Below are 54,519 nucleotides of genomic sequence, written 5' to 3'. Positions count from 1 at the left end.
ATTTACTGCCCCGGAAGTCCGCCGCTTGCTGGTCCACGTGCTCTGGACCCGGCGTCCCGAGGCGGCGCATGTGCTGGCCTGGTCACTCTGGCGGCACCCGCATCAGTGGCGCGCCAGGCAGTGCCATTACCGACGCCGCTGTCGTGGTCGTCCACCATAACTGCGACTGTAGTATTAGAGGCTATCCCAGTAGGCTCAAGAAACCCTTCGACCGGCCTGTCCTGAGCGGAGTCGAAGGGCTCAGGGCGAACGGCCTACTGGAATAGGCTCTTAAGCGCTTGTTTTGCGTGGCTTTAGATTGCTTTGCGTCGCATCGCAACGCTTTCATAATGCGGGTTTCGGCGGTTCAAGTCCATCCGTATCTATCAAAATCAAAGACTTACGGCAGCTCTGAATCGGCTGCCGTAATTTTGCCGGAATCACGCTCTTTTCACGAGCGTGATCTCCGGCCTCTTCTCCTCGACGCACAGCAGTTCCACGCACTCGATCAACCGCACGATTTCCACACGGCTGTAATGCGTGGTGATCCGCCCGACATGATGACTGAGCGAGTCCTGCCGGTCTTCCAAGCTGACCCCCGCGGCACGCAAAGGCATCCCGAAGGTATGCCGAAGATCATGGACCGGCACCGGCTGAAGGCCCGCCGCTTCCCGCGCTTTCCGCCAGGCCTCGTCGTTCATCCTCGACACCTTTTGGCCGTCGAGATCGAACACCCACTCCGAGCCGTTGCCCCGCCGTGAGGCGACGATCGAGCGCGCCACCGTATTGAGCGGCACAATCCGTTCGCGGCCATGTTTGATTTCCGTTTCGGGGATGACGAATACCGTGGTGTGCAACCCCTTGACGTCATGCTCCCAGTCCCAGCGCAGCCCGTAAATCTCCTGATCCCTTAAGCCGGTGTGAAGGGCAAACAGCGTCCTCGGGATCTTTTGCATTCAACACCCCCGTCTCCTTATTGGAAACTTTGGTTTCCGCGTTTTCCACCTTAATCCACCTTAGAGCATTTTCATACCGACTGTACGGGCACTCGCGAGTAGGTCGGGAATCCCTTCCCAATCGCAAACAGTGTCTTCGGGAAGGGCGTGGCCGGCGCTCCCGGCCAGGCCGTTTGCGATTGGAGCGCCGAAGCCCCCCTTTCCGACGCCACGTCCCGGCCGAGCGTCTTCGTCGGAAGGGTCGCGACTAAAGCGACCGTTTGCGATTGGGAAAGGATTGCCGACCTACGAATGCTTGAATCCATTCACCCGAGCCGAAGGCGCAGTTGGCGATGGCTCGCGAGGTCGTACGGTGTGCCTCCGTGCATGCTCTCTGGCGGCGTCACCGAGCAGTAACACTCCGCCCCTAAGATTGGTGGTTCCGTGTGCCGCCGCCTGTCAGCTCCTCGAGCGAATCGGGTGCGCGGCACGCGGCCCGACTTCACTCAGCGACTTCAGGAGAACAAATCCCGTGAAAACAAATGCCTGGAAAATTGTCATGCCTTTCGCCCAAGCCTCCGCCCTGACCGCCGCAGTCGTGGCCACCGGCGTTCAGGCAACGGAACTCACCGGTTTTGCAATGCTGCCGGCCAACACGTTTGCCGTCGGCCCGACTTCCGGACAATTCGCCGGTGCAGGAGCTGGTGGCAACAGCCTGCCGTTGGTCGACAGGCAGCCGGTCCAGGGTTTTTCGGCCGTTCTGAGGGGGCCGACGGGCAATTCCTTCTACGTGATGACGGACAACGGTTTCGGTGCCAAGACCAATTCCGCCGACACCCTGCTGCGCCTTTACGCCATGCGGCCCGACTTCAAGACGTGGAACGGTCGATCTGTGGTTGGCAGCGGCAAGGTAAGCCCGGCCGAGTTCGAAACCGGCAAGAAGCTGAGGGCCTTCACCAGCAAGAGCTTTATCAGTTTGAACGACCCGGACCACAAGATTGGGTTTGACATCGTCGCCGGCATGGCGAACTACCCCAATGGCGCGAACGACATCCCCGTTGACTCGAGCATTCAAGCAAATCGACTGTTGACCGGCTCGGATCTCGACATCGAAGCGGTACGTAAGGACAAAAACGGCAATTTGTGGTTCGGAGAAGAATTCGGCCCGTTCCTGGTGAAAACCGACCACAAGGGTAAGGTTCTACGCAGCGAGATCGCCACCCCCAACATCCTTCCGCCTGGCTCCTCGGCCACCGGTCCGGACGTCATGTCGCCCCAGAACCCTTATCTCGGGGCAGGTATTCCTAACCTCGGCACCTCCCGTGGCTTCGAGGGCATGGCGATCAATCCGGCCGGCGACAAGCTCTACACGCTGCTGGAAGGCACCGTGACGGGCGATCCGGTTAAGACGCTGCGAATCAACGAATTCGACATCGATACGGAAAGCTACACGGGGAACAATTGGCTGTATCAGCTCGAAGCGGAAGGGACCAACATCGGCGACATGACCGCGATCAACGATCATCAGTTCATCGTCATCGAGCGTAACGGCGGCACTGCGACCAACGGCACGCCGTTCAAGAAGCTCTACCTGGCTGACATGGCAAGCGTCGCCAACGGCGGTTTGGTAAAGAAGACAGAACTGGTGGATCTGATGAACATCCCCGATCCGCACGACTTGAACCGCGACGGCAGCACCACCTTCACCTTTCCGTTCGTGACCATCGAGGACGTGTTGATCCTGAACCCAACCACCCTCCTGGTGATGAACGACAACAACTATCCTGGCACCGGAGGACGGGATTCGAATTCGGACAATAACGAGTTCATCAAAATCAAGCTGGATCACCCTTTGGACTTTCGCGGCCGCCGTCAGCATTAAGGCCCGATTTGCGCCTCAGCGATAGGGATTAGCACCGACGCGCCGGGGGCATCCGGCAGTCCCGGCCTAAAACCCAGCGATTCGCCTTGTCGGGCGTTGGGTTTTTGCCGCGATCCGACGCTATCTGCGATCTCCGGCTTGCCAACGGAGCGCCGAAGCCGCCCTTCCCGACGGTGCAGTTGGGCCAACGGATTCGTCGGCAAAGGCTTGCCGACCTACGAATGCTTGAATCCATTCACCCGAGCCGAAGGCGCCAACGACGTCCGCCAAGCACGTTTTGTCGTACGAGCGGGATGAAAACGCTCTAGCCGACACCATCCGAAACATCGAATCAGACTCGGTACAGATCGCTAAAGAACAGCCGACATGGCGCTTAGAGAACTCAAATCCATTGTTGCTTTCCTGTTGATCTTCGCCGGGCTTCAATGGCTTTACGGCCTTGGGCGCGGAACGGCCGTAGAGCGCCTGCTCATCGACATGCTGACGGTCCGGCCGAGCGTGGCACTGATCAACCTCATTACCCCCGGCGAAAACGTAAGGGCAGTGGGCCACAGCCTGGTGTCGCCCCATGCTCGGCTCAACGTGCTTAACGGTTGCGAAGGTATCGAAACGTTTTTCCTGCTGCTGGCCGCGATTCTGATCCATCGCACCTCCTGGCGGCACAAGCTGAGTGGCGCCGTCCTGGGCGTTGTGTTCGTCCATGGTCTTAATCAGGCGCGCATCGTGACGCTGTTCTACGCCTTTCGCTACGACAAGTCCCTGTTCAGCCTGCTCCACGGTTACATGCTGCCGGTGGTGTTGATTCTGCTGACGAGCCTGTTTTTCCTGGCCTGGGCCGTAGCCTGCAAAAAGGCTGCCAATGGATCGACTCTGCATGCTTAAGACCGGCGGGACCTTGGTTGTCGCTTACACGGTCTTGCTGGCTCTGTCGGTTTATCTGGGCGACGATTACACCCGGTTCTGGTTTCCGGAGTATCGGTGGGTGCTGAGCTGGGCGCTGCCCGAATTCGAAGTCGAAGATTTGACCCTGGCGATCGTTCAGGGCGATACGGTGGTCCGGGCCAAACTCACGGCGATCCATGTCTTCTACCTGGGGGACCGGGAAGTTCCCAGGGGAACCGAAATCGTTTGCTCGACGTTGGCCGGGCACGCCGTACTTCATCCCCTGCTCATGATTCCCTTGTGGCTGGCATGGCCGGGATTCTCGCCAGTCGGTAGGCTCGCCGTCCCCATCCTGGCGCTGCCCGGATGGGCGGCGATCGAGGCGCTGGATATTCCGTTGATACTGGCGGGAAGCGCCTGGGATCTGCTGCTGTTTCAGTTGGCCCCCAACGAGTTGCCGCACTCGCCCATAGTCGCCTGGATGCACTTCATGAACGGCGGCGGGAGATCGGCCCTGTCCCTCGCCATCGGAATGCTGACGCTGGTCGCAAGCCAAACGATATTACGGTTTCGCCTACGGGTGAGGGAGCGTTTCATCAAGTTTTTACCTTAGGACGTTAAGGTTTTGGCACTGCGTGTAAACCAAAACGGACGTGGGCATGAAATCTCGATTTCCTAACCAAGCACAGACGCCGAGAAACATCGGAACCTATTGGGCTGTCGTATTGATCGCCTGGCTGAGCATGCAACCGATCATGGGGGCTGCCGCACTCCCGGTGTCGCAATCCGCCAGCGAGTCGAAAGCCCCGCCCGATGTCCTCGCTCGGCTGGAGGCGGGAGCGCCGCAGGATCTGATCGTGTTGTTCGACGATACCGCCATCGAGAAGGAAGCAGCCGATCTTCGCGCCCAAAAGGGGCTAGGCTACGACGACGCGTCTATCCTGGCCTTCAAATCGGGCCGTTACCGTACTCTGAAGCAACGGGCCTTGGCGGCGCCCGGCGCTGCGGAGCGCGAGTTGCTGCGGGATTATGAGCATCTGCCCATGGCATTCCTGCGGTTTCGGACGGCGGGGGCCTTGCGAGCATTGTTGTCGCGTCCCGAAGTCAAAGCGGTCTATCCCGACCTCGTACTCCACCACAAGCTGAACGAGAGTCTGCCCCTGATCCATCAATCGATACCCATGGGCTCCGGTCGAAACGGTGCGAATACCACCGTCGCCGTGCTCGATACGGGCGTCGATAACACCCATTCCGCTTTCGGCTCCTGCACGGCACCGGGCGCTCCTTCAGGCTGCAAGGTGGTGGCGGCAGTGGATATCGCGGCCGACGATAATAACCGAGACGACAACGGCCACGGCAGCAACGTGGCGGGGATCGCGCTGGGCGTTGCGCCCGGAGCGAAAATTGCGGCCCTGGACGTATTTACCGGCTCAACCGCCTTCGGCAGCGACGTCATCGCTGGAATCGACTGGGCCATCGCGAACCGGTCGGCCTACAATATCGTCGCCATCAACATGAGCCTGGGCGCCGACACGAAGTTCACCAGTCCGTGCAGCCAGCTCTCCGGAGCGAACGGCAATCCGTTCCGGACGCCCATCGCCAATGCCCGGGGCGCCGGCATTCTCACCGTGGCGGCCGCCGGCAACGAGGCATACCTGGACGGGCTGCCCATGCCGGCGTGCACGCCCGAGGCGGTCTCGGTGGGCGCGGTGTACGACGCGAACCAGGGCCAAAAAGCCTGGTCCGTCTGCACCGACGCGACTACCGAAGCGGACAAGGTGACCTGCTTCTCCAATACGGCGTCTTTTCTGACCTTGCTGGCGCCGGGCGCAATGATCAGCGCCGCCGGCTGGATCGCCGGCGGAACATCGCAGGCCACGCCTCATGCTGCGGGCGCGGTGGCCGTGCTGCGTGCGGCATTCCCTTCGGAGACGCTGGATCAGACCGTCGCCCGCCTGACCGGGAACGGCATCGCGGTCACCGACACCCGGCCTGCGGCTCCCATCACCAAGCCACGCATAGACTTCACGGGCCTTTTTCCGGCCCCCGCCAACGACCGCTTCGCGAACCGCATCGCGCTGAGCGGCGCTTCGGGGCAAACCAACGGCTCGAACGAGTTCGCGAGCAAGGAGGCCGGGGAGCCCAATCACGCCGGGAACGCCGGCGGAAAATCCGTCTGGTGGACATGGACCTCGCCCGGCTCGGGCCAACTGGCGCTGGATACCTCGGGCAGCGCCGTCGATACCCTGCTGGCCGTCTACACCGGAACGGCGGTCAACGGCTTGGCGGCAAAAGCTTCCAGCGACGACAGCGGCGGGCCTCAGAGCCAGGTCGGTTTGGCCGTGCAGCCCGGAACGACCTACCAGATCGCCGTGGACGGCAAAAACGGCGCCTATGGCACCATCGTCCTCCACTGGAATTTCATCGAGAACGCCGCGGATCTCTCGGTCATCTTGTCCGACAATCCGGATCCCGTTCTTCAAGGGGGCGAACTGGTTTATTCCGCCACCGTGACCAACCAAGGTCCCGCTGTGGCGGCCGGAACGAGCCTGACCGACACACTTCCGGCCGGCGCGAGTTTCCTCTCGGCGTCTCCCGGCTGTTCCCACCTGGCAGGTACGGTCACCTGCAACCTCGGCGACATCCCGTCCGGCGGTTCCGCCAACGCAACGATCAGCGTGCGGGCCGATGCCGCGGGTTCCATTCAGAATACTATCCAAGCCGCTTCCGCCACGCCGGACGGGAATCCGGCCAATGATGCGGCCTCGGCCGACACCACGGTGACTGCCGCCGCCGATCTTGCGGTCACCGTGAACGATAGTCCCGACCCGGTCGCTGTGGGTAATCAGCTCGCTTATCAGATCACCGTCATCAACTCGGGTCCCGCGGATGCTCAAGGCGTCACGGTGACTGACGCGCTTCCCTCGGGTGCGGTTTTTCTATCCGCCTCGGCCAACTGTACGCACAGCACTGGGGTCGTAAGCTGCGATCTGGGTCCATTGACGAATGGCGGAGCCGGCACCGCTTTCATCAACGTTCAGCCCGTCGCCGCCGGCAGCCTGGTCAATTCCGTCAGCCTGAGCAGTCCGACAGCCGATCCGAATTCCGCAAACAACAGCGCCGGCGCGTCGACCACGGTCAATGACGCTTTCCCGCCTGAATCCGGCAACGACGGCGATATTCCCACGCTACCCCAATGGGGCATGGTGGTCATGGGCGCGATGCTCTGGCTTGGTCGCCTCGTGACGAAACGGATTATTCCATAAGGAATCTCTGATTAAGTCCTTCGACAGGCCTGTCCTGAACCAATCTCCGAACGGGCTTCCGTTTCGGAAACTGTCACGTGACCTTCAAACGGCGGTCACAAACGGCCGTTACCGTGTCTTCGCTCTACGGGACCGGCAGATTTTCCGTTGAAAGCCCCCGTGATCGATTTCTCCGAAACAAAATTCCAAAAGGACAACAACATGATGCGCAAGGTATTGACCGGCGCGGTGCTTGCGGCGCTGGGCCCTGCCGCGTACGCCGCGACGCCGGTTTTCATCAATGAAATCCACTACGACAACGCCGGGACGGACGCTGGCGAAGCCATCGAGATCGCGGGGCCGGCCGGCACCAATCTGAGCGGCTGGAAAATCGTCCGCTACAACGGCAACGGCGGCGGCACGTACGCCACGCCCGCCGCGACCACGTCCGAAACCCTTTCCGGGACGATTCCGGACCTGGGCGGTACCGGCTACGGCGTGATCACGATCGCTTACAACCAGGACGGATTGCAGAACGGCGCCCCGGACGGCATCGCCCTGGTGGATGCGTCCAATCAAATCGTTCAGTTTCTGAGTTACGAGGGCATGTTCACCGCCACCAACGGGCTTGCCAACGGCCTCACCAGCACCGATATCGGCGTCAGCGAAAGCAGTTCCACACCGGTCGGCGGATCCTTGCAGCTTACCGGAAACGGCATTTTCTACGAGGACTTCACTTGGGTAGCTTCTTCCGGTAACACCTTCGGTGCGCTCAATGCCGGGCAGTCTTTCGCTTCCGCTCCGCCCCCGCCATCCTCCGTCAGCCTGATCAGTACGGTGCAGGGCACCGGCCTGTCCAGTCCCGTCGTAGGTGCGGCCGTGACGGTGGAGGCCGTTGTTGTGGGCGACTTCCAGGGCGCGACCGAGTTGAGCGGCTTCTTCGTTCAGGAGGAGCCGGCGGATTACGATGCCGATCCCGCTTCGTCCGAAGGCTTGTTCGTCAACTCCACTATCGCCGTCGATCCGGGCGATTGGGTGCGGGTGACCGGAACCGTGACCGAAACCAACGGCCTGACGACGCTGAACGCCTCCTCGGTAACCGTACTCGCCAGCGGAAACCCGCTGCCGGCGGCGACGCCCGTAACCCTGCCCTTCGACGGATCGGCCACCGACCGGGAGCGCTACGAAGGCATGCTGATCAACTTGCCCCAGAGCTTGACCGTCACCGAAAACTTCCAGCTGGGCCGCTTCGGCCAGATCGTGGTGTCCTCGGACGGTCGCCTTCGGAATCCGACGCACGTCGCTTTGCCTGGCGCGGCGGCGAATGCGGTGGCGGCGGCCAACGACCTGAATCGGTTGTTCGTGGATGACGGCTCCAACGTCCAGAATCCCGACCCGGTGATTTTCCCGGCTCCCGGCTTGAGCGCCGGCAACACGCTACGGAGCGGCGACACGCTGACCGGCGCGACCGGGGTGATGAGCTACGCCTTCGGTGCTTTCCGCCTGTTGCCCACGGCGGAACCCCTGTTCGTGGCGGACAATCCGCGCCCCGCGGTTCCGCCCGCGTTGCCCGGCATCGGATCGCTCCGCATTGCCAGTTTCAACGTGCTGAACTACTTCAACGGCGACGGCTTCGGCGGCGGATTCCCGACGGCCCGCGGCGCCGAGAACCCGGCCGAGTTCACCCGCCAGAAAGACAAGATCGTCCCCGCCATCCACGGCCTGAACGCCGACGTGATCGGCCTCATGGAAATCGAGAACGACGACGATGCTTATCCGGCGATCCGGGATCTGGTGGACAGCCTCAACGTCTATGCCGGGTCCGCTCAGTACGCCTTCATCGACACCGGCATCGTCGGCACCGACGAGATCCGCGTGGCGCTGATCTACAAGCCGGCGAAAGTGAGCCCGGTCGGGTCGTTCGCGATTCTGGACTCCTCGGTCGATCCCGATTTCATCGACACCAAGAATCGGCCCGCGCTGGCCCAGACCTTCCTGGACAAGCTGTCCAACAAGAAGCTGACGGTGGTCGTGAATCACTTGAAGTCCAAAGGCTCGGCTTGCACCGACGTGGGAGACCCGGACGTGGGCGACGAGCAGGGAAACTGCAACCTGACCCGGACCAGGGCTGCCCAGGCCCTGGCCGACTGGCTGGCGGCGGATCCCACCGGGAGCGGCAACACCGATGTCCTGGTCATCGGCGATCTGAATGCCTACGCCAAGGAAGATCCCATCCGGACCCTGGAACAGAACGGCTTTACCAATCAGGTCGCGGCTTTCCTTGGCGAGGACGCATATTCCTACGTATTCGACGGCGAAGCAGGCTATCTGGATCATGCCCTGTCCAGTTTGACGCTCACTTATCAGGTCAAGGGCGTCGCGGAATGGCACATCAACGCGGACGAGCCGATCGCGCTCGACTACAACACCGACTTCAAGACGCCGGATCAGGTCACCAGCTTCTACAGTGCCGATCCGTATCGTTCGTCGGACCACGATCCGGTCGTGGTGGAAGTGCTGGTGCCGGGCGATCTCGACAAGGACGGCGACGTCGACGTAGCGGACCAGAACCGCTTCCGCTCCGCCTTGGGCAAGTGTTCGGGCCAATCCGGCTACTTGGCGGAGGCTAACTACGACGGCGTCGGCTGCGTGACCTATGCCGACTACCAGCGCTGGTATGGCCACTACGCTGCCTATCGTGTCAAGGCAGGCCTTTAAACAGCGATCGGCCGCCTCCTTGCAACGAGGCGGCCTTTTCCCCCTAACTGGAGATAAACGATGTTGATTTTTAAAGCCCGCCTCGCAATTGCCATTCTGGGGCTATTGCCCGTGGCCCCTTCCCACTCGGCCGTGGTGTCGCTCAATTTGGTCGGGAATGCCCCCGTGCTGGTTGGCGACAGCTTCAGTATCGATTTAACGTTGACTCAGCCCTTCGATGGGTTGGACGCTTCCGATGAATTGCTGGCGTTCGGATTCGACACGGTGCTGAACGGTACCGCCGCTCAGTTCACCGGCGTCACGTATTCGCCGTCCTTCAGCGATGACAGCGGCCTGCTCGGACTGGATTTGGCGGGATCGGCCTTCCCCGGCATCCCCAATCTTCCGGCTAATCAGACACTGACTCTGGCGACGCTCAATTTCCAGGCGTTGTACGCCGGAAATATTGATTTGGGCGTGTTGGGCAATCCGTCCGAACCCAATCAAGGATTGTTCTTCAGCCTCTCGGGGCCGCTCGCCGCCAATGCCGGTCTGTCCTTGAGCATTCAGTCCAGCGCGGTTCCCGTACCGGCCGCCTTTTGGCTGTTCGCCAGCGGGATCTCGGGGCTGGTGGTGCGGAGTGCATGCCGAAAAAGTTGTACGATCGGCGCACTCAGTCTACGAAGATAGCCGTTGGGCCGACGGGTTTGTCGGCAAAGGATTGCCGACCTACGAATGCTTGAATCCATTCACCCGAGCCGAAGGCGCCAACGACGTCCGCCAAGCCTGTTTTGCCGTACGAGCGAGATGAAAACGCTCTAAGTCTACGAAGATAGGCTTTGATCCCAGCCGTTGCCAAAGCTAACCCGTCCCAATTCGCTCGGCTCTTCGTGTGGACGTGGGCCGGTACGGCTGGCGGAAACGTGATCAGGCTCCGAACCAAGGCCGGGGACCAAGCGGGACCTGATCCGCCGATTCGACCTGGCGTATCGGCAGAGTGCCTTCGGTCTATCGCCATCCGCTGCCGCCGCGCCGCTTCCAGCACGAATGGTTTCCCCTCGCTGGCTCATCTCATCACCTGCGCACGAAGCTCGGCCTTGAACGGCTGTCTCGGTAATTTCGCCATCTCGTTCCACCACCAATCACCGGATTTACGCGATTGATGGTGTCCACTTTTTTGAGCCTGGCTCACTGGCTCATGGAGAGGGAGACTGGACAGAATCCACCTAATCGGTCTCCGACGAGTCATTTGTCATAAATTGATTACATAGATTTAACCAATCATTAACTGACGTGTAACAGTCTCGGCTTAATTTGACCGGGTATTTCGAAAAAATGAGCAAGGAGGCTTAGGTCGGTTACCGGTCACGTCAAGCTGTAGGACCAGCTGAACGTGTTTGCCGAAGAGCCACACCCGCCGTGAGGCGGGGCCGGAAAGCCACGGGTCTCGCGTTTGTCGAGATCGCCGGGCCGCCTCCCGAGTGATGGGGAGGACCGTGGCACCGCTCACCACCTGTGGGCAGAATCACGGACATCACTGTGAGTTCAACGTCAACACAGTGAAAAGGTAATTCGGATGAAACCAAGTAAGATCATTTCGGCGCTCGCTTTGACGGGCGTCGGATTCTCAAGTACTGCCGGTGCGGCAACCTTGCCGAACTGGGTGGGTACCGCGGACTACACCGTCGTGGGCGGTTCGGCCGGCGAAGCGGTCGGTCCCTTCGATACTTACGACTTCGCGGCGGGCGACGGCGGTCTGGCATTGCTCGTACCGGACACGATCGCCAATCCCTCCCAAATTACGGTGGGAGACATCTATTCAGGCGTGTACCAGTCTTACGTCACCAACCATCAGTTGGGCACCTCCACGGTGAGCAACCCCAAACTGAACGTCTCTTACGAGTTGACCACCCAGTCGGCTTTCCAAACACAAGTCACGAACGCGCAGAATCTGGGCAACGGGCTGTGGACCATCAACTTCCAGGTGTTGAGTGGCTCGCTGGACCTGTTTTTCGACAGCGCCGTCAATCGCGACGTAACCGGTGACACGGGCATCACGGACGGCACCAATATTCTTAAGGGATCGGTGACGGGCGGAACCGGGGTCGTCACGGTAAGCACCCAGTTTCCTTCCGGTCTTGGCGTAACCTCGAGCGAATTTACCTTCGTCGGAAACACCAGTTTCTATGATTCGGCGGTATACGATCCCGATACCATCGGCGGCGGCCAGTCGTTGTTCTCCCTGTTCGTCAGAAACCCCACCGCACCTCCCGCCATCTCTTCCGTCGGCGGCATACCGGTTACATCGACGAGCATTCTCTACCAGGCGGATGGATCGCTCACGCTGACGGCGGTACCGGTTCCAGCGGCCTTCTGGCTGCTCGCTAGTGCCTTGGCCGGCATGAGCGTCATCTCTCGCCGTTCCAGCAAATTGGCTGCGTGAGCCTCGCATGGCAAGCCCATTTGGTGAATGGGCGAGGATTCGGTGCAAATCTGCTTCGCTGACTGCGGAAGCAGACGGCGCGGCCGAACGTCACAACCGGGCCGGCGCTTATCCCGGTCCGGTTCCTCGAGCCGACCGCCAGCCGGAACGGCCGAGGCCAGTGCTGCAATTATCATCCTCATGACGCAGCGTCGCTAAAAGTCCGCGACAACTCTTGAGGAACTTCACCCTCGGGCTCGAACACTGCGCGCGAGCCAGTTCGGCGCCGGCGAGCCCCCTCCGGCGCAGGGCTTCCAACAAGAGCTAGCCGACACCCGTTGTTTGTCCTCGGTGGCGGCAAAGTGGGTTTGTGCTGCTTGGCGCCAGGGAGCCGCGAGATCATCGGCGGCGTCGAAGTCCGGGATGAGCCGATCCGGCGGCGCGCCACGTGCGCGAACAGTTCACGTTGTCCGGTACCATGGATCACGGCGGAATCTCCTCAAAAATTCAATGTCAGCAGTTGAATTTTAAGGGCTTTTCGATTCCGCCCACCCTCCTTTCATGAACTATGCAGGCTTGGGACCTCACGCAACAAAACCCCGCCGGAGGCTTCGATTTCTCGCTCCCGCTCGCTCGGTGATCGGGTTTACAGCGCCCCTTACAATCCCTTGCAGTTGGCGTAATAGGTCACCGTCGCGGCCCAGTCGGCGAAGACGCCACGAATACCCACATCCTTCGCCAGCACGTCGAGCACTTTCATTACGTCGCCCTCGCGTTTGATGGCGGAATCGATGGTCTGAAAATAGAACCCATTATTACCGTCGGCGAGAATTCCGGAGCGCTCCAGTGTCCAGGTGATGATATCCAGGTCCGCGGCCTTGGCGTTCCTGGCGTATTCCGAGGGCACGATGTTGCCGCCGGCGTCCAGGTCCAACAAAGCAAACGTCGGCGGCGCCACGATATTGATGCCCATGGTCTTATAGCTTGCCAAGGTGGCAGCATCGGGCAGATCGGCGACCGTTTCGGCATCGTCAAGATACACGGCCTGCTTGCCGAAGGCGGGTTCGTAGCGGACCCAATAGAGCACGTCGTCGATGTTGAAAGACTGAGGGAAGACCTTTTTCGGGGAAACGCGCGCTTCCTTATACTCGTCGATCATTTTCTGGGCGAAATCCTCCTGGGAAAAGCCGTCGAAAGGCATGGCCACGCTAGGGCTCTTCAGTTCGGGAGTCATCTTCACGCCCAGTTTCTTGAAAAGCTCGATGCTTTCCTTGTGCGTAAGCAGGGTGCCGCTGGTCGGTCCGGCATAGAGGTCCGTGCGGAAATTCGCCGTACCGCCGAGATATTCCTCCACGGTTCTAGCGCGGGGGTTTGACGCATCCATCTTGCCGCGAAGGGTTTTGAACTCGGCCAGGGTGATGTCGCTGGTGCGGCATTCCGCCGTGGCGCGCGTGAGGAGATTGCCGCTGGCATCGAAGGTGGCCGGCGAGAACGGCTTCGTGCACTTGGCGGCCAGCTCGGGGATGGCAAGGATATTCGTAGTCGTGTGAAGATCGTTCTGCGCATGACGACACACCAATTCCTTATCCTTGGTGAAGGTCACGTCGCATTCCAGAATGCCGGCGCCCATGCGGGCCGCGGCTTCGTAGGATTCCTTGGTGTGTTCGGGAAATTGCAGAGCGGCGCCGCGGTGACCGATCGAGAAATCGGTCTTTTTGAAGGGACCTTTCGCACATCTCCGAAGCTCGTTTTTGAGTTCGCCGTCTTCCATATCGTTAACCAGGAAAAACGGCCGAGGCCCCAACTGCACGCTTTGGCTATTATCGGACGCCGACGCGGTGGCGAAGAGACCGGGAAATACTGCCGTCATTGCCGCACAGGCAATCATGATCAATCGTGGACGCATCTATCACTCCTGTTGTTCTGGTTTAGTGAAGGTGGGTTGAGCCCATTCGGCCCAGTACAGACCGTACACGCCATTTGTGCCATCAATGTGACTGAACGGTTTAGGTCTCGTGACAGTTGAGCGGGTTTTCGGAGTTTCCGAGAGCGCTACAGCGGCCCTGATCATGCCGACGCCTTCCGGCGCTGGCGTGCGGATACGCGGCTCCCGAGGAGCGTTCGTTAGGTGAAGTTTGGCGGGTTGCCCAAGCGGGTTTAGTCAAGGTGGGCCGGATTGCGCTCTCTCCGTTCAACCTATACGAGGGCGCAGCAGCCGATGCGGAATCCGGACGGAAGCCATCATCCGATCAGGAGCTTCTGAACGACAGGCGCTTACTTCTTTTTCACTTTGGACAGCATGCCGACGATTCGGCTCTCGAAGACGATACGATCCTCGATCAATCCCTGCACGTCGTAATAGAAGATATTGCGGGCTTGATCGACGTTTTCGCACAGTATGAGCAATTGGTCGCCGGGGGCGGCGGAGCTTCGGAAGCGTGCGTTCTCGATACGCAGAAACAGCCCAACGGCAGGTTCCGCCAACCGCCGATTGGACAAGTACAAGGCCAGTTGCGCGCCGGCTTCGAGCATGAGCGCGCCGGGCATAATGGGATGCCCGGGGAAGTGGCCGGCCACCCAAAACTCGTCTTCCCTGACTTTTTTGACCGCAAGGCCGCGACGGAAGGCGTCGTCGACCCAGGCGATGTAGTCCAGCAACAGCATTTCGCCGCGGTGGGGAATTACTTGGCTGATCATGTCACGTCCCACTTTGGGCAAGGCGACGTCAATCTCCGCGGTAGGAAATAACGTGTGCTGCGTCCGCATCGGCTCATGGATTGCCGAGTCCAATCCCGAGTCGAGCAATTCCCGGATGCGGCTGATGAAATGACGGGTATGGATCGGAGAGTTCCGGAGAGAAAGAATCTTATCTAGCATGACACCGCCTGCTTTTGAGACCATTGATCAACGAAGTACCGATTGAAGTGACCGGCGCACGGAACGCTCCAAAGGCCTAGCCAGGCCGACGCGCAACAGCATTAGCGGCACCGCCCCTGAAGGAAGACCGAGGGATTTCGCCAAACCGGACGACCCTACGGGCGATTCGGTGGGGTACGCCAAAGGATGAACTGCAAGTCCCTGCGCAACGGCCGCCAGGTAAATCCGCTCTATCAGCCGTCCGCCCTGAAACCAGGCGTCCGGCGTATCCCGCTCGCTCCAGACCACGCTCCAAAGCGGCGTGGCTTCGGCGAGCCGCTTCACTACATCGATCTCGCCTTGGCGGAACTCGGACGACACCAAATCCTCGGGGGTGGACAGGAACTCCACCCACTCCTTCACGAACCACGGGGCATCGCTGGTGAAGATGGAAATCCCGTCGCGGCTCGCTTCCCATTCCCGTCTGGAACGGCGGAACCACGACATTGAATCTCGGTACGCCGCATCGTTCGCCACGAACTCGGCCACGGCATCGGCGGCGATCCGAACGATGGCTTCCCGTTCGCGGGCGGCACCGTACCAAGCGAGGTAGGTGCCGGGAAGTTCGCCATACTCATTGAGGCTTTCCGTGAACTCGTTCCGGGAAATCGGCAATGGCTCGAACTCGGCGCGGGTGGTTTGGCGGCGGAATATGGCCGGAAACCAGGGATGGGTATTTGAGTCAGAGCGCCGCGCCAGTTCGAGCGACGCACAGCGGCCCCCGTTTTGCAGAAACGCATCGGCCTCCGCATCGGACACGGTCGCCGCATAACCGAGTTGAGCCGCCGCGACGACCATGTTCTCCGTGGCACAGCCCAAGCCCATCAACATGAGCCGGCGGCGGGGATCGGCCTGGCCGAGATGGCGCGCCAGATCGGCGTAGAGAACAATCCGATTGCCCAGCAGGTTGAAGGCCCAGGGTTGGGTGTTGTGGGCATTCGCGGCCAACGTGCCGCACAGCGCCACGTATTCCAAATCGGTCAGATCTCCCTTTGCGGTTTGCTCCCATGCGACGTACGGTGAGGCGCTTGCAACCGCAGGGGCTGCCCTGAACAATGCGGGAAACGTGGCTGCTCCGACCGCGAGAGCGCCGGTCTGGCGGAGAAATCGCCGACGGCTCTGCAATATCGGGTCGGGGCGGATCATGCTTCGTTTCCTTTTCATCGGCGTTACCGAACTCTTTCTTTCATGAATTGTAGTCTGGCGCCGGCCACCACACCCCGGTGAATATGTGAGTGTCGTTCCAACCCAAACGGCCGACCAGTCGCACTTCGTTCAGCGCGGAGCCATAAGTCGGATCGACCACGAAAACGCCGCTCGAGAAGTCCATACGCACCGCCAGATCGTTAAACCGGGCCAAGGAACCGGCGGCCGTATACAGGCACTTGATGGCGCTTTCCTTGGCCGAAAACAGGACATAGGCGGCCAACTCGCGACAACCGTCCGGCAGCGAGTCCAACCAGGCGCGCTCTTCCGGCAAGGCGATGGAATCGATGGCACGCCAGGGGAACGGGTTTTGCCGGCATTCCACATCCACCCCTACTCCGCGAGCGAACCGAAGCCGAGTGGCCACGGCCGCTACCATGCCTTCCGTATGGCTGATGCTGCCGACGATATCCCGTCCCCAGATCGGCGCGCCGGATTCATCCCGAAGAATCGGCGCCGGCTCGACCCCGAGATGTCGAACCGCCTTCCGCGCCAGAACGCGCCCGGTGGCGAATTCCTTCCGGCGTTTCGCTATGGCCCCATCGACCAGCATCCGTTCTTCTTCGAACAATTCGGACGGGTCCGAGAGCTGTTCGGTCCAGGCGACGACGAATAACTCTCCGGGGAACAAACCCTCAGGTCGTCGTATCGGTTCAACGGGTATCGATGGCATAGTCGCTCGCGAAACTCCTGAGCCAGCGCCACAACCAGCTCACGGCCTGGCTGAACACGAGCATCCCGAACAGGGCCATGGACGGCGTAAAAAGGTGCTGGCCGCCCTCATGCCGCATGATCCATGCCGACAACCACGGGCCTCCGGCCGATCCGACGGCGAAGGCCGCGGTGAACAGAGCGGTGCCGCCGGGCAAATCGGCGCGGGGCAGGATCCTGGCCAGAAGCGCCAGGGCCAGAGCGAACACTGGCCCCAATGTCAGTCCGGTCGCGAAGGCCGCGCCTCCGGCGACGTATTCGGCGCTGATCGGTTGGCCCTCCTGCCCCAGGCGTACCCAGACATCGCCGATGAGGGCGCTAACCGAGTCGACCCGCATCAGCACCGCCAAGGCGACGATGCCTCCCATGCCGCAACCGAACAGTACACGGCGATAACCCAGCCGATCCCCCAGGTGGCTGACCGGCAAAGTGCCCAGCAATCCCCCCAGCACGAAAGCCGCCAGGTGATGGGCGGTAGCCATGGCGGTGAAACCCTGGCGCACGAGAACGGCAGGATAGAGGGTCAGCAGCGTGGCTTCCGCAAAACCATAGGCCAATACGGCCTGCACCGGAATTCCCGCCCGCAGCAGAAGTCGGCCGCTAGCGCGTTCCGGTTCGGCGCGCGCTCCGGGCAAGCCGATAGCCACCAGAACCGCAGCTTGAACCAGGAGCACGGTGGCGACAGTAAAAGGCAGATGATGGGCCAGCCCGTATAGGTACGAACCCACGACCGGCCCGACCGCCAGCCCTATCCCGAAGCATAGACCGTAAACGCCGTTGGCAACGGCGCGGCGCTCCTCGCCGGCAAAGCAGGACAAGGCGGTTTGAGTGCCGATCATCGCGCAGGCCATGCCCAAGCCCATCAAGCCCCTTAAGGCGAACCACAATCCGATGTCCGATTGCCAAGGGAACGAAACGGCCGCAGTCGCGTATGCCAGCAGGCCCACGGCCACGACGCGGCGCAGACCGATCCGCCGCAGCGCCCGACCCGCGAAAGGCGCAGCCAGCGCAACGCAGAGAAACAACAGCGATGCGTTGGCGCCTATCAGCACGCCGTCGACGTGGCGCTCTTCCATGAAGATGGCAACGATGGGGTTGAGGATTCCAAGCGATATCCCCAACAGCCCGCCCAGCGCATACAGCGTACCCAGAGCGACGCCCGCCAGCGGATGCTCGGGCGTCGGGGGGCAGGATTTAGCCCCCATTTCTCACCTCTGTCCAATCGCGATGAGTATGACGTAGGATGTGCTGAACGAAGTGACAAATCGGCAGGGCGAGACGCAACGCGACGAGCGGGCAGGCCAGGGACGGGCTGCCCCGGACTCGCGAGCGAAGCGGGACAGCGTAGCGTGGCGAGGCCGAGTTGCACGGCGAAGCCGCCCGAAGGGTGCCGGACCGGGACTGTCCGGCATGAACCGCATCGTTCGCGATTGATGCCTGTCCTGAGCCTAGTCGAAGGGCGCTTCGTGCCTCAGCGCATCCTACAAGCTCCGCCTCGCCCTTCGCGCCGGCTCGACGTCGTATCGTAGGTCGGGAATCCTTTCCCGACACACGCTCGTCGGCAAAGGATTGCCGACCTACCACGACACCGTCGCTCGGTCCGTGCGGCGCGCCCCACCGGCGTCTGGGCGCCCTCGCGACGAAGGGGGATAAGAAATGCGGGCTAGGCATGCCGACGCTCCGTGGTCAGGTTGTCCGGTTTCCGGGCTCCCGATATCGTCTCCAGGGCGGCCATTTTTTCCGAGCCGAACCAGTACATGTCTTGACGGCCGTAGACGCACAGGTGCTGGCCGGTTATCCAGTCGGCCTCCGACGACGCCAGGAAGGCCACCGCGTCCGCAACCGCGTCGACCGGGATCGATCGCGCCCGGTATCCCGGCGGCGTCATGTCGGTGTCCACGAACGCCGGGCAAACCGCGTTGATCTGCACATTGTGCGGCTTCAGTTCCTCGCTCAGCGACTTGGTAAGGCCCAGAACCGCATGCTTGGAGGCGGCATAGGCGCTGAACAGGGGGTAGCCGATGTGGCTGGAATCGGAACCCAGATTCACGATTTTCCCCCTGCGCCGCTCGATCATGTGCGGCGCCACGCTCCGACACAGATGATAGACGCCGAACAGATTGACCTCGACGATGCGCTTCCACTCATCCGGCGAGGAGGTCGCCAAGGCGGACATTCCGGTGATTCCGGCATTGTTGACCAGCACGTCCAGATGACCGAAGCGGCGGAGGACTTCGCTCACCAAATGTTGCACCTCCGCGAGGTTCCGTACATCCGCCGGAATTACCACAGCGGTGCCGCCACTGCCGGCGATTTCCCGGGCAACGGCTTCAAGCCCCGCCCGATCGCGGGCGGAAAGCGCCACCGCAACGCCCTGACCGGCGAGTTTCAGGGCGATCGCGCGGCCGATACCGCGGCTCGCACCGGTAACCAGCGCCACTTTGCCTGCCCAGCTGCCGGAGCGTGCCGACAGCGGAATTTCTTCCAGCCGGGGCGTTTTCAGCGGTATCAAGGCGGGAGGCTCGCCCGTCATCACCGCCGGCAAACTCGCGAGGCGAAGCCCCGTCGGCGAATTCGCGTTTTCGCTCAGGTCGGCCAGCAACTCCAGGTAGCGCAGGCCGAGGCGCTTGATGGTCTCCCCCTTGAAAAAGTTCTGGGAATAATTGATCTCGACGTGGAGTTCGCCTTCGACCATGGAGAGGAAGATCTCGATGAGGGAGATGCGCTGCTGGCTCGGGGGCGAGTAGCGCTGATCCCAATCCGTATCGACGAACTCGAAGATGTTGGATTTCGGTAAGCTCCGGTTTCCCAAATAGTTGACGCGCACCGGGGTCAAATTATTGTCCGGATAGATGTGCGCGGGCAGCTGGCGACCTACCACGTCGAAACTGACGCCGTTCAACGGTACTTCGGAAAGACCGCGGGCAATCCGGCCGATCAATTCACTCCAGCTTTCCCCGGAGACCAGATCCACGGCAACCGGGAAATTGACGGCGTAATTGCCCACGCTTTCGTACAAGGTCAGGCCGTTACCCAGATCGCGTCCGTGCGAGCGATGGCTGAGAACCACCCAAGACTGCCCGGTCCATTCGGACATGAGCCGGTACGCCGCCGCCAGCAGGAGATGATAGAGCTGACCCTGCAGATGCTTGCGCGCCTCGTTCAGCGAATGAAAGTCCGAATGGCTGAGTAGAAAACGCTCGCTGGCGGAAGAGGCCTCGTCATTCGCGCCGAGATGATGGTCGACCGGCACCTGGAACGCGTACTCCCGGCTCGGAAAACGAGTACGCCAATACTCCGCATAACGGCGCTGCGCCTCCTGCTGCGCCGGTTGGGCCAACCACTGCACGAAATCGAAATACGACGGCGGCAGAGCGGGGAGTTCCGGCGTCTGATCGACCAGCAACTGCCCGTAAATCTGCCAAAGCTCTCGGAACAGTATGCTGTTGCTGACCAGATCGCTGATCATGTGGTGACCCACGATAGTCAGATCGTATGCGTTCTGATGCTCTTTGATGACGAGCACCCGCCACAGCGGAAACCGGTCGATACGCAGTTCATCCGTGATTTCCTTCACCAGCCGCCGGATTTCCGCGCTGCGCTGTTCGGCCGTGAGGTGGGAGCCGTCGTAGAAATCGAGGCTGAATTCCGCCTCGGGCGGGGCCACGGTCTGCCGCCATTCGCCGTGCTCCTGGTAAAACAGGGAACGCAACACGGGATGGCGCCGGGCAAGGACGTCGATGGCCTTGCGGAAAACGTCGACATCCAGCGGCTGCAAATAGCGGAATCGGGTGTAGCCGGCCCATTGGTAAGGAGGCTGGAAGAAGTGGGTGATCCACAATTGAGCCGGCCCCAGGGGCAAACCGGCCGTCGGATCGGCGAACGGCAGCTTCGCCTCCGGCGCGCCGGGCACCGCCTTGCCGGGGGGCGCGTTGCCGGTTTCCGTCCACTGTTTGAGAACCTTGCGGTCCAGTTTGCCGTTGTGATTTTTCGGCAAAGCGTCGGCCTGACGAACCTCGTGAGGCAGCATGTACTCGGGAAGTTGTTTCGCCAGGGCGGAGCGTAGTTCTTTCAACGGAATTTCGCGGCCGACCAGCCAGGCCACCAGCCTCTTGTGCCCGTCGGGTGTGTCGACGGCGAGCGCCGCAGCTTCGCGTATACCCGGCAGAGCTCCGAGAGCGGTTTCGATCTCGCCCAGCTCCACCCGGAAACCGCGAATCTTGATTTGACTGTCGATGCGCCCGTGGAAGTCGTAGCTGCCGTCCGGCAACCGCGAGACCAGATCGCCGGTACGGTATAGCCAGCGGCTGGGTATGCCGGAGAAAGGATTGTCACGGAAACTCTCGCGGGTCCGCTCCGGATCGTGGAGATAGCCCTGAGCCAACTGCACGCCGCCAATCCAGAGTTCGCCCACGCCGCCCTCCGGTACGGGGCGCATGTTCTCGTCCAGCACCAGCAGGTAGACCTCCGGCATGGCCGGCCCGATCGGGATGCGAAGCGTCCCTTCCCCCGGACGGGAGTGCATCAGATGTGCCGTCACGTCGATCGACGCTTCGGTCGGGCCGTACAGGTTCGCCAGGCCCACCCGGTCGCCGCAGCGATCGAACCAGCGCTGCACATAAGCCACTGGCAGCGCCTCGCCGCTGAAAATCAGCCATCGCAGGTGTTCAGAGTGGAGCGGTTTATCCTCGATGGCCATCAGGAACTCGCCGAACAGGGAAGGCACGAAGTGCATCGCGGCGATCCGCCGGGTCTCGATCCAATCCGCCAGCCGCCAGGGATCGCGCAGCACGTCCGCGCCGACCGGGCACACGACTCCGCCGTACATCAGGGGCCAGAAGAGTTCCCACACCGAAATGTCGAAACAAATGGACGTTCTCTGGGCGACCCGTTCGCCCGGCTGAAGCTGGAACAGCTTTTGATGCCAGACCAGACGGTTCATGTAACCGCGATGGGCCAGGGCCACGCCTTTGGGAGTGCCGGTCGAACCCGAGGTATAGAGCACCACCATCAGATCGTCCGGGCTGTTCAGGCATTCGAGATCGTGTTCCGGATAGCTCGCCCAGGCCGCACGCCCCAACCAATCGCGATGGCCGCCGCTACGGGAGTCGGCACGATGCAGGCCGGCGTAATCGCAGTCCATGAGCAGGAAGTTGCGGGCCGGCAAGGCGGCGGTTACCGCTCCGCCCATGGCTTCCAGGACGGCTTCCTCGGTGAGGATGGTGTCGACGCGGGCGTGCCCCACGATGTATTCGATGCGTGCGGCGGGATAGGCCGGATCGAGGGGGACGTAAGCGCCGCCGGCCTTGAGCACCGCCATCACCGCCGTCGCGAAATTGGGCGAGCGGGTCAGCAGCAATCCCACCACGATACCGGGCCGCACGCCGCGGACTCGAAGGAAGTGGGCCAGCCGGTTCGATTCGGCATGAAGCCGGCCGTAGGACAGTTCCTCGTGCTCCGCTTGCACCGCCAGTGCTTCCGCGCTGCGGCGGCATTGAGCCTGCACGTGCAGATACGGGATGGGAGGCAGCTCCTCCGCAGCAGGTTGCGGAATCGAGAGCGGGGCCAGCGGAGCTAGGGTGTTTTCGGCGGCGGTTCCGCTTCCATGGGCTGCACCCGGTCCCTGCAACAGGGCCGCCATTTCCCGCAACCGCCGGCATCCCAACAGGGCGCGGGTGTCTACCCGCCCCATCTGTTGCTGCAGGCGGCCGACGATGCGAATCCGCTCCAACGAATCCAGGCCGAGCTCGGATTCCAGATCGTAATCGAGTGCCTCGGCCCCCACCGCGCGATGCATGACTTCCTCGGCGATTCGCAGCAATCGGGCCGCCGTCAACTCGTCCAGCTTGGCGACGGCGCAAGGTGCGGGTACGGCGAGCCGCTCGGCGACCTGTGCCACGGCGCCGATCTGGCGGACGAATTCCTCGGCGATGGAGGCCACCAAATCCCGAGCGAAGTAGTCCGCATCATAGTTGGCGGTCATATTGAACCGGCCGTGGAAGACTTCCACCAATACGTCCAGCGTACCGGGATTGGTGGAGGTCGCGGCGTGATATTCGACGACACGTAGCGGCCCGCACGCCTCCTCGATGTGGGTCTGACCGATGTAAGGCAGATACAGGTTCGACTTGATCGTGGAGCGGATCAGGGTCGCCAGCGGCTCGCCGACGCGACCGTCCTGGAGGCGAAGTTGATCGATTGCCGCCACGGCTGCTTGGCGCGTTTGCGCCCGGTCATAACCCGCCGCGATGCCGCTCTCGATGCTCTCGTGTACCTGCGGCAGATAGTTCTCGAAAGCTTCGCCTTCTCCGGGCATCGGTAGCGTCAAGGCCAGATTCTGGGCGAAACAACCCACCATGTGTCCGGCGTCCGTGCCGGGGTAAACGCGTCCGCTGGTGGGAATGTTCAGGATCACCTGTTTCAGATTCGGATCGAAGCGCCTGAGAGCGCGCAAGTAGGCGCCGACCAACAGGGTGTTCACCGGCAGCCGCCATTTGCCGGCGGATCGGAGCAATGCCGCCGTGGTTGCGGCATCCGCACTGAAGTGGTGGGTCCGGTTGGCGGCCCGTGGATTCTTCGGCAGCCCCTTCTTTTCCGGACTCCAGAAAAAACGGTCCTTGCCCTGGGCGCGGAGAAACGCTTCTAGCGTTTTTTCCGCCTCGGGATCCCGCCAGGCATTGATGCATTCCACGGTCTCCCGATAACGCTCCAGGGAAGTTCCGGGCGGCAGCGGCGCGGGACGTCCCGTCGCTGCGGCACCGTACAAAGTGACGAATTCGCGCATGACCAGCTGATTGCTGAGACCGTCCGAGAATACGTGATGGTTCGAGAAGATCACCTCGTGGAGATCGTTCGCCAAGCGATAGGCGCTGAATTGATGCGCCGGCCATTGATCCAGCAGCCACTCCTTGTCCAGCAGACGATGGGTTTCGTCGTTCAGAAAAGCTTCGCGGTCGGGAGCATCCAGGTGGCGCAAATCGGTCACCAGGACGGTCGGTGCGGTCACCCCGTCCAGCACTTCCAGGCGGTATTCCTTCAGGCTACGGCACCCCGGCGGAATGACGAAGCGTGCCCTGAGCATCGGGTGACGCTCCAGCAAGGCGTTCCAGGCGCGGCGCGCCGCTTCCGGGTCAAACGGACCTTGCAGGCGGATTCTGGAACTGAGGCTGCACGTGCAGACTGCCCAATGGGAGACCAAAAACGGATACTGGGAGAACAGAATATCCACCGGCCGCACCGCCGGTTCCGCGGCCTGTGGTTTATCGGCCGATACATCCGAAACCGCGCCTGCGGCGCACGGATCGTCCGATTCGACGGCTGCCGGAACCGGGGCGTTCGGTTCCGAACCTCGAATCAGGGCCTCCAGTTCGCCCAGAGTCTGAATACCGAACAGCGCGCCGGAGGCGAGCTTGGCGCCGAAAGCATCCTGGAGTTCCGCGGGCAATGCCGTGCCCAGAGCATTCATGAGCTCCACGGTCTTGATTGAATCCAACCCCAGGTCGCTTTCCAGGAACATGTCGTCCGCGAGTTCGGACGGATCGTGTCCCGTAATTCCGGCGACCACCTCGCGTACTTTTCGCGTTAGCTCGGATTTCTCGCCCCCCTTCGTCGCGAGGGCGTCGAGACGCTGCTGTGGCGCGCCGCACGGACCGAGCGGCGGCGAAGGCGTAGCCGACTCTACGTCGAGCCGGCGCGAGGGGCGAGGCGGGAGAGCCGATCCTCCGGTCAAGGATCGGCCCGCCGAGCGGGCGGCCAAGGAGGGCTGCCCTGGACTTTGCGCGCAGCCGGAGGGCGCTGCGCAAAGACGGTGCGCCACAGCGAGTGGATCGGCGTCCGCAGTAGGAGTGGAGTGGGAAATCCGAGCTAGTCCGTCGTCAGGCCGGACAGCGGCGGCCTCGGGCGCGGTGGCGGCGGCTTCACTGCTCTCCATGGCACCGATCATCGAGACCAACTCTCCCAGGGTTTGCAGCTGGAACAATGTCCCGGCGGCGAGTAGCGAGTTAAAAGGGTCCCGCAGGTGATCCGGCAGTTGGGGCGGGATGGCGTTCATCAACTCCACGGTCTTGATCGAATCCAACCCGAGATCGCTCTCCAGGAATTGGTCAGGCGAAAGATCGTCCGGCGCGTGTCCGGTAACTTCCGCCACGGCCTTGTACACACATTGCTCAAGCCGGGCGGCGGGATGGTCTTGCATGGTCGTAGTCCTCACGTATTCAGCATATTCAGCGTATTCGTCATTTTTTCCGTTCTCGGAGCTTGCGAAGAAACCGTCGCGAGCCGCCCGCCGTCGTCCAAGAAGCCCACTCGTACAAGGGAGTACGGCGAGCACATAAAAGGCGATGGCGGGTGGCGCAGACGGTTTATTCGCACGCTCTCAGGAATGCTCGTTCAAAGGCTCCCGGGGAAGGATGATCCGGTTCAATTCGTCAAGGAGGGCGGTGGCTATATTCTGCTGAGGCTCCTTGCTCGCAGTTGTGCCCTGAGAATGCGCGACTGCCGGCTCCGGCGCGGCCGCGATGTCGGCGGTCGCTTCCACGTCCACCGGAGGCGGGTCGTAGAGGAATTCCTTCCTCTCGAAGGGATAAGCCGGCAGCAATACGCGGGTAAGCACGGGAGAACACAGGGGGCGCGTATCCAATCTCAAGCCCTCGATGTACAGCCGCGCCAGTGCGGTCAACAAACTCTCGTCGCCCGGCGTCGCCCCGATCATCCGTACAATTCCTGCCCCCTCGCCGCCTTTGCCCCCCAGAAGCACGGTTCGTAAGCGTGCATCCGCTGGAGGCTGTACGGTATCGGATGGATTTCTCGCAGCGGAGCGCAACTGAATCGCCCATTCCGGATTGTCCACGGAGATCTTTCCGTCGATCGTGTGAATTGGAATTCGCCAGATTTGATCGCCGGCACCGTTCTCAGGAACCGCATCGCCCCCGTTCAGCAAGGCTGCGGCCGAGGCCGGACTTAGCCAGCCCGCTACCGCGGCGGCGACCGGGCTCAAGGCTCCCTCGGCCCAAAGGCCGGCGGGAACCAACTCCAGCTCTCGCAGCAGTCGACCCAGTGCGTACTGTTCCGCCGCCGCCTGCAGGCGCGGCACGGTTTCGTGTCCGGGAGGAAGTACAGCCCGGAAATCGGTCCAGGCGTCGGCAAAGACCGAATACCGTCGCGCCAGCGTATCCGCGGTTCCCTCCGGCCACGGGCAATCGTCGAACACCCATGCCATCGCGGGCGGCTGCTTCGGATTTGCGCGCCCCGAGAGAAGCCGGTCGTGCTTGCCCGATCCGGCCACGGAGGCCAGGACCGCCAAGAGATCTTCCCGTCCACGTACCACCGCCGCAGCGCGGAAATTCATTTCCCTTTGGGCGCCATTGAGTGAACAGGCAACCTGCTCGGCGGAAATGGATGGGTTTTCCTCGAGATGCGCATGCAGTGCCTTGGCGTAGGCGCGCAGAGCGCTCTCCGTGCGCGCCGTCAGATACAGGAGTTGCGGATCGGAAAGCGGAACCCGGTCCATGCCGGTAGGCTGATCCACGGCGCGGGGAGGCTCCTCCAGAATCAAGTGGCAATTAGTCCCCCCGAAACCGAAGGCATTGACACCGGCCCGCCGCGGCTGTCCGTTCCCGGTCCACGGCCGGCCGTGGCTGTCCACGACGTAGAATGGCGAAGCGTCGAAATCGATGTAAGGATTGGGCTCGCTGTAATTGACGGTGGGCGGCAGATAGTCGTGCCGCATCGCCAAGAGTACCTTGATGACGCTGGGGATTCCCGCGGCGGACAGCATGTGGCCGATGGAGGATTTCACCGAGCCGATGCCGCAGTATCCGCGCCGGTCGGTGAACTGGCGGAAGCCTTTGGTCATGCCTTCCACTTCGACCGGATCGCCCAGGGATGTGCCGGTGCCGTGGCATTCCACATAGGAGACCGTGGCGGGGTCGACCCGGGATTCACGGTAGGCGCGGGCGATGCACTCCGCTTGACCGGCCGGGTTGGGCGCCGTCAGGCCGGAGGAATGTCCGTCGTTGTTCATCGCCGAGCCCAGGATCACGCCGTGGATGTAGTCGCCGTCCGCCATGGCGTCGGCCAGCGATTTGAGTACCAGGGCGGCGACGCCTTCGCCCAGGACCATACCGTTGGCACGGCGGTCGAACGGATAACACCGGCCGTCGGGCGACATGGCGTTGACACGGCTCAGAAAAACGAAGGGGGTGGAGCCCATGTTCAGATAAGCCCCCCCGGCCACGGCGATGCGCGACTCGCCGGAGCGCAGGCTCTGGCAGGCGAGATGCGTGGCCACCAGGGCGGCGGAACAAGCCGTGTTGACGATCAGGCTCGGGCCGCGCACGTTCAGCCAATGGCTCAAACGGCAGGCGATCTCGTTCAGCCCGTTGCCCGCTATGGCGTCGGACAGGAGTTCCGCGGGCTGCAAAACCTCACGGAGCGCGTCGTCCCAATCGGCGCGTGCCCCCATCGGAAGTTGACGGTACCAGTCGGTGCTCCTGATCCGGTCGCGCAACCGGCAATAACGCTGCTGGTTGATGAAATGTTCCGCGTAATAGTTCTGCTCGCATCCGACGAACACGCCGAGGCGCTCGGCACGCCCTTCGCCGGCGTAACCCGATTGTTGCAGCGCTTCGTAAGCCACTTCCATGAAAATCCGCTGCTGCGGGTCCATGGCCTTGGCTTCGCGCGGCGAAATACCGAAGAACTGCGGATCGAATTCGTGCGCACGTTCCAGGAAACCGCCCCACTTCGAGTAACTACCGTGGGTATGGCGGTTCACGGCATCGAAATAATCCTCGGGAGACCAGCGGTCCCGCGGCACCTCGCGTATTTCGCACCGCCCTTCCGCCAGCATGTTCCAGTATTCGTCGGAGCTGGCAGAACCGGGCACCCGCAAACTCATGCCGACGATGGCGATGCGGTCATCGGTGCGACGGTCGGAGCGGGATGCGGCAGTGGTCGTAATGGTTATGGTCCGAGCGGGGCCAGGCTCCTGCGACCGGGCAAGGAACTCCGGGCCGTGCTGGTTTTCCAGATGGCGCGCCAGGTCCAGCGGTGACTGGAACTCGAACAACAGAGTCGGCGTGACATGCTGACGCAGGATCGCTGCCAGCTTCTCCGCGATTTCGACGGCCCCCTTCGAGTCGACACCCAGTTCATGAAACTTGCGGCCCGAATCGATCTGTTCCGCTGCTACGTTCACATAAGCGCCTGTGAGCTGGCGTACCAGCTCCAGCCAGTCGGCGGCCTGCACCGCCAGGGCGGCGCGCGGAGCCGGCTCGATGGGCTCGGGTGCCGGGGAATGTGCCGCTGGCGCCGCAGCTGGCGCCGGGCTTTCCGCCTCCGCCTCGAAATCGATGACGTGCACCACCGAGGCGCCGGGAATAGCGAGCGCGCGCGACAAGGCTGCACAGGCGGTTTCCGGAACCAGGGCGCGCAAGCCCTTGCTGCGGACCAGCGCCATCAGGCCGGCGTCGCGACCCATGCCCTTCTCGTCCCAGAGCGACCAGTTGAGCGCCAAGGTGCGGCCTTTCGCCCCGGAACGGTTTCGCCATTCCGCGAAACCGTCCAGGAAGGCGTTGGCGGCGGCGTAATCGGTCAGGCTGGCCGCCCACAGCGGACAGGTGGCGGCGATGGACGAATACAGGATGAAAAATTTCAACGGTTGGTCGGCCGTCAGTTGATGAAGCAGCCAACTGCCCTTGACTTTCGGAGCCAACACCGAGCGTATTGATTCGACGCTCTTGTCGGTGGCGCGGAGAACGTTGCGGTCGACCACTCCCGCGGAGTGGATGATGCCGTCCAGCCGGCCGAAGCGTTCCCTAAGGCGCCTTATGGCTTTCGTCATCGCTTCGGAATCGGCGGCGTCGGCCGCATGGTAATCCACCGTTGCGCCCAAGGATTCGAGCTGGCGGATCAGCGCCACGCGCGGGGCATCGGGATGATCGGCCGGCAGGGCGTCCCACTCCTGCCGCGCAGGCAAAGGCCTCCGTCCGGTGAGGACCAGGTTTATCCGGGCCGATCGCGCCAAGGCAAGGGCGGTTTCGGCTCCGATCCCGGCGATCCCGCCGGTGATCAGGCAGGTATCGCCGTCCTTGAGCAGCGGTTCCGAAACGCCGGTTTCGTTGTAGACCGCGCCGAAACGGCGCTGGAAGCGCAGAGAACGGCGAATCGCAAGTATCTCCCCGCCGAATTCCGCCGTTCCCAGTTCCGCAAGAATGGTATCGACGTCCACATCCGGAGCCGCCGGCGCGGTATCCAGATCGGCCGCCTTCACGACGAGATGTTCATTCTCCTCCCCCAATCCTAGGGCGAATGTAATCCCGAGCAACTGGTACGGATCGGGTGCCGGCTCCAGGCTGTCCAGAACATGAGCGCGCCGGGTCAACCAGAGTATCCGGCACGGTTTTATGGGACTCGGCTCGTGCATCGCCTGAGCCAGGAACGTCAAGCTGAAGAGGCCGGAGTGCAGGGCAGCCTCATCGTCTCGCGGCGCGCCCGTCAAATCCGCATTCCAGGCATGGACCACCGCAGCGGGGGCGCCGTAGTCTGCCAGCACCGATTGCCATAACTGCCGGTAGTCGCCCGCATCCAAATGATTGACCGTGAAATTCCCGCCGTCCGCCGAGAAGCCGGCCCCCGGCCGCACCACCAGAAGCGGGCGGTCCGGCCCCACACGGATGCGCAGAGCCGCGAGCCAGGCCGCTTGCCCCTCGCCCGCAAACACCAATAGGGCACCGGGCGGCAGCGGGACGGAGTCGCCTCGCGGCGTTTGAGGCCATTCCCAGCGATGCAGCAATGCCTGGCCTTGCGATTCGGCCGGCGGCAAGGGAGGCAGACGGTAGACTTTTCGTTCGAACGGATACGCCGGGAGAGGTATGCGCCGTCCCGGAAAATCCTCGCCGAGCATGCGCCAATCCAGGTTAACCCCCGCCGTGTAGAGAGTGCCCAGGGCATCCAAGAAGGTTCTGGCATTTTCCCGGCGACGATCCAACAAGGCCGCCAAGGTCACGCGCTCCCCGGCCAGCACGGTGGCGACCAAATGGGTCAGAACGCTGTCCGGACCGCATTCGACGAAGGTGCGAATGCCGCCGGCATAAGCGGCACGTATGCCCTGCTCGAAACGGACGGGTTCAAGAACATGCCGCAGCCAGTAATTGGCGTCGGGACCGTTGGCCCCGAGCCAATCGCCGGTGATATTGGAAATGATGGGCAGCCGCGGCGCATGCCATTCCACTTCGGCCAGCACCTTGGAGAACGGTTCGAGCATGGGCTCCAGGAGCGGCGTGTGAAACGCGTGGGACACTCGCAGGGGCTTGACGCGGCGCCCTTCGATTTCGAGTATGCGGGCGAGTTCGGCCACGGCATCCCGATGGCCGGCCACGACCTGGTGCGATCCGTTGTTGGCCGCAAACCATACGCGTCCGCGATAGTCCTCTAGATGCGCCGACAGCTCATCGGCCCTCGCGAATACCGCCAGCATCCCGCCCTGCCCCGGCAACTCGGACATGAGTCGGCCGCGCGCGGCAATGACCTTGGCGGCGTCGGCCAAATCCACGGCGCCGGCCAGGCAAGCCGCCACGTACTCGCCGACGCTGTGCCCGATCAATGCGGCCGGCCGCACACCCAGCTCCAGCAAGGCGCGGCCCAGGGCGTAGTCGGCGGCAAACATCGCCGGCTGCGTGATTTCGGTTCGCGCCAGTTGCTCCGGATTGGCCTCGGGGTGATAGATCGCGGTCAACAAAGGCGCTTCCAGCCACGGATCGAAGGCCGCCGCGGCCTCATCCATGGCCCGCCGGAAGCGCGGCCAGAGTTCGTAAAGCTGGGCGGCCATACCCGGATACTGCGAGCCCTGGCCGGTAAACATCATCGCGATCGGCGGAGGCGATTCCGTTTCCGTGGGCTGGCGTTTCTCCAGCCCCTTGAGCCCGTTGGCGAGCTCGCCGAGCGATTCGACGACCAGGGCATCCCTGCACGCGTAGTGATTGCGTCGGCTGTTCAAGGTGGCGCAGACGTCGGCGGGATCCAGTGCGGGCCTGCGCTCCAGGTAGGCGGCGAGATGCTCGCTCGTGCGATTCAGGGCGGATCGATTCCGCGCCGAGAGCAATAACAGATGATAGGGCCAGACGCCTTTCGGCTTCTCGCGCGCCACGCCTTCCTCCACCACCAGATGGCAGTTGGTGCCCCCGAAACCGAAGGAATTGATGGCCGCCCGCCGGGCGACACCTTCGGGTACTGTCCACACGCGGGTCGAGGTCAGGGGCAGGAATGGCGTCTTGGCAAAGTCGATTTGCCGGCTGGGCTCGTTCAGATTGATGTTTCCCGGCATCTGCCGATGCTGCAAGGCCAGCACGACCTTGATCAAACTGGCGATTCCCGCGGCGCTGAGCAGATGCCCGATGTTCGCCTTGACCGATCCGATCGCGCAACTCTGCCGGGCCATGCCTCCGAAGGCCTGGGTCAGGGCGCGGATCTCGCTCGGGTCTCCCAGCGGAGTACCGGTGCCATGGGCTTCGACGAACTGTATGGAAGCGGGATCGATCTTGAACTGGCGGTATACGGCATCGATGACCTGGCGCTGGCCGTCCGGGTTGGGCGCCATGACCCCAAGGGATTGCCCGTCGTTATTCACCGCCGAGCCGCGAATCACCGCCAGTACCGGGTCGCCGTCCGCCAGCGCGCGGGACAGCGGTTTGAGCAACACCGCACCGGCGCCTTCGCCCAGCACGAATCCGTCGGCCGAAGCATCGAAGACGCGGCACCGACCGCTAGCCGACAGCGCGCCGGCGCGCTGGAACAACAGGAACGGCAAATGGCTCAGGGTGAGGCTCACGCCGCCGGCAACCGCCATCGAGCATTCGCCCTGGCGCAAGCTCTGGCATGCCAGATGCACCGCGACCAGTGACGAGGAACAGGCGCTGTCGATGGTGAAACTGGGACCTTTCCAGTTGAAGGTATGGGAGACACGCGCCGCGATCATGTTGAGCAGATTGTCCACCGCCGTATTCACGTGCAGCGAGAACCGCCCGAAGCGGGATTGCCACTCCTTGAGCAGTTCGTCGCGTTCGCTGGGCGGCAGGCGACGCAGACTGGCGAAGCTCTCCAGGGCGTCGCCGCACAAGGCGTTGACCAGGAATTCCATGTGATTGTTGTGGCTCGCGCCGATGAACAAACCGACGTCGGCGCCATCCAGAGCCGGCCTGGAGTAGCCGGCGCGCTCCAGGGTCTCGGCGGCCACCTCCAGGAACAAACGCTGCTGCGGGTCCATGTCGGTGGCTTCTTCGGGGCTGATGCCGAAGAACTCTGCGTCGAAGGCGTAGACGTCGCGCACGAAGCCGCCGCGCCACCAGTCCTCCCGCCCGCCTTGCGGCAGCGCGAAACGGTCCGCGGGCACGGCGCCGATGGCTTCCCGGCCCTGGCTCAGAAGTTCCCAATATTCCTCCGGCGAATTGCTCCCCGGAAACCGGCAGGCCGTGCCGATGATCGCGATCGCGTCTTCCTGCGCGTCGCCGGTGTCCGACGCGCTGGCCGCCACGGCGGAGCCGGGCCGTCCACCCAGCCAGTCCGCCATCTGACGGACGGTGTGACAACGCAGCAGCAGTTCATGGTCCAAAGGCCGGTTCAGCCGGTCTTCCAGCCGCCCCAAAATCTGCACCGCCTTTATGGACGTGCCGCCCAACGAACGAAAGGCTTGGTCCGGATTGATCCTAGCGGCCGGAAGGCCGAGCACGTCCGCCCAGACCTCCCGGACCAGATCCGTCAAATTTTCGGTGCCGGAAACGGTCGATTCGAGCGCACCGCTCACCAGGTCGACGCCGCAATGGCGTACGGCGTCGTAGTCGCCCCGCTGGAACTCCTCCAAGAGCTTGTAACGCTGGAGCTTTCCGCTCGTGGTCTTGGGAATGGCTTTGACCGGTACGACGTAATCCAGCGCGACGTTAAGCACCTGGTTGACCCTTTGCCATACCTCGGCCATGACGGCCCGCCCATCGGGACTGTCCGGGTTGCGTATCGCGAGGAAGATCGCCGTTTTCTCCTCGCCCGAGTCGGGGTCCTGCCAACCGCAGGCGATGGTCTTTCCGGGGTCTACGCCGTTAACCGTTTCCGCCTGCGCTTCGATGTCGTGGGCATAAAAATTCTGCCCGTTGATGAAGATAATGTCCTTGGCCCGTCCGCTGATGCACAGGCGCCCGTCGATCATGAAACCGAGGTCGCCCGTATCCAGCCACCCGTCGTGAAATGTCTCGGCATTCGCGGAAGGGTTGTTGTAATAACCTCCGGTCACATTGCGGCCGCAGATATGGATGCGGCCGACCCGGCCTTCCGGAAGCACCTGCCCGTCGCCGTCCACGATGCGGATCCCGCAGCCCGGCACAGGGTAGCCTTCGTCAACGACCGCGATGGAGTTTTCGCCATGGGGCTCGGCGCCTGCCACCCGCCCCTGCGCCAATTCCTGGCGATCCAGCCAGTGCACCCGCGGAAGCGTTCCGGGCGGAGGGAAGGTCACCGCCAGACTCGCCTCGGCCATGCCGTACACCGGGTACATGGCCTCGGGCCTGAGCCCGCACGGGCCCAGGGTCGTCATGAATTCCTCGATGACCGCAGCGGCAATCGGTTCCGCGCCGTTATAAATGTTTCTGAGGCACGACAAATCCCAGCGCTTCAGGTGGTCCGGTTTCAGTTTGCCGAGCAGATGGCGGTAGCCGAAATTGGGAGACCCCGTTACTGTCGAGCGGTGCTCGCTGATTTTTTCCATCCATAGCGTGGGTTTGCGAACGAAGGTGAACGGGGTCAGGTTCACCTGCTCGATCCCCAGGGCCATGGGAACGAAATGGAAACCGATGAGCCCCATGTCGTGGTGGTACGGCATCCAGCTCAGGAAGGCGTCGCCCGGACCGTGTTCGGCTCCGAAGATGATGCCCTCCAGATTGGTGATCAGATTGGCGTGACTCACCATCACGCCCTTGGGGGTCCCCGTGCTGCCGGAACTGTACTGTATGAATGCCAGGTCATCGGGCCGGGCGAGATCCGGATCCGCGAGCGTAGAGGGTTCCGCAAGGTCCGTAACCGCCTCGATACGAATCGAGTTTTCCCCCAGAGCCTGCCGCAGCACGGACTGCTGCTCCGCCATATAGGCATCGGACAACAACAGCGGTCGGTCCAGCTGTTTCCAGATCGCCTTCAGCTTCATGAGAACCGCATTGTCGTCCGTGAGCGATGGCGGATAGGCCAGCGGCGCGGGAATGATGCCGCCCATCACGGCCGCCCAGAAGGTCACCACGAAGTCGTGGCTTTCCCGGAACATCAGCATGACCGGATCGCCTCGCCTGAGCCCCAGGGCCCGCAAGGCGCCGAGCCGCATCCGCGCCTGCTCTGCAATGGCCTGGTACGAGAAGCGAGTCTCGTGACGCTCGTCCCGGACGAAGACAACCCCGCGATCGGTGGCCGCGGCGCGCAACAAGATGTAGGCCAGGTTTTCCTCCGGGCATAGCGTTCCCGGAGCGGGACGGGGCTCGATCAAGGCCGCCTTGTCGGCAGGCCGGCCGGTGAACAGTTCGATGAGTGGCTTGGACATAAGGCTTCTCCGACAGCGTCAATTCGAGTTTTCACCCATGCGCCCGGCTGGACTCGCGGTGAACACGGTGCCCCCTCCGGCACCAGCGACCGGCGGGTGCCCTGTTCCGGCATAGTCGGCATCCAGGGCAGTGAACTCGCTGCGCCCGGCGACGTCGGCGGCGGAAGGAACGGGGTGGCCATGGCCGCCCATCCCCGGGTCGCTTTCGCTCGCCCCGGCTAGCCCGGATTTCTCGCACCCCTTCGTCGCGAGGTCGTCGAGACGCCGCTGTGGCGTGCCGCACGGACCGAGCGGCGGCGAAGGCGTAGCCGACTCTACGTCGAGCCGGCGCGAGGGAGTACGGTGCGCCACAGCGAGTGGATCGGCGTCCGCAGTAGGAGGGGTGTGAGAAATGCGGGCTAGGAGACGGCGCGGCTTATCGATCAGGGACAGGACGGCCGGCGTGATGGACAGGTCGGCCGCCAGGGCGACGACCAGGAACAAGCCCACCAGCAAGCCCTTGTAAACGTTCGGCATGAAATCGCCGAACAGAAACACGCAGAACGCCAGAACCAGCACCGCCGTGGTGAAGGTGATGGAAATGCCCACGTCGGAGAACGCCTCCCCGATCGCCTCGCGCGCGGTGTGCCCGGCCCGCCGCGCCTCCCGGTAATGGCTGAAGAAATGGATGGTGTCGTCGACGGCGATACCGTAACCGATGCTCGCCACCATGATGGTGCCGATGTCCAGGTAGATGCCGGCCATGCCCATGAACCCCAGGGCAACGAGGACAGGCAGAAAATTGGGCAGCGTGCTGGCGAGGCCCAGCAGCCAGGAACGGAACAGCAGGCCGATGAGAACGGTCACCCCTACCACCGACACGGCGAATGAACTGATGAGGCTGTCCGAGACATTGTTGCCCATGTTGGTGTACAACACGTCGCGGCCGGTGAACTCGACCTTTACGTTCTTGAGATTCTTGGCCGCCCAGTCGCTGATGATGTCCATGTTTTCGCGGCTGGCGCGGGTCGGGACCAGGGCGCGGATCACCGTCACGCGGCTCGCGGAATAATCGACGTTGAAACGGTCGTTGATGTCCTGACCCACCGGCACCGAGAGGCTGTAGAGGAACAAATATTGGGCGATCGAATCGTTGTCATCGGGAAGGGTATGGAAACTGGGGTCGTCCTCGTGCAGGGCGCGATTGACATTGCGCAGCACGGTGGACAGGGAGTAGACGTTGCTCAGCCCGCCCGGCGCTTCCTTGGCCAGGTACTGCGTGAAGGCATCCAGGTCGCGCATATACTCCACGGTCTTGATGGAATCCGGGCCCTTGCCGCGTACGACCAGTTCGTACACCGCCCCGCCCGAGCCCTTCTCCTCCAGGAAATGGACCGATTCGGCGAACCAGAAGCTGGAGCGGAAATAGGACACCGGATTGGAATCGACCGTGAGCATCGGCAGGAAAGCCGCAAAGATGCCGATGAAGACGAGCCAGCCCAGGACCACCTGCCTGCTGCGGTGTATGGACGCCCAACGCAGCCGATCCAGAAAACCCTTGAACCACTCGGAATCGAAGACGGGACGCGGCGTCTTTTCCGGGAAGAAACTCAACAGCGCCGGCAGCAGGGTCAGAGTCAGGAACAGAATCAGCAAAGTGCCGCAACCGGCCTCGAAACCGAACAGCTTGAGAGGAATGATGGTGGCCGTTAAATAAAAGGAGAAGAAACCGATCGCCGTCGTGACCGAGGTCATGACGATCGCGCTCAGATTGATCCGCAGCGACTCCTTGACGGCGTCCCTGGAATTCAGACCGTTGCGCTTGGCTTTGACGAACATCGCCGCCATATGGACGCAGCCCGCCACGGCGATACCGATGAGCAACTGCGGCGTCGTGGTGGTGACCACGTTCAGTTTATGGCCCACGAGTCCGGTAAGGCCCATGGCGCCGATCACGCTCAGGAGAGAGATGCCGAGGGACAGCAGGACTCCGAGGATCGAGCGGAACAGGATGAACCACACCACACCCAGAATGACCAGCAACAGCGGGACCAGGAATCCCATATCCTTCTGCGCCACCTGGTCGAAAGCCTGGTCGGTGATGGGACCGCCGGCTAGGTAAAACTCGTAGCCGCTCCGGGCTTTCTCCTCGTCCAGGATTTGCATCAACTGGTTGTAGACCTTCGCCGGCAACTCGGGCGTCACGGCGACCGGCGCGATGCGCGCTCGAATGATGCCGACTTTCCGATCCGGGGAGATCAGAGAACCGGTCACCAGCGGGTCCTGGTCGATATAACTCCGGGCTGCCGCGATGCGCTCCGGGGTGACCGGCTTGTCGCTCGGGAACAGGGCCTCGGCGCTGAAGCCTTCGGCATCGCCCCGCAACGCCTGGAAGTTGGAAAGCGAATCCACCCGGATCACGCCGGCTACGTGCCAGAATTTGTCGGTAAGACGCTGGATGGTTTCGAGGGGCTTCGGCTGAAGAATCCCCTGCGGCTCTTCGAACGCCACGACGAACATATCATCGTGGCCGAACTCCTTGACGAAAAGATCGTAGCTTTTTAGATAAGGGTCCTCCTCGTCGAACCAGATGCGATAGTTCGAGTCGAAGGACAGCCTTCCCAGAAACCCGCCCAGAAAGACGATCACGGCAAGGCTCGCCACGATCACCCAGATCCGGTTCCTGATGACCCAGTTGGCGTAAGCCGTTACCAGTTTCTTCTCACGCATAGCATCCCGCCGAAAATTGAATTAAAAACTGTATCTCAGCCGCACCCGAAAGGCGCCGTCACCGTCTTCGTCCTGATCCGGGAAAACGAAAAACCCGAAAGAGTCCGTATACGTCACCTCGAACCGGAGCTGCTCGACGATGTCACGGGCATATCGGGCTCGCACGAGCCAGGTGCCGGCCGGCTTGAAATTGTTTATGGCCCCGACCTCGAACTCCTGGCGGGCCAGGTCGTTGACCGTCAAACGAAAACCGGTGAAAAGGCTGTTCTCGAGTATCTGGAATCTGACTTGCCCATCACCGACTTTCCCGAAATATTCGGTAAACAGCGTCAAATCGGATAGGCCGACAATCGCGGGAAAGGTGTATTCCAACCCCGCGGTGTAAAAGAATCCCGGCGCAAGCAGTTCGGTCTCGGGAAAGCGATAGAATCCCTCTCCCTTGACGATCAGGCTCTCGATAACTTTGGTGAATTCAAAACCGAGGCGGTTGGATTTGTAGGGGGTCCCGATCAACTTCGTCCCCGCCTCGTTCATATCGAAAATCGGCAGCCTTTCGATGACGTTCGCCCAACTCAAGGCAAAATCGAAGCCGTCGCCTGCATAGAAGTAGCGGATCGCCCACTGGTCCTCGAATCGTTCCGCCGGTTCGCGAATCGGAGCACCGCCACTGAGACTGTAGAAGTTATCCGGCCCCGGAAAGCTGTCGGGAATGTAGTAGGGAATCGAATACGCACTGATATCGCTGTTATCGAATTTCCAACGGAATAGAGCCGCAGGTATACCGATTTTGCTCGGCTCGATCACATCGTCCCGAAAATCCCTAGGATTGAGTACGTCTATTCGGTTTACGCTCTCCATCTGGCCCCAGGTGAAAATCTGATTTCCAATCCTAAAATCCCAGTTTTCTGTGCTGTATTCGACCCACGCTTCGTTGAGGCGAATAGTATTTTGTCGATCATCCATGAAGTCATAGCGAGCAAACGGCGCTATAGCGGCGCGCCAGTTTTCTCCAATACTTACTTCCGATCGAAAGTCGAGTCGTAATGCGTGATTCTGCTCGATCTGCCCAGGAAAAAGAGGCGTTTCAGGATACTGATAAGTCTCGTAATCGAAGCTGCCGGCAATATTCAGCTTTTCCATCCAAGAACCGACCCCGGATAGACCTTCTGAACTGGTTTCGTCCTCACAAAACCCAAATTCCGGTGACAACATCAAATAAAACCCCAAAGCAGTTATCAGCAGCTTTAACAAGAATGCCCCTAATTAGATTCAAGACTTGCACTTCCCGAAAATGCCTAGCGAACTGGCATAGTCCTTTTCGAGTAAAATGGAGTTTCAGCTATCCGATGATTTTTTGTTAAGTTTATTCCCGGTCTAAGGGTTTCGGCGGATACCAAGTTATCTTAGATAAGAACAAGGAAAAGCGATCCAATCATTAGGTAACTAACACCCACCTGAGTACGACTATATTTGTTTTCCGGTCTATGGAAATGCCCAACCTTTATTTCAACGCGGCGATTCAAGCCCCCGAACCGTAAACATGCTCGCATCGGTGGGAATTTTCAGCTTGATTTCGTCAAAGCTAAGCGTTGATGCTTTCTTGGTTTGAACGTTTCTGACCGTAATTTTTTTGGAGCGCCAGATTCCCTCAACTTGGTGATGCCCCTCAAGGAAACGCTCTTTGATAAGCTCCCCTTTTCGATCGAAATACTGGCTTTTTGCCTCTTGCAAATTGTCCTTATAGCGCCATCTAATAATCTTCGAATATCCCGAGTTTGAGTTTTTCGGCGTCCGCTCCATGACATAGCAGTCTTTTCCATCAACCGTATCGTCACCGAGATACTTGAAGTTGTACTTTTCGAATTGACGGACTACGAGATCTTCATAGGCAAATTCAGACCCCATGAAAGAGCCGCTTTTGTTGGAGGATGCAATCCGCTTGGCCCGCTTGAGTGCCGGCAAGTACAGCCATTGATCGTCGTCTTCGGCGCCCTTTTCATAGGTAAGCAGAGCGGTATCCTTGATATCCGGCGGAAAAGAGAACCTTACGAGTGTCTTGTCGTGCCTATCCGGTTCCTCATGCCCCCAGAAATCCAATTTCCTCTGGGATTCCTGGCCTTCCGCATTGATCAGGGTCAAGGTCATCTTTCGGAATTCGCCGATGTAGCCGGCCTGGATTTCGTCCGCCTTCCGCTCGATATCGAGCGCCTCGATACCGGGCGTCGGCGGGCGCATATCGGCATTTGCGAGCATTGAATACTGAAGGAACAGAGTTCCTGACAGAATCAAAAGAATTCCGCGGATAAAACTCGAAACCGAGTCAGAACGGGCGACGTGAGCCCAATTGGCAAATAACTTCGGAGTGAAGTTAAGCGTACGATTTTCGATATGGCTCATACTGACACTCTTGTAAAAAAACGGTTTCTTTGTATATAGATGTTTTCACCAAGCGCCAGTCCAGTTTTTAAGGGCGGAATATATTGGTGAAGCTTCGACACTATAAAGAGGAATTGTTACAAATTTGATAGTGTTATTGTTGCAGTTTGATGTAACGATGATCTGACTTTGAAAGGACAGCCCAAGCTAATACCAGCAGTTGGCGACGAAACCGGTGAACACTAGGGCGATGTTGGGATACGGACTCTAAGTAATCGGAATTGCAATCCGGCGATTTAAAACGGAACCGCAATCCAATTGTCATTTAATTTAAATATGACGCGAGTATTAAGGAACAAAAATAGTATTGAAGCCAACGTTACGAAAACTGCATGGCGGTCAAATTATTCGTCACAAAACTATCACAAAGCCAGGTATAGATATTTGGATCAACGAGACGCAAGAACTGATTTTGATATTTCTGCCGATATTTTTGATTTCTGATTCTTAGGGAATCTCTGAATAAATCGCCATGGCAAGCTTGCCCCAGGCTACTTGGAGTGGTGACTTGATAAAACAAGCCAGCTTTGCCTCGTTGACGTTTGATGCCAAGAAAAAACAGACCCGGCGGGAGAAATTCCTGGCCGAAATGGAACAGGCGGTGCCTTGGGACGCGCTGTTGGCGGTCATTGAGCCGTATTTCCCCAAAGCTGGGCGTCGGGGTCGTCAGCCCATGCCACTGGAAGCGATGTTGCGGATCTACTTTCTGCAGCAGTGGTATGCGCTGTCCGATCCGGGCATGGAAGACGCCTTGTACGAGATTGAGTCGATGCGGCGGTTCGCCGGGCTGGAACTCGTGGAAGACGCGCTGCCGGATGAAACGACCATCCTCAACTTCCGTCGCTTGCTGGAGCGGCACGAGTCGACTGCCAAGCTGATGAACACCACCAATGATGTGTTGGAACAAAAAGGTCGTTTGCTCAAAGGCGGCACGATGGTGGACGCGACGCTCATTCATGCCGCCCCGTCGACCAATTTGGTTTTATTCAGCGGTTTCCTAGCTCAATCAAGCTCCCGAACCAGCGATCGGACGCGGCGAACCAGGTCAGTATCGACCGTCTGCAGCCGTTCTCGACGGGCTGCGATATCTTGGCCGAGCAGATTCAGAAAAGCGGTTTCGGCGGGATCACTGCTTGTGGTTTTGTCGTCGTTCAGGGATTTACTCATGTGCGATCGTCCACCAGCGGTCCGCTCAACTCGTAGCTGGTGCTGCGCCCGCCCGCTGCGGACCTGCGCAATACGCTGCGTGCCAACAGTTCGTTGATATCGCGTAAGGCCGTGTCCTGCGAACACTTGGCAATCGCCGCCCACTTACGGCTGGTGAGCTTGCCTTCGAAGCCGTCGAGCAACCGGTTGAGCAATTTCACCTGTCGCTCGTTCATCGGCGTGCCCGCGAAGCGCTGCCAGAAGCGCGCCTTGGTTATTACAGCATCGAGAGCGAGCTGCGCCTGATTGACGGCTCTATACAAGGTGTCCAGGAACCAGAGGAGCCACTTGGTAACATCAAGTGTACCTTTCTGGGTGCGCTCCAGGATGTCGTAGTAGGCTGTGCGTTCCCGCTGAATCTGCGCCGACAGGCTATAGAAACGCTGCGGGCTGCCGTCGGCGCGCGCGAGCAGCAGGTCGCCAATGGCACGGGCGATACGACCGTTGCCGTCGTCGAATGGATGCAAGGTGACGAACCACAAGTGAGCGAGTCCCGCCTTGATGAGCGGCAGCTCGCCGGTTTCGCCATTTAACCAGCCGAGAAAACGTCCTGTCTCGCTTTCCAGGCAATCCGCCGGGGGCGCCTCGAAATGCACCCGCTGGCGGCCGATGGGGCCGGACACTACCTGCATCGGGCCGCCGGCATCGTCGCGCCACCCGCCGACCTTGATCCGGGCGAGGCCGGAGTACCCGGTTGGAAAGAGCGCAGCGTGCCAACCGAACAATCTCGCCCGTGTGACTGGAGCATCGCGGTTGGCCGTGGCGTCAAGCACCATCTCGACCACACCTTCGGCGTGACGGTCCACCGGAGCCAGGGCACCGATGTCTACGCCAAGACGGCGGGCGATGGAGGATCGGACAGACTCGACGTTGAGCTGTTCGCCCTCGATCTCGCTGGTCTTGACCACATCCTCGGTGAGCGCAGCTAGGCTGGCCTGGTCACGCAATGCCATGCCAACATCGGCCAGACGTCCCATCAACAGCCCTTGGGCGCGACTGACGTCCGCTAAAGGACCAGCGAGCACCACTAGGTCATAGCGCCATTTGGGCCAATCGTTGGCTTGCCAGATGTAAGTGTAATCTCCGCTTTGCATGCGGCGATTATGGGCAGCATTCTCTGCAGATGCAAGATATTCGATGCATTTTATGCGGAGATTGAGGGCGTTATTCTCCACAACCAGGCTCGTCGGCTTAGTTGTTTCTCTGGTTCTGGAAACGGGTTCGATTCTGTATTTGCGAATTGAATCGGATCAGTAGGCAGTTTCGGGTTGGCAGCGAATAGTGTTAGAGCGTTTTAATCTCGCTCGTAGGGCAAAACAGTCCTGGCAGGAGTCGTTGGCGCCTTCGGCCAGGATAGATCGAATCAAGCTTTCGTAGGTCGGCAATCCTTTGCCGACGAACCCGTTGCGTCGGGAATGGATTCCCGACCTACGCGCGAATGCCCGTACACTAAGTATGAAAATGCTCTAAGTACATTCCGCAAATATTTGTGGAATCTCGACAGATTGGCTTGATTGGCGGGGTTGTCCTGCAGGTTGCCTATGCTGCAAGACTTCCCTGAATGTACTTAGCCCGGAAATGCAGCCCCGCGAGGTACCTTTTCTACTCAAGAAATTCTTGAAAAATACCGAAGGCGGACTTCCCTTTCAGAAAAGCTTCCGTGTAGGCTGCGGCGAACTTCGGCGGGATACGCCAATTCGGTACGGACTGTAACCAGTGCCACGAACGAAGACTTCAGAGCAACGTCGGCGTTTTGAATCACCGCCGACGCGCCCGTGATAACTCGTCGCAAGCTACCGGTTTATCCACCGAGCCCGCTTAGTACCGCATCAAGATATTCAACCGACTCTTTAGCCTGTTCGGTTGCTTTTTTCACATCGCCTGCTTGGCCTTGACTAATAGCACCTTCCAGACTTGTGGCAGCCTTATCCAGATCAGCAAGCGGTTTTTCCTTCTGCGCCATTCTGACATGGTCCAAGCCGACCTGGGCATGTTGCACGAGTGCCTTCGCATCGCCCTTTTCGCCCTCCGTCACAGCCATGGTCACATGCTGGCGTGCTTCTCTTACGTGTTTTATGTGTTCCGGCTCCGTTTGAGCAAAGCCTACGCCACTCAAAACGAACGTCGTCATCAAGGAAATAGCCATAATGATGCGTTTCATGTTTCACCTCATAATTCCATTTCCGATTTCCAATCGGCACAACTTTTAGACAATCGTGGCGTAAGCGGTACTTCACCGATAATCATCGGCCGGCGGCCGATGGTATTAGGCACGATGACGCTTTCCGATCGACCGAAACGAATTTTGCATTCACTCTTTGGTGAAATAACTTGTACCCGCAGCCTCCAACGCGGAACGACTACATCGTTCGCGGTCTCAATATTTATGTGGAGACCACATTCGCGCGTATGCTGAAGGATCGGGCCGGCCAGGAGTGTCGGTGACGCAAGATACCGCTTTTTTAACGATTCGCCTGTTCAGGGCGCTGATTCATCTATGTTGCTCCGGATGACGAGGACACATCAATGGAGAGAAAGCCCAACATTATCGTTTCGTCAACGGACTTGGAACGGCTGGAAGACCTGCTCGATTCGCTTCCGGCAGAAGCTTTCCCCGGTAAGGCCGATTTGCAAGCGGAGCTCGAACGCGCCGAGGTGGTCGATCCGCAGAATGTGCCGCCGTCCGTGGTAACCATGAACTCGACGGTTCGCTTCACCATCGAGTCGACGGGACAGGAATTTTCCCGGACACTGGTCTATCCCAAGGATATCGATACCAAAGGGGACAAGATTTCCATTCTCGCCCCGGTGGGCGGCGCGCTGCTGGGCCTTTCCGCGGGGGACCAGATCGAATGGCCCAGTCCCGGGGGCGGGCTTCTCAAAGTGCGTATTATGGAAGTCGTCCATCAGCCGGAACGCGCCGGTGAACCTCATCGCTGACAGAAGCGATCAGCTTCACAGCTTTACGGATGCTCTCGTCACCCGTACGATCGATCAATTGCATCATCGGATTTGAAAGGATAGCGTGAATGGCTTTTCACCTCGATCAAGTCGTTCCGTGGGGACGCTCTTTCGCCGAATATGTCGCCATGTTTGCATTGAAACCGCACGAACTCGGAAGAAGAATACTCGGCTGCGGAGACGGTCCCGCCAGCTTTAATGCGGAGCTGACGGCACATGGCGGCGGGGTGGTCTCGGTCGATCCGCTCTATCGGTTTACGGCACGGGAGATTTCCTCTCGCATAGACGACACTTTTCCCCTCGTGATCGAGCAGACACGCAAGAATGCCGACGAATTCGTCTGGTCGCATATCCGCTCCGTCGATGAACTCGGCGAAATGCGCCTGCGCGCCATGCGTGCGTTCCTGGCGGATTACCCCGAGGGACAACGCGAGGGACGGTATATCGACGCCGAGCTTCCGTGTTTGCCTTTTGCCGAGCGGTCCTTCGACCTCGCATTGTGCTCGCACTTTCTGTTTCTCTACAGCGCTCATTTCGACGCGGCATTCCACTTGCAGTCCCTGCGCGAGCTTTGCCGCGTGGCAGCGGAGGTCCGCGTCTTCCCCCTGCTGGAACTCGGCGCGGTCAGATCGCGCCATCTCGACGGCGTAGTGGCGCAACTGACCACCGAAGGTTACCGGATCGCGACCGTCAAGGTGCCCTACGAGTTTCAGAGAGGCGGCGATGAAATGCTGATCGTGCGATCCCCGGACACTGACACGCGCGTTGCGGATCGCCGATAGTTATTCCAAATCGCGTTCAATCAGGCATTCATTTTGTAGGATGGGTAGAGCGAAGCGAAACCCATCGATGGTAGGTTAGGCGCACATCAGCACTGACCGACCGCCGATCACCGTGCTTCGCGTGCGCCGTAACCCACCAAGCGACCTCGGACCTGTCCTGAGCCAAGTCGAAGGGTCGGTGGGTTACGCGGAGCCTGTCCTGAGCCTGTCGAAGGGCCTGTCCCGAGCGGAGCCGAGGGGCTAACCCGCCTATGTAATGTTCACTCGAATGCCGATCGGGATTAGAGGCTATCGGGCGGGCCGGTCCGGCGAACCATCAGCGACAGGATCAGATAAGCGATTCCCAAGACGACCAGCGTCGTGCTCGCCGCGAGCAGCCAAGGAAGGTGCCATGGTTCGAACGGATACAGCGGCGCGTGCCAAGCGACGGCCAGAAGCAGCGCCGGAATCAGCAATTTCAGCGCCGTCAACGATCCCTTATTCGCTTTGATGCCGAGCAGTGCCTCTACGATCAACACCAAGGACAACAAGGCGGCGAAAACCGCGAGAACCATTCCGATAGTCGTAATCGGACCGACTTGGGCACCCGCCGCCAAGGTGTAAAGGCGTCCCGAAACCTCCAGCAGCTGCCAAAGCAGGACAAGCCCGAACAGGCCGGCCAACACCGCAGCGGCCCGATCCCAAAGGCGCGCCGGTCGGATCTCCGGCGCCACGGGCCGCACGGGCTTGCCCAATACCGGTTTCCCGAGCCGGCGAACGACCGCTTTTTCCAGCTCGACGACCAGGAAAACCGCCAAGGCCGCGCCGGCAATCCGGAGCCACGCTTCGCCGCTCAGATCGCGGGCACCGAAGGCGCTCTGCATGAACGGCGCATAGGTGAACACCAACTGCAAACCGATCAATATGACAATGGCCAGAATGGCGTATCGATTGCCGAACCAGGCGCGCAACGAAAGGCTCGGAGCCAGGAAGAAGCGGCTGTTGATCAGATAGACCAGTTCACCGGCAACCAATGCGTTGACCGCCGCGGTGCGCGCCAACTCCACCGACGAGCCCTGGCCGATTTCCCATTTGTACAGTCCCAGGGTCGCTCCGACCAGAAGCAGCGAGACGTAGGCGATCCTCCACAGCATGTAACGCGTCACCAGCGGTTCGCGGGGCGGACGCGGCGGACGTTGCATCAAATCGCCTTCCGGCGGTTCGAAGGCCAGGGTCAGCGCCAGAGTCACTGCCGTCACCAGATTGATCCAGAGGATTTGCAGAGGGGTGACGGGTAGCTCCGTACCCAGGAGGATCGCAATGATGATCACCCCGCCTTCGCCGCCGTTCGTGGGCATGGTGAACAGGATGGTCTTGCGCAAGTTATCGTAAACCGTACGCCCTTCCTCCACGGCCGTGGCAATGGTCGCGAAATTGTCGTCGGCCAGCACCATTTCGGCGGCTTCCTTGGCGGCCTCGGTACCCCGCTGCCCCATGGCCACGCCGATGTCGGCGGCCTTGAGCGCCGGGGCGTCGTTCACGCCGTCGCCGGTCATCGATACCACGTGGCCTTCCTCACGCAAGGCTCTCACCAGGCGCAGCTTGTGTTCCGGACTGGCTCGCGCGAACACCTCGACCTCCCTAGCCTGGTTCCGCAGAGCCTCGTCGTCGAGCTTCTCGATCTCCGCGCCGGTCAATGCCCGCGCGCCGTCGCCGATGCCGAGCTGCGTGCCCACCGCGCTGGCGGTCGCGGCATGGTCGCCGGTAATCATCTTGACCCTTATGCCGGCACTTTGGCAGCGGGCCACGGCATCCACCGCTTCCGGCCGCGGCGGGTCGATCATGCCGACCACCCCGAGCAGGGTGAAGCCGCCTTCGGTGTCTTCGAAGGTCAGGGATCCGGGCGGTTCGGTCAAAGGCTTTATGGCGAGCGCCAGAAGCCGCTGGCCGCGGGCGGCGATCTCGGTCGTTCTTCGGTGCCAAAGCGCGGGGTCGATAGGCTCGTCCTGTCCTTCGCGGCGCTGCCGATTGCAGCGTTCCAGCACGACTTCCGGCGCCCCTTTCAGGAAGATCAATCCATGGCCGGAATGGTCGCGGTGCAGAGTGGCCATGAAGCGGTGCTGCGATTCGAAAGGGATGGCGTCGATGCGCGGCAGGGCTTCCTGCTCGAACGCGGGATTCAATCCGGCCTTGTACGCCAAGGTCACCAGAGCGCCCTCGGTGGGGTCTCCTTCCAGGCGCCAGGTTCCGTCCTCCTCGTGGAGGGCCGCGTCGTTGCACAGCAGCCCGGCACGGGCCAGATCCAAGAGGTGGGGCAAATCCGCCGCGAATACTTCGGCATCGCCCCGGCTGAAGCCGCCCTGCGGACTGTAACCGGCGCCGCTCACCTGAATTTCGTCTTCGGCCGTCGCCAACGTCTGCACGGTCATTTCGTTGCGGGTCAGAGTACCGGTCTTGTCGGAGCAGATCACGGTGACCGAACCCAGGGTTTCCACCGCCGGCAGCTTGCGCAGGATGGCGTTCCGCTGCGCCATGCGCTGCACGCCGACCGCCAATGTGATGGTGACGATAGCCGGCAAGCCTTCCGGGATCGCCGCGACCGCCAGGCTCACCGCCGCCATGAACATCTCTTCCAGCCCTAGACCGCGGGTCAGCCAGCCGAAAGCAAAAGTCGCCGCGGCCGAGCCCAAGATGATGGCGGTCAGCCACCGGGCGAACTGCTCGATCTTTTTGAGCAGCGGCGTGACCAAAGCGCCGACCTCCGCCAGCATCGTGCTGATGCGGCCGATTTCGGTGGCCGTGCCGGTGGCGGCCACCACGCCTATGCCTTGTCCGTATGTCACTAGCGTGCCGGAATGAGCCATGCACAGCCGATCGCCCACCGGCGCATCGGGAGCCACCGGCGCCACGGATTTCTCTACCGGCACCGATTCGCCGGTAAGCACGGCTTCGTCGATGCGCAGGCTTCGGACCTCGACCAGGCGCAAGTCCGCCGGCACTTTATCGCCGGATTGCAGCAGCACCAGGTCGCCCGGCACCAATTGTTCGGCCGGAACCGTCATTCTGCGCCCTTCCCGCAGCACCGCGGCGGAGGGCGACAACAGGTTTCGCACCGCCTCGATAGCCGCTTCGGCCTTGCCCTCCTGAATGAAGCCGATAAAGGCATTGAGCACCACGACGGCCACGATCACGGCGGTGTCCACGTAATCTCCCAGCAGCAGGGTGACTGTCGCCGCCGCGAGAAGAACGTAAATCAGCAGATTGTTGAACTGCGACAGTAGCCGCAGCAGGGCGCTGCGCTTGCGGGCCGGCGGCAGGCGGTTCGGGCCGAAGCGTGCCAGCCGCTCGCGGACTTCGGCTTCGGAAAGCCCATGCCGCCGGTCGGTCTCCAGGCGTTCTATCGACTGTTCCGCCGAAATATTGTGCCAAGCGGTGACTTCACCCGTCTTTTCCGGCGAATCGCTGGTCGTATCACTCATCAGGTGCTCCTTATTATTGGAATTATCCTAGAAACGGCAGTTGGACGCGTCCGAGTGTGCGGCGGGCGGGACGGCTGGCAAGGCGCGACGCCGCCGCGGGGCCGTCCCCCGCAAGAAGGAGCAACGCCGCCAGGCGGCCCGCCCGCCGTGCAATCGGGTGCGTAGCGGCCTCACCTAAACGGTGAAGCGGATAGAAGCGGTGACGGTTAAGACTTGAAAGGCTATTCTGGTGCATCGAAGCGGTCAACTGCCGTTTCTAGGATTACCGGTCTGCGGCGCGGCCTGCCGTCGTTCTACCCAGAGTCCGGTGCTCGAACAGTTTGCCGCCCAAGACAATGCGATTCAATTGTCGTGCGGCACTTTTCCGGCGCACACCGCTTTCTTGTCAGATTTCCCATTGCCTGAGGTCCAATCGATATACGGAAGTTTTTTCGAAGGCACTACGGAGGTGTTATGAATATCCGCTCATCCTCGCACGCGATCACGCGGAGAGATTACGATGCCGTCATCTTCGACTTGGACGGCGTGATCACGCAAACGGCGACGCTCCACAAAATCGCGTGGAAGACTCTTTTCGACGACTTTCTGCAGCGGTACGCGGCTCGTGTCGGAGAGCCCCAGCGTAGTTTCGATGCAGATTCGGACTATCGGCTTTACATCGACGGCAAGGCTCGCTACGACGGCGTAGCCGCCTTTCTGGCCTCGCGCGGCATTGCGCTTCCCTACGGCGAGCCCGGCGATGGATCGGACCGGGAGACCGTCTGCGGGCTCGGCAACAAGAAGAACGTCCTCTATCTGGAACTCCTCCGGAGCCGCGGTGCCGAGATCTATCCATCGAGCGTCGACCTGATTCATGAACTGAGAGCGAAGAAGTTCGCGACGGCCGTCGTGTCGGCAAGCCGGAACTGTGCCGAAGTCCTGGAGGCGGCGCAGTTGAGCGACTTGTTCGATACGCGGGTCGACGGGATCGACTTGGAACGAATGCGTTTGCGCGGCAAACCGGAGCCGGATTCCTTTCTCGAGGCCGCCAGGCGGATCGCCGTTGAGCCACCCCGCGCGGTGGTTGTGGAAGACGCCATCGCCGGAGTCGAAGCAGGTCGCAGAGGAGGGTTCGGCTGCGTCGTCGGCGTCGACCGAACCGGCCATGCAGACGCCCTGAAAACGGCGGGGGCGGATATTGTGGTGGCGGACCTCGTCGAACTGAGCACGGACTAGAACGTCCTCTCGCCCGATCGGGGATGAAAAGGCAAGCCGGATTGTTCGCGGCTCTCTGGCAAAACCAGGACCGGGCATGGCGCATACTGGAGCACGTAGCGCAGGGTGAGAGCGCAACGCGGCGCCAGTTCGCCATGCCATGACAGAACGATCAGATCGGCCCCGCGACTGTGGGTGAAGCGCACGATCTCGGGACCGGGCTCGCCGCGCGCCATGAACATCCGAATTCCGCCCTTAACCGGTTCTCCGGACAAGTATCTTACCCGCTCCAGAAATTCCTGTGCCCAGGCGGGCCATTCATGCTGGGGCTGATCGACATATTGGGGTGCGGTCAATGTGCCAGGTTCCTGCGGCGGAGGGGCATGTGCACCGGACACATGCAGGACCAACAAACTGGCGCCAGTGCGCCCGGCAAGCGTGATAGCCGGACCCAGCGCTCGGGCGGTCTCGGGCGTACCATCCTGGGGCAGTACCACTTGCCGAATGCGCCACGGCGTCGGCTCGCGTTCCGGCGGCACCAGCACGACCGGGCAAGGCATCTCCCGAAGAACCCCTTCGGCAGTGGAATCGAGCCCGGTATCGGGCATCTTCTTGCCCTCGTGCATTGCCATGACGATGCATAGGCTGCGCCACTCCGTAGCCGCACGGACAATCCCCTCGGCCGGCTGCCCTTGCATCGGGGCGATGATGGCATGTTTGAGCAGTGCTTTCAGGCTGGGAAATTTCTTCTTCAACTCCGGAAGAGAACTTGTCGGCCATTCGGTTTGCACAACGCACGGGGTTGCCTCCGCGAGTTGGATGACGGTCTTCGCGACCGGCAATATGGCAGCGGACCGGGACGTTGTATCGAGCGGCAATACGACTGTGTTCCTTTCCGCACGCTCATCGCTCATGTTGAAACCTCCTTCCAGACTCCTTCAACCAGTTTCCAGCGAACGCGCTGGCCGGATACGAACCGCGCGGGCGACGCGTCCCCTACCTGAATTACCACGGGCTCGCCCGACTCCGCGACGATTTCGACGGTTTCGGGCCTAACGTCCACGTGCAGGCAGACGCCCCGCCAAACCAACCGAAAACGGAGCGCTCGCCACTCTTGCGGACAGTGGGGCGTAAAGCCCAACCCGTCCGACCGCACGCTCAATCCCGCGAAGCCGAAAACCACGGCCTGCCACAACCCACCTAGCGCCGCGGCATGAACGCCTCCCGCTGCGTTTCCCATATTGTTGGTGAGATCGATTTCCGAGGCCTGGCGGAAGTAGCGCATGGCGGTTTCGATATCGCCCAGCCGAGCGGCCACGGCGGCATGAATGGACGGACTCAGGGAGCTTCCGTGGGAGGTACGCGGCTCGTAATAGCGGAAATTGGCCTCACGCGCCTCGGGCGACCACCGGTCCCAGAACAAATAGATCAGCATTACGACATCGGCCTGCTTGACGACTTTGCTCAACTGCGTCCGCTCTCGCCCGAGAATCATATCCATCGGCAAGATACGGGGACCGTATCGGGCGAGGTCGATGTCTTCCAGTTCGAAGTACCCCTTGAACTGCTCGAACAGCGCTGTCTTCGGATCGAACCCGGTATACATTCGCCGCGCCAAGTCCCGCCACGTCTCGGGTTCGTCCTCGTTTACATCGAGGCGGCGCGCAAGCTCCAGCCAGCGATCCGGCCACCGATCGGCGACGATGCGCGCCGCCTCTGCGGCACGTTCCAGGTTCCATTGCGCCATCAGGTTGGTAAAAGCGTTATCGTCCATGCCCTCGTGATACTCGTCGGGACCGATGACTTCCCGGATGTGATAGCTTCCATCCTCCTCCAAAAGGCCCCGGCTCGCCCAAAATCGTGCGGTTTCGAACAGAATCTCCGCACCGGCTTGCAAAAGAAACGCCTCGTCCGCGGTCGCCTGCCAGTATTGCCAAACGGCATAAGCGACATCGGCGCTGATATGGTGCTCCAGCACGCCGTTGAGAATGGGCTTGATCTCGCCGTCGGGGGTTATGCTGTAACCCGGCGTGGTCTCTTCGCCGGTGTAGGTCGATTCCCAGGCGTACAGCGCTCCTTGGTAGCCCAGCCGACGCGCCTTTTCCCGTGCGGCCGGTAAAGTGTGATACCGATACATCAGGATTGCCCGTGCCGAAGGGGGATGGGTGAAAATGTAGAAGGGCAGCATGAAGATTTCGGTGTCCCAGAAGACGTGGCCTTTGTAGGCTTCGCCGGTCAGAGCCCGAGCACCGACGGAAACCCGCTCGTCTTCCGGGTTGGCGGCCCCGATCAGGTGATAACATGCGAACCGCACGGCCCTCTGCAATGCCTCGTCTCCCTCGATTTCGACGTCGCTTTCCCGCCAGCGCTCTTCCCAAGCCCGCGAGTGAGCATCGATCACGTCTTCCGGAGCGGAATTCAACAGCCTCCCCAAATGGTCCGCAGCCATGGCGGCCGGTCGCTCGGCCTCCCGCGAGGTGTAGATCACGACCAAACGGTCGAACCGATAAGTTTTCCCCGGCTCGATATCCAGCTCCCAGGACTCGACGCGTCGGTCCGGCAGCGGTTCGACTTGCGGCGGGACGACCTCGCCGCCGATCCGCAGTCGGCCCGCGGTAGCGACCACGACCTTGATTTGCGTGGTTCGCGTGCACAGCTCGAGCAGATAGGGCGAATCGGGGCCAATTTCCGAAGGCGGACAGGGTTCTGGCGTTAGACGTACCCGGCCGGGACGTTCGACCTCCGGTTCGGTCAGCGCCCGGAGATGAATTCGGGGAAACTGGTTTTCCGCGTTCAGTTGTATGCACTGAAAGAGAACATGCCGGTCGGCAAGCGAAGCCAAACGGCAGGCACGTACGTGAATCAGCCCTTCGTTCCCCGCCCGGTAGTCAAATTCGCGCCACAGAATACCGTGCCGCATATCGATCACGCGGCGGTGCCAAAGGTAACCGCCCTGATCGAGACGGAACTCCTGTCCGCCGATCAGCAAGCTCAGCTGCATCCAATCGGGAGCCGCGGCGAGTTCCGGAACGGGATCACCTTGGGCGGATGAATCGGTGTCGTAAACTCCAGCGATGAACGTTGCGGGATCCGACAATGGGCTTCCTTCCGCGAGAGACGCGCGGGAACCGACATAGCCATTCGAAACCGCGAACAACGACTCGATTTCGTGCTCCCGCGCCAGATTGAAACCCTCTTCCTCGATTCGCCATAGCGGATCGTCCGTGGGACCAAAACAGGAAGCACCTGTTCGTGCCGTGTTAACCCGGTGATCTTTCATGACGAGAAGAAAGCGGAACACCCAAGAGTATGCATGCGCCGAACAGGCCTATCCGGTTCGGCTTTCGCCCAGTTTAAGGATGAATGCCCCGTCGGCGATTCGATCCGATGTTGACGAATTAAGGCGGAGATCCGCCCCATGGAGTAAAGAGAGCGCCGACCGCCACGGCGGTCGGCGCTCCGAATGACTGCCGGGACGGGAATCCACCGCCGATGGACCGTCATCCGATCCAAATCGACTCTCGATGCTGTCCCGTCCCGTTCTACTTCAGCCCTCAAGGAGTCTCCTTACGGCCTACCCGGATGTCGTTCTTGACATCTTTAACGCCCTCGACGCCACTGGCGATTTCTGCCGCCCGCTCCTTTTCGGCCGCGCTGTCGACGAAACCGCTCAGCTGCACGACACCTTTGTTGGTTTCGACTTGAATGGCGAGGCCGCTCGTGCTCTGATCCGCCAGCAATGCCGATTTGACTTTGGCGGTAATCGCCGTGTCGCTCATGTATCCCCCGGCGGTTTCGGCCAGAATCGAGTCCATCGGATCGTCCGGCGCAGCCATGACCCCAGATCCGAAATAACCGGCAACGGCGATAGCCACGAGAGATGCTAAGACGGATTTGCGCGTAATCATGATCTTGTACCCTCCTTGGGAATCAGAAAATACTTCCTTTCGGCTGAGGCTGACCCGCCGAGATTTTCCCAAAGGGTATGCCCTACCCTTTTTTCGCGATCGGACAGGATTTGGCCTCATTAAAGGTACGACAGCGAATTCGTACGAAAAATCATGGCTCAAACGATTTTTTCAGCCTGGAAAGGCAGTTGGATACGTAGCGGCTTAACCCAAATGGCAAAGCAGATAAAAGCCGGGACGGTCAGGATGAACAGGCTATTTTCTTGTCCACTGAAGCGGCGTCGATTTCGGATGGCTGCCGATCGATCGGCAGTGGCCTCATCTTCTGAAATTTCGCCTCTAGTCCGAATCGAATCGGCTTTAGAACGCGAAAATCATGCGCCAGACCGCCATCCACTCCGTAGGCTGACCCGGCAGGCGGGATGGGCCGGCTCCGAGTTGAAGAGTGGCGTGATCCGTGAAGTCCAGATGCATCTGCGGCATCAACAGATAGCCCCAGCGCGATGCGATTTCATTGTCCAGTTCGATGCCCAACGTCACGCGATCGGAGACACCGTAGAACCAGCTCGTATTGACGATACCTGCCAATTTATTGCGCCGATCGATACCGGACCATCTGAGCCCCGCCATGTTGAAGGTGCTGAACGCGTGGTCCCAGCGATAGCCGGCGAGATAAAGAGCGTCGGCGGAATAGCCGTCGTGATGCCGGTCATAGCGCCCGATGGCCTGCCAACCGTGAATGAAGCGGCGTCCGAACAGCGTTCCCAGAGTCCCTTGTACCGCCAGCTTGTATTCGGCTATCGATAGGTTTTCAAAAGGAAGTTCGAATTCCACCGCCAAGCCGTCCCGGACCGCATATTCCAGTTCCGGTGCCCAATCCGTTTCTCCGTTTCTCAGAGAGTGCCCCGCCAGAACATTGGTCTCGAACTCTCCCTGCTGCACGCCCAGCGGCCTGACCAAATCGAACACCATCGGCTCGGGAATGTGAGGCCTCTCGCTGCTCAGAGCGGCATCACCGTTCTCCCCGTCTTCGAAGATGTTTCCGTAAGCCCCGGAGGCAACCATTAGCAAAACGAATATCGAAAGCGTGCCGCTGCAAATCGGAATTCTCGATCGCCGTAATGCCGGGATCAGGCTCGAAACCGCTATCGTCGCACGACTTCCGATCCAAGGAAGCCGACCGACCGGCTGGTAGTCGATCCGCTGTCCCCGACCGTTTTCCTCCAATTTCATAAAACGCCGACGGGGATGGCCTGCTTTGGTGGTATCAATCCGGAGTTGCCATTGAGGTTCTTCAGTTCCACGGTGATATTGTCGTCCGAGGCCGCGGCCACGAAGTCGTGGATGGTTTCGAGGATGTCCTGATCGATGAATTGCGCCCGCGTGGCATCGATGATGACATACCCGTTTTCGCCCACCCG

General features: G+C 61.0%; 30 protein-coding genes, 1 pseudogene and 1 riboswitch. Of the genes and pseudogenes, 11 read left to right on the top strand and 20 right to left on the bottom strand.

The window, feature by feature from the left end:
• Positions 1-419: 419 nt before the first annotated feature.
• A complete protein-coding gene (locus JOD69_RS21230; RefSeq protein ID WP_086133267.1) occupies positions 420-935 on the bottom strand; it encodes a tyrosine-type recombinase/integrase in 516 nt (171 codons plus the stop codon).
• Between the two features lie 577 nt (positions 936-1,512).
• On the opposite strand from JOD69_RS21230, the gene JOD69_RS21225 reads away from it, so the two are divergent.
• The 7 genes from JOD69_RS21225 (at position 1,513) to pepA (ending at position 12,063) form a co-directional block, all read left to right on the top strand.
• The gene (locus JOD69_RS21225) at positions 1,513-2,796 is read left to right on the top strand and encodes an esterase-like activity of phytase family protein (RefSeq protein WP_205780880.1); all 1,284 of its coding nucleotides are present in this window, start codon (positions 1,513-1,515) and stop codon (positions 2,794-2,796) included.
• 366 nt (positions 2,797-3,162) lie between these two features.
• On the top strand, positions 3,163-3,678 hold the full coding sequence (locus JOD69_RS21220) for an archaeosortase/exosortase family protein (RefSeq protein ID WP_077732368.1): 516 nt from the start codon (positions 3,163-3,165) through the stop codon (positions 3,676-3,678).
• On the top strand, positions 3,671-4,291 hold the full coding sequence (locus JOD69_RS21215; protein WP_077732369.1) for a hypothetical protein: 621 nt from the start codon (positions 3,671-3,673) through the stop codon (positions 4,289-4,291). Before JOD69_RS21220 ends, JOD69_RS21215 begins: the two co-directional genes overlap by 8 nt.
• Before the next feature lie 46 nt (positions 4,292-4,337).
• Positions 4,338-6,944, top strand: coding sequence for a S8 family serine peptidase (locus JOD69_RS21210; RefSeq protein WP_210024224.1), 2,607 nt, complete (start codon positions 4,338-4,340; stop codon positions 6,942-6,944).
• Positions 6,945-7,145: 201 nt separating this feature from the next.
• Positions 7,146-9,641, top strand: a complete 2,496-nt coding sequence (locus JOD69_RS21205) for an ExeM/NucH family extracellular endonuclease (RefSeq protein ID WP_086133284.1) — start codon at positions 7,146-7,148, stop codon at positions 9,639-9,641.
• Between the two features lie 60 nt (positions 9,642-9,701).
• Positions 9,702-10,310 (top strand): hypothetical protein, encoded by a 609-nt coding sequence (locus tag JOD69_RS21200; protein ID WP_086133269.1) that lies wholly within the window; start codon positions 9,702-9,704, stop codon positions 10,308-10,310.
• 707 nt (positions 10,311-11,017) lie between these two features.
• Positions 11,018-11,098, top strand: a riboswitch (cyclic di-GMP riboswitch).
• Between the two features lie 98 nt (positions 11,099-11,196).
• Positions 11,197-12,063 carry a flocculation-associated PEP-CTERM protein PepA gene (gene pepA, locus JOD69_RS21195; protein ID WP_086133270.1) on the top strand — a complete coding sequence of 289 codons (867 nt, stop codon included), beginning with the start codon at positions 11,197-11,199 and terminating at the stop codon, positions 12,061-12,063.
• Between the two features lie 637 nt (positions 12,064-12,700).
• Here the strand turns inward: pepA and JOD69_RS21190 are convergent.
• The 10 genes from JOD69_RS21190 to JOD69_RS21145 all read right to left on the bottom strand — a co-directional run bounded on the left by JOD69_RS21190 (position 12,701) and on the right by JOD69_RS21145 (position 39,298).
• Positions 12,701-13,948, bottom strand: a complete 1,248-nt coding sequence (locus JOD69_RS21190) for a glycerophosphodiester phosphodiesterase family protein (RefSeq protein WP_168183731.1) — start codon at positions 13,946-13,948, stop codon at positions 12,701-12,703.
• Positions 13,949-14,316: 368 nt separating this feature from the next.
• A complete protein-coding gene (locus JOD69_RS21185) occupies positions 14,317-14,919 on the bottom strand; it encodes a 3-hydroxyacyl-ACP dehydratase FabZ family protein (RefSeq protein ID WP_168175529.1) in 603 nt (200 codons plus the stop codon).
• 27 nt (positions 14,920-14,946) lie between these two features.
• Positions 14,947-16,122: a nitroreductase family protein gene (locus JOD69_RS21180; protein WP_086133271.1), complete on the bottom strand. Its 1,176-nt coding sequence runs from the start codon at positions 16,120-16,122 to the stop codon at positions 14,947-14,949.
• A 22-nt stretch (positions 16,123-16,144) separates the two neighbouring features.
• On the bottom strand, positions 16,145-16,837 hold the full coding sequence (locus JOD69_RS21175) for a 4'-phosphopantetheinyl transferase superfamily protein (protein WP_086133272.1): 693 nt from the start codon (positions 16,835-16,837) through the stop codon (positions 16,145-16,147).
• Positions 16,818-18,080 carry an MFS transporter gene (locus JOD69_RS21170; protein ID WP_086133273.1) on the bottom strand — a complete coding sequence of 421 codons (1,263 nt, stop codon included), beginning with the start codon at positions 18,078-18,080 and terminating at the stop codon, positions 16,818-16,820. The genes JOD69_RS21175 and JOD69_RS21170 overlap by 20 nt, the downstream gene beginning before the upstream one ends.
• Positions 18,081-18,538: 458 nt before the next feature.
• The gene (locus tag JOD69_RS21165) at positions 18,539-25,069 is read right to left on the bottom strand and encodes a non-ribosomal peptide synthetase (protein WP_086133274.1); all 6,531 of its coding nucleotides are present in this window, start codon (positions 25,067-25,069) and stop codon (positions 18,539-18,541) included.
• A 180-nt stretch (positions 25,070-25,249) separates the two neighbouring features.
• On the bottom strand, positions 25,250-34,444 hold the full coding sequence (locus JOD69_RS21160; RefSeq protein WP_086133275.1) for a type I polyketide synthase: 9,195 nt from the start codon (positions 34,442-34,444) through the stop codon (positions 25,250-25,252).
• Between the two features lie 18 nt (positions 34,445-34,462).
• On the bottom strand, positions 34,463-37,153 hold the full coding sequence (locus tag JOD69_RS21155; protein WP_086133276.1) for an efflux RND transporter permease subunit: 2,691 nt from the start codon (positions 37,151-37,153) through the stop codon (positions 34,463-34,465).
• Between the two features lie 21 nt (positions 37,154-37,174).
• Positions 37,175-38,293 carry a DUF1302 family protein gene (locus JOD69_RS21150; protein ID WP_086133277.1) on the bottom strand — a complete coding sequence of 373 codons (1,119 nt, stop codon included), beginning with the start codon at positions 38,291-38,293 and terminating at the stop codon, positions 37,175-37,177.
• A gap of 366 nt (positions 38,294-38,659) precedes the next feature.
• Entirely contained in the window at positions 38,660-39,298 is a 639-nt protein-coding gene (locus JOD69_RS21145; protein WP_166642483.1) for an outer membrane lipoprotein-sorting protein, read from the bottom strand.
• Positions 39,299-40,100: 802 nt separating this feature from the next.
• Here JOD69_RS21145 and JOD69_RS21140 point away from each other — a divergent pair.
• Positions 40,101-40,562 (top strand): annotated as a pseudogene (locus JOD69_RS21140) (IS5 family transposase); the annotation flags it as partial.
• 29 nt (positions 40,563-40,591) lie between these two features.
• On the opposite strand, the gene JOD69_RS21135 reads toward JOD69_RS21140, so the two are convergent.
• The 3 genes from JOD69_RS21135 to smbP all read right to left on the bottom strand — a co-directional run bounded on the left by JOD69_RS21135 (position 40,592) and on the right by smbP (position 42,956).
• On the bottom strand, positions 40,592-40,828 hold the full coding sequence (locus tag JOD69_RS21135; RefSeq protein ID WP_240502647.1) for a type II toxin-antitoxin system PrlF family antitoxin: 237 nt from the start codon (positions 40,826-40,828) through the stop codon (positions 40,592-40,594).
• Positions 40,753-41,889: a Fic family protein gene (locus JOD69_RS21130; RefSeq protein ID WP_077732392.1), complete on the bottom strand. Its 1,137-nt coding sequence runs from the start codon at positions 41,887-41,889 to the stop codon at positions 40,753-40,755. Before JOD69_RS21130 ends, JOD69_RS21135 begins: the two co-directional genes overlap by 76 nt.
• Positions 41,890-42,596: 707 nt before the next feature.
• A complete protein-coding gene (gene smbP / locus JOD69_RS21125) occupies positions 42,597-42,956 on the bottom strand; it encodes a small metal-binding protein SmbP (protein ID WP_077732383.1) in 360 nt (119 codons plus the stop codon).
• A 365-nt stretch (positions 42,957-43,321) separates the two neighbouring features.
• Between smbP and rnk the strand changes: the two genes are divergently transcribed.
• Together rnk and JOD69_RS21115 are read left to right on the top strand one after the other, a co-directional pair.
• On the top strand, positions 43,322-43,735 hold the full coding sequence (gene rnk, locus JOD69_RS21120; protein ID WP_077732384.1) for a nucleoside diphosphate kinase regulator: 414 nt from the start codon (positions 43,322-43,324) through the stop codon (positions 43,733-43,735).
• An 89-nt stretch (positions 43,736-43,824) separates the two neighbouring features.
• Complete coding sequence (locus tag JOD69_RS21115) at positions 43,825-44,538, top strand: class I SAM-dependent methyltransferase (protein WP_077732385.1); 714 nt, start codon at positions 43,825-43,827, stop codon at positions 44,536-44,538.
• A 281-nt stretch (positions 44,539-44,819) separates the two neighbouring features.
• On the opposite strand, the gene JOD69_RS21110 is transcribed toward JOD69_RS21115, so the two are convergent.
• The gene (locus JOD69_RS21110) at positions 44,820-47,996 is read right to left on the bottom strand and encodes a cation-transporting P-type ATPase (protein ID WP_077732386.1); all 3,177 of its coding nucleotides are present in this window, start codon (positions 47,994-47,996) and stop codon (positions 44,820-44,822) included.
• A 453-nt stretch (positions 47,997-48,449) separates the two neighbouring features.
• Here JOD69_RS21110 and JOD69_RS21105 point away from each other — a divergent pair, with 453 nt between their 5' ends.
• Positions 48,450-49,211: a beta-phosphoglucomutase family hydrolase gene (locus tag JOD69_RS21105; RefSeq protein WP_077732387.1), complete on the top strand. Its 762-nt coding sequence runs from the start codon at positions 48,450-48,452 to the stop codon at positions 49,209-49,211.
• Here the strand turns inward: JOD69_RS21105 and JOD69_RS21100 are convergent.
• The 5 genes from JOD69_RS21100 to JOD69_RS21080 form a co-directional block, all read right to left on the bottom strand.
• Positions 49,208-50,104 (bottom strand): universal stress protein, encoded by an 897-nt coding sequence (locus JOD69_RS21100; RefSeq protein ID WP_077732388.1) that lies wholly within the window; start codon positions 50,102-50,104, stop codon positions 49,208-49,210. The genes JOD69_RS21105 and JOD69_RS21100 overlap by 4 nt on opposite strands.
• On the bottom strand, positions 50,101-52,470 hold the full coding sequence (locus JOD69_RS21095) for a glycoside hydrolase family 65 protein (RefSeq protein ID WP_210024223.1): 2,370 nt from the start codon (positions 52,468-52,470) through the stop codon (positions 50,101-50,103). Before JOD69_RS21095 ends, JOD69_RS21100 begins: the two co-directional genes overlap by 4 nt.
• Before the next feature lie 274 nt (positions 52,471-52,744).
• Positions 52,745-53,098, bottom strand: coding sequence for a BON domain-containing protein (locus JOD69_RS21090; protein ID WP_077732393.1), 354 nt, complete (start codon positions 53,096-53,098; stop codon positions 52,745-52,747).
• Positions 53,099-53,458: 360 nt separating this feature from the next.
• Positions 53,459-54,331 (bottom strand): hypothetical protein, encoded by an 873-nt coding sequence (locus JOD69_RS21085; protein WP_210024222.1) that lies wholly within the window; start codon positions 54,329-54,331, stop codon positions 53,459-53,461.
• Positions 54,328-54,519 (bottom strand): hypothetical protein (locus JOD69_RS21080; protein WP_210024221.1); only part of this gene is annotated, 192 nt, incomplete at its 5' end. The genes JOD69_RS21080 and JOD69_RS21085, both read right to left, overlap by 4 nt.

The sequence above is a fragment of the Methylocaldum sp. RMAD-M genome, assembly GCF_017832375.1.
Taxonomy (GTDB): Bacteria; Pseudomonadota; Gammaproteobacteria; order Methylococcales; family Methylococcaceae; genus Methylocaldum.
Note: the sequence above shows the minus strand (reverse complement) of the source record. Positions and strands in the feature narration are given on the sequence as shown.

Excerpts from the sequence above, each read along its gene's own strand:
- JOD69_RS21205 (WP_086133284.1), top strand. The coding sequence starts at position 7,146 with ATGATGCGCAAGGTATTGACCGGCGCGGTGCTTGCGGCGCTGGGCCCT.
- JOD69_RS21230 (WP_086133267.1), bottom strand. The coding sequence starts at position 935 with ATGCAAAAGATCCCGAGGACGCTGTTTGCCCTTCACACCGGCTTAAGG.
- JOD69_RS21165 (WP_086133274.1), bottom strand. The coding sequence starts at position 25,069 with ATGCAAGACCATCCCGCCGCCCGGCTTGAGCAATGTGTGTACAAGGCC.
- JOD69_RS21185 (WP_168175529.1), bottom strand. The coding sequence starts at position 14,919 with ATGCTAGATAAGATTCTTTCTCTCCGGAACTCTCCGATCCATACCCGT.
- JOD69_RS21160 (WP_086133275.1), bottom strand. The coding sequence starts at position 34,444 with ATGTCCAAGCCACTCATCGAACTGTTCACCGGCCGGCCTGCCGACAAG.
- JOD69_RS21085 (WP_210024222.1), bottom strand. The coding sequence starts at position 54,331 with ATGAAATTGGAGGAAAACGGTCGGGGACAGCGGATCGACTACCAGCCG.
- rnk (WP_077732384.1), top strand. The coding sequence starts at position 43,322 with ATGGAGAGAAAGCCCAACATTATCGTTTCGTCAACGGACTTGGAACGG.
- JOD69_RS21180 (WP_086133271.1), bottom strand. The coding sequence starts at position 16,122 with ATGAAAAGGAAACGAAGCATGATCCGCCCCGACCCGATATTGCAGAGC.
- JOD69_RS21150 (WP_086133277.1), bottom strand. The coding sequence starts at position 38,293 with ATGGAAAAGCTGAATATTGCCGGCAGCTTCGATTACGAGACTTATCAG.
- JOD69_RS21110 (WP_077732386.1), bottom strand. The coding sequence starts at position 47,996 with ATGAGTGATACGACCAGCGATTCGCCGGAAAAGACGGGTGAAGTCACC.
- JOD69_RS21215 (WP_077732369.1), top strand. The coding sequence starts at position 3,671 with ATGCTTAAGACCGGCGGGACCTTGGTTGTCGCTTACACGGTCTTGCTG.
- JOD69_RS21105 (WP_077732387.1), top strand. The coding sequence starts at position 48,450 with ATGAATATCCGCTCATCCTCGCACGCGATCACGCGGAGAGATTACGAT.
- smbP (WP_077732383.1), bottom strand. The coding sequence starts at position 42,956 with ATGAAACGCATCATTATGGCTATTTCCTTGATGACGACGTTCGTTTTG.
- pepA (WP_086133270.1), top strand. The coding sequence starts at position 11,197 with ATGAAACCAAGTAAGATCATTTCGGCGCTCGCTTTGACGGGCGTCGGA.
- JOD69_RS21210 (WP_210024224.1), top strand. The coding sequence starts at position 4,338 with ATGAAATCTCGATTTCCTAACCAAGCACAGACGCCGAGAAACATCGGA.
- JOD69_RS21130 (WP_077732392.1), bottom strand. The coding sequence starts at position 41,889 with ATGCAAAGCGGAGATTACACTTACATCTGGCAAGCCAACGATTGGCCC.
- JOD69_RS21115 (WP_077732385.1), top strand. The coding sequence starts at position 43,825 with ATGGCTTTTCACCTCGATCAAGTCGTTCCGTGGGGACGCTCTTTCGCC.
- JOD69_RS21100 (WP_077732388.1), bottom strand. The coding sequence starts at position 50,104 with ATGAGCGATGAGCGTGCGGAAAGGAACACAGTCGTATTGCCGCTCGAT.
- JOD69_RS21175 (WP_086133272.1), bottom strand. The coding sequence starts at position 16,837 with ATGCCATCGATACCCGTTGAACCGATACGACGACCTGAGGGTTTGTTC.
- JOD69_RS21170 (WP_086133273.1), bottom strand. The coding sequence starts at position 18,080 with ATGGGGGCTAAATCCTGCCCCCCGACGCCCGAGCATCCGCTGGCGGGC.
- JOD69_RS21155 (WP_086133276.1), bottom strand. The coding sequence starts at position 37,153 with ATGCGTGAGAAGAAACTGGTAACGGCTTACGCCAACTGGGTCATCAGG.
- JOD69_RS21145 (WP_166642483.1), bottom strand. The coding sequence starts at position 39,298 with ATGACCTTGACCCTGATCAATGCGGAAGGCCAGGAATCCCAGAGGAAA.
- JOD69_RS21090 (WP_077732393.1), bottom strand. The coding sequence starts at position 53,098 with ATGATTACGCGCAAATCCGTCTTAGCATCTCTCGTGGCTATCGCCGTT.
- JOD69_RS21095 (WP_210024223.1), bottom strand. The coding sequence starts at position 52,470 with ATGAAAGATCACCGGGTTAACACGGCACGAACAGGTGCTTCCTGTTTT.
- JOD69_RS21220 (WP_077732368.1), top strand. The coding sequence starts at position 3,163 with ATGGCGCTTAGAGAACTCAAATCCATTGTTGCTTTCCTGTTGATCTTC.
- JOD69_RS21200 (WP_086133269.1), top strand. The coding sequence starts at position 9,702 with ATGTTGATTTTTAAAGCCCGCCTCGCAATTGCCATTCTGGGGCTATTG.
- JOD69_RS21190 (WP_168183731.1), bottom strand. The coding sequence starts at position 13,948 with ATGCGTCCACGATTGATCATGATTGCCTGTGCGGCAATGACGGCAGTA.